The following is a 57252-nucleotide window of genomic DNA, read 5'->3' on the forward strand; positions in this document are numbered from 1 at the left end:
GTCACCTCGGTGGCCTCGCCAATTTCATCGCTCAGCACGGTGTACACCGTCTCGCCCACCTGCCGCTCGATGAACTTCACCAGAGCGCGCACATGGCGGCGCAGGTGCTCGATGATCGGCGGGGTGATGCCCACCCAATAGCCCTCGGTCTGCACCTCCTGCAGCAAGGCCATTTCGGCTTGCACGGCGGGCACGTTGGCGAGTAGCTCCAACTGGCCCGCAATTGCTATCACCCGCTCGCGCAGCTTGGCAAAACTTGCCTCCTTGCGCAGCAGCGCCAGTTGCAGGTTCACACACAGCAGGTCGAACAGGCGTGCGGTGATGTGATCGCTTTCCAACTGGCTGGGCAGGCCCGCCACATGGTTGCGCAACTGGCCCACGGCGGTGTCATCCAGCTTGTCCCAGGCGCTGCGTTCGGCAAAGCGCCGCACATGGCCCAGCTCGGTGCGGACAATGAAGTTGTTCTGGTTCATGGCCGCGACTTCGCCATGCAACTGCTCGGCCAAGGTGGTTTGCAAGTCGCCCGTGTGATGGTAGGCCGGCAGGTCTTCTTGTGCCACCGGTGTGGCGCCGGGCTGGGGCGTGCGCAGCAACTGCAGCAGATCCAGCCGGGACTTGAACAAACGCTTGCCCAGCGGCTCGGCCACCACAGATGCGGCACCGACCGGGTTCTCGTTGAAATACTCGAAGTTCTGGCAGAAGTCGAAGATTACGAACTCGCGCTTGTGCTGCCCTGGTCCGAACAGGTTTTCGCACAGCCGCGTGCCACGGCCAATCATCTGCAGGAACTTGACCTTGGATCGAACGGCCTTGAAGAACACCAGGTTCAGCACCTCGGGCACGTCGATACCGGTGTCCAGCATGTCCACCGATATGGCAATGTGCGGTGCGCTGGCGGGTTTGCTGAAGTCGTCGATCAGCGACTGCGCATAGCTGCCGCTTTGGTGCGTGATCACACGGGCAAAGCTGTTCACCAGATGCGGGTAGTGGTGGTTGAAGCGCTTTTCAATGAAATCGGCATGCTTCTGGTTCACGGCAAAGATGATGGTCTTGCCCAGCCGGTCGCCGCCGTCCACCTTCAGGCCGTTCTCCATCAGGTGCTTGAGCATCTTGTCCACAGTGTCTTCGTTGAACAGAAACTTGTTGATTTCGCCGGCGCTGACTTCTTCCGGCGGCCCGTCGTCGCCCCAGTCCAGTGATTCCCAGTGTTCCTTTTCCTCGGGACTCAGCTCGTCGTATCGGATGCCGCTGCGCACAAACTTCAGCGGCACGGACATGGCCTTGTGCGGCACCAAGAAGCCCTGGCTCACGGCCTCGTCCAGGCTGTAGGCATCGGTGGGCACACCGGTTTCCAGCCCAAACAGGTGGTAGGTGTCGCGGTCCACTTCCTCGCGCGGCGTGGCCGTCAGGCCCACCAGCAGGCTGTCAAAGTATTTGAAGATGGCGCCGTATTTTTGATAGACGCTGCGGTGCGCCTCGTCCACGATGATCAGGTCGAAATGGCCCACGCCAAAGCGCCGCTGCCCGCCCTCCATCTCGTCGATCAAGCCCATCATCGTGGGATAGGTGCTCAGGTATACGCGGCCCTGGCCGTTCTTGTCATTCAGCAGGTTGACGACCGACGTGTTGGGCAGCAGCGGCTTGAAGCCCTTGTTCGTGGCCTGGTTCACCAGCGACACGCGGTCGGCCAGAAACAGCACGCGCTTGGCCCAGTTGGCCTGCATCAGCACATCGGCCAGCGCCACGGCCACGCGGGTTTTGCCCGTGCCCGTGGCCATGGTCAGCAAGGCGCGGCGGCGGCCGTGGGTGAAGGCTTCGGTGATGGCGCGGATGGCCCGCGTCTGGTAGACGCGCTCCACGATCTCGGCCTTGATCGGCATGCGCGCCAAGGGTTTGAGCGTTTGGCGGCGCACCAGCGCCAGGGCCAGCTCGTCCTGCGTGTAAAAGCCCTGTACCTCGCGCGGGGCCGGGTAGCGCTGGTCATCCCACAAAAACGTGCGGTGGCCGTTGGTGTAGAAGATCAGCGGGCGCTGGCCGTGTTGCGCCTGCAGCGCATCGGCATACAGCTTGGCCTGCTGGCGGCCCACCTCGGCGTCCTTCAAGGAACGCTTGGCTTCCACCACGGCGGCGGGCTTGCCGTCTGCCGCCCACAGCACATAGTCGGCATAGCCGGTGCCCGATGCCGAAGGCATGCCCTGCACCGGCACTTCCACGCTGGCATTGCCTTTGACGGGCGGGGTTGCGGCTGGGGCGTCCAGCGTCCAGCCGGCTTCGGCCAGCATCAGGTCGATCAGACGCTTGCGGGTTTCGGCCTCGTTGTAGTCGTGCGCGTCCGGCACGGCCAGGGCTGCGGCCTTGGCCTGGGCCAGCTCGGCGCGGCGCTGAGCCAGTTCGGCATCCACATCGGCCAGCGCTGCTTCGCGTTCGGCCAGGGTGGTGGCCTGCGCTGCCATGGCCGCCTCGCGCTTTTCCAGCTCGGCCCGCTGCGCAGCCAACTGCGCTTGGAATTTGGCTTCCTGCTTTTTCAGCTCGTCCTTGGTGAACTGCACGGCCTCGGTCGCGGCCTGCTCGGCATTGACCAGAAACGGGATCTTGCCCGTATCCCAGGTTGCGGCAATGTGCTTGGGGTCGCTGGCGCGGGTGTAGGTGCGGGCCAGCCAGAACAGCACATGAAACAACTCCTGCACCAGCGCCATGGCGTCCACCCGTGGCACGCTACGGTTGCCGTGCACGGCCTGGTTGCCCTGGCGCTTGATCAGGTGCATCTTGTCCAGCACATGGGGCGGCACCAGTTGCGCAAACTCGCGCTGCGTCATCAGCGTATTCAGCCCCTGGTCGTAGGGCATGCGCAGGCTGCTGTCGTTGTCGTAGAGCCAGAGCACCGTCTGCTCCAGCGCATGGCGCGCGCGCATCGCTGAAGCGCGTGGGTCGGATTGCACCAGTTGCTCGGCCCCGGCGGCGGGCTCTTGCAGGGTGCGGAACTCGGGGTGGAGGAACTGGAAGTTGGACATTTTATTAATTAATGGTTAGAGAAAAATCTGAATTGCGTTGATTTTATAAGTAAATCAATTTTTTTTAATCCATTTTCTTCTGATTTTTTCATTTTCTCAATTTCACGAAAAATCGTACAAAATTTATTCTGTAAATCTAAGGGTGGAAGCATGATTTTGAAATCACCCAAAATTCCAACATTTAAATTTTCTTGATTGCCACCTCTGGCTTGATCTCTTAATCTTTGATAGCTCATTTTTAAAAATTGAAATATATATTCGTGTTTTATTTTGTCAGATGGCTTAATTCCAGCGCATGCTTGGTTCATTGTCGCTGCAATATTTAAAATTGCACATTTTCCTCGTGTTACTCCTTGTCCGTACAAGGCTACAACCACTGTATTGATGGGGAAAGTTTTGAGGCGTGCAGATTTAATGCCAGTGTTGCTAACATGTTCGCTGGTTTCATTAATTGAGCACCAGTCAACTTCAGTGGACTTGACCCATGGGATATCTCCTGCGAAATTTTCCATTTCATTTCTTGAAGGTGTTGATCCACTTGAAATTTCGGTCAAGGCGCTGAGTGCTTTTTCAGGCATTTTTTTGGGATTCGCAGCTGGATCCCCAAACATCTCCAAAAACACCGACCGCAAGAGTTGGTCGAGCTTGGCGATGGCTTCGCGGCGCTTGCTGCGCAGGGCGTCGGCCTTGTCCAGAATGGAGGCAATGCGGCGTTGCTCGGAAAGTGAAGGAACCTTTAATTTCTTTTCGTATGCATCATTTCTATTGAGACCAGGAATCGCAGCAGATTTATTCATCTCAGTGAGACGCAAGCTAGACAATGCATGATTTAGCCAGCGTAAATCTGCGGATGTACAAGAGGTATCCACGTAATAAGTGGTATCAATCGGCCAGCATGATTTTTGGGAATAGTTCAGTTCTCCAATTGAACCTTTTCGCCCGATAACAATAGTTGGCCCGGATGTTATTGTCTCTGAATGCGTTCCAACAATTCCGTTTGACCCATATACATCAAATTCACCGCCGTCCCGTGAGGAGGCCGGGAGACTCTTTCCGTATTTAAATTCGCAAATGTCACCCAGGGAACGAAGAACTTCACTCACTTCAACATCCCTTCCAGCTCCACCATCCCCGCCATAATCTCGGCCTCCAGCACTTTTAAATCCGCCAAAATCTTGGAAGGTGATTCATATTCCACGACTTCATGCACCACTTCCTTGTAACGGTTAATGCTGAGGTCATAGCCATTGGCCGCAATCTCGGCCTTGGGCACGCAAAAGCTTTGCTCGTTGCGAAAACGCGTGGTTTCGTTGCCCGTGCGTTGCTGCCAGCGCATCAGCACATCGGGCAGGTTATTGCTGGCGTGCTCATTGGGCAGCGGGTTGCGCTTGTCGTCCAGGCTGAAACCGTCGGCCCGCATGTCGTAAAACCAGACGTTCTCGGTGCCGCCGCTATTGGTTTTCGTGAACAGCAGGATGGCGGTGGACACGCCCGCATAGGGCTTGAACACGCCCGAGGGCATGGAGACAATGCCGTCGAGCTTTTGCTCTTCGAGCAGCATTTGGCGCAGTGTTTTGTGCGCCTTGCTGCTGCCAAACAAGACCCCATCGGGCACGATGACGGCGGCGCGGCCGCCGGTCTTCATCAGGCGCAGGAACAAGGCCAGAAACAGCAGTTCGGTCTTTTTGGTTTTGACCATGGCCTGCAGGTCTTTGGCCGTGGCCTCGTAGTCCAGGCTGCCAGCGAACGGTGGGTTGGCAAGGATGAGGCTGAACTTGTCTTCCACACCGGCGTGGTTTTCGCTCAGTGAGTCGCGGTTTTCAATCTGCGGGTTTTCAATGCCGTGCAGCAGCATGTTCATGGAGCCAATGCGCAGCATGGTGCTGTCAAAGTCAAAGCCGAAAAAGGTGGCTTCGTTGAACTGCTGCGTGCTGGCGGTGTCGGCGTAAATAGCCTGGCCGTGGTGCTGCTGCAAATATTCAGCCGCAGCGACCAGAAAGCCGGCGCTGCCGCAGGCGGGGTCGCAGATGGTGTCGCCGGGCTGGGGGGCCATCATGTCCACCATCAGCTTGATGATGTGGCGCGGCGTGCGGAACTGGCCGTTTTGCCCTGCGGTGGCAATTTTGCCCAGCATGTATTCGTACAGATCGCCCTTGGTGTCGCGGTCGTCCATGGGGATGTCGGCTACCATGTCTACCACCTTGGCCAGCAGCGCGGGCGTGGGGATGGTGAAGCGCGCATCCTTCATGTGCTGGGCGTAGGTGGAGTTTTCACCCGTACCGCCCAGGTTGCGGATGAAGGGAAAGACCTCATCGCCCACGATGCGGTAGATGGCGCTGGCGTCGCCCAGGTCCTTGAACGCCGACCAGCGCAGATGGCGCTGCTCGGGCGTGAAGATGGGCGATTCAATGGGCTGGCCGGTGCGGTTGGCCTTTTTTTCTTTCAGGGTCTGGATGTCATCGAGCCGCTTGATGAACAGCAGGTAGGTGAGTTGCTCGATCACCTCCATGGGGTTGGAGATGCCGCCGCTCCAGAAGGCGTCCCAGATGCGGTCGATTTGCGATTTGATGGTGCCGGTGATCATTGGCCAAAAATCCGTTGTGCAGTAGTGGCGCGCAGTATGCAGCGCAGGCTTTTGATCTTAACCAACGGGCAGGCGGGTTTTGCCGGGTTGATGGGTAGCACCTGTTTTTGGGTTTCCTTTAAAAATTAATAGCTGTTGGCGCTTGATGGATAAGCGCTAGCAGCTTTTTTGATTGAAATTTCAGGAGTGCTTATAGGACTTGCGCAAACGAGGATGTACCAAGGTCTGCAGCCCTGAGTCGAAGCTTCTGCCTGAACCTGGTTTGCGCAGGTCGTGACTTATTGGTATTTCTGCTCCAGCGCGTCCCAGAAGTCCTTGTTCACCAGACGCTGGCGCTCCAGGAACGGGGCGACGATGGCCGGGTCTTCGTCGACCTTGTGTTCGTCGCGCAGCAGGGTCAGGCATTTCTGCATGCCGGCTACCGCGCCCTGCAGGGCGGCATTGGCATAGAGCACAAAGCCGTAGCCCAGCTGGCCCAGTTCATCGGCGTTGAAGATGGGCGTCTTGCCGCCGATGACCATGTTCATGAGCTGGGGCGCCTGCAAGCGCTGGGGCAGGGCGCGCACTTCCTCGGCCTTCGTCACGGCCTCGACAAACAGGATGTCGGCGCCGGCCTCCTGAAAGGCCTGGGCGCGCTCGACGGCGGCTTCGAAGCCATGGACGGCAGCGGCATCGGTGCGCGCCATGATGAGGGTGCCTTCGTTGCGGCGCGCATCGACGGCGGCGCGGATCTTGCCCAGCATCTCGCTGGTTTCGATCACGGCCTTGCCGTTGAAGTGACCGCAGCGCTTGGGGCTGACCTGGTCTTCGAGCTGGATGCAGTCGGCGCCGGCACGCTCCAGCGTGCGTACGGCGTGGTAGGTGTTGACGGCATTGCCGAAGCCCGTGTCGGCATCGACGAGCAGCGGCACTTCCACGGCGTCGCGGATGCGGGCCGTATGGTCGGCGATATCGGTCAGGCCCATAAAGCCCTGGTCGGGCATGCCGAACCACATATTGGTGACGCCGGCACCGGTGACGTAGATGGCTTCAAAGCCCAGGTCGGCGATCAAGCGAGCCGACATGGCGTTGAAGGCACCGGGCACGAGCACGCCGCGGCGCGCTTCGGCCAGGGCTTGGAGTTGTTGTTTGGGATTCATGGTCTGTCTCTTCTCTAGGTTTGCGCAAGCCAGGATGCGCCAAAGACTGCTGCCTTGAGGCGAGGCTCTTGCCTGAGCCTGATTTGCGTAAGTTGTTTCTGTTTTGATAGCTGCTTGCGCTTGTCTATCAAGCGTTTCAGTATGTTTTGATACTATTTGGCCTCAAGCACTTCACCGGGCACGCGAATCCAGCCTTCCATCAGAATGCGGGCGCTGCGGCTCATCAGGGCCTTGGTGACCTTCCATTGGCTGTCGACCAGTTGGGCCTCGGCGCCCACACGCAGCGTGCCGGAGGGGTGGCCAAAGCGCACCGAACTGGGCGCTTTTTCGCGCTCGCCGCCGCCAGCGGCCAGATTGACCAGGGTGCCGGGAATGGCCGCTGCCGTGCCGATGGCCACGGCGGCCGTGCCCATCATGGCGTGGTGCAGCTTGCCCATGGACAGGGCGCGCACGACGAGGTCTATGTCCTTGCCATCAATGGCTTTGCCGCTGGACGATGTGTAGCTTTGGGCCGGGGCCACAAAGGCAATCTTGGGCGTGTGCTGGCGGGTGGAGGCTTCGTTCAGGTCCTTGATCAAGCCCATGCGCAGCGCGCCATGGGCGCGAATGGCTTCAAAGCGGGCCAGTGCTTCGGTGTCGTTATTGATGGTGTCCTGCAACTCACAGCCCGTGTAGCCCAGATCCTTGGCGTTCAGAAAGATGGTGGGAATGCCTGCATTGATCATGGTGGCGGCAAAGCTGCCCACGCCGGGTACATCCAGGCGGTCTACCAAATGACCCGTGGGGAACATGGCTCCGCCATCTTCGCCATCGTCTGCCGGGTCCAAGAACTCCAGTGCTACTTCGGCAGCGGCAAAGGTCACGCCGTCAAGTTCAAAGTCACCGGTTTCCTGCACCTGTCCGTCGGTGATTGGCACATGGGCCACGATGGTCTTGGCGATATTGGTCTGCCAGATACGGATGGTGGCCGTGCCGTTGCGTGGGATTTTGGTTGCGTCGATCAGACCCATATGAATGGCGCAGGGGCCGACGGCGGCGCTGAGGTTGCCGCAGTTGCCGCTCCAGTCCACAAAGGGCTGGTCGATGGCGACCTGACCAAACAGATAGTCCACATCATGACCGGGGCGTGTGCTCTTGCTGAGGATCACGCCCTTGCTGGTGCTGGACGAAGCATTGCCCATGCCGTCGATCTGCTTGCCATAGGGGTCGGGGCTGCCCAGCGCGCGCAGAAAGATGGCATTGCGCACGGCGCCCGGTTGCCGGGCCGCTTCAGGCAGATCCTGCAGCTTGAAGAACACGCCTTTGCTGGTGCCGCCGCGCAGATAGGTGGCGGGAATTTTGATTTGCGGCGCAAACCGTTTTGTCTCGGTCATGGTGTTTTCTTTATCCATTCAAAGCAGCAGCTATCGAAATTGATAGCTGCTTTCCCTGGTCAGTCTTGAGGTTCAAGCACTTTTTGTTCAATGTTTTCAGCCAGAAAGTCCTGGGCAAAGCGCTGTAGTACACCACCGGCCTCATAGATGCTGACCTCTTCCGCAGTATCCAGGCGGCAGGTCACAGGCACTTCAGTGCGTGCGCCCGTGGTGCGGTAGATATGCAAGCTCAGTTGTGCACGCGGCTGGCGTTTGCCAACGACGTCGAAAGTCTCAGTGCCATCCAGACCCAGGGTGTGGCGCGTGGTGCCTGGCAGGAATTCCAGCGGCAGCACGCCCATGCCGATCAGATTGGTGCGGTGGATGCGTTCAAAACCTTCGGCCGCAATCGCTTCCACTCCCGCCAGTCGCACGCCCTTGGCGGCCCAGTCGCGGCTGGAGCCCTGGCCGTAGTCGGCCCCCGCGATGATGATCAGCGGCTGCTTGCGCTGCATATAGGTCTCTATGGCTTCCCACATGCGCATGACCCGGCCTTCGGGCTCGACGCGGGCCAGAGAGCCCTGGCGCACCTTGCCGTTGCCGTCCACCACCATTTCATTGAACAGCTTGGGGTTGGCGAAGGTCGCGCGCTGCGCGGTCAGGTGGTCGCCGCGATGGGTGGCGTAGGAGTTGAAGTCCTCCTCGGGCAGGCCCATCTTGTGCAGATATTCGCCGGCAGCGCTGTCGAGCAGGATGGCATTCGATGGCGAGAGGTGGTCGGTGGTGATGTTGTCGGGCAGTATGGCCAAGGGGCGCATGCCGCGCAGCGTGCGCTTTCCCGCCAGAGCGCCTTCCCCCTCTGTATCCCAGTAGGGAGGGCGGCGGATATAGGTCGATTGAGGGCGCCAGTCGTACAGTGCCTCCACGTTTTCGCCGTTGTCGGCATGGATGGCGAACATGGGCTCGTACACCTTGCGGAACTGCTCGGGCTGCACGGCGGCCTTGGCCACGGCATCGATTTCCTCGTCGCCGGGCCAGATGTCCTTGAGGCGGATCTCGCGGCCCTGGAATATGCCCAGCACATCGTTTTCAATATCAAAGCGGATGGTGCCCGCAATCGCATAGGCCACGACCAGTGGCGGAGAAGCCAGGAAGGCCTGCTTGGCATAGGGGTGGATGCGGCCGTCGAAATTGCGGTTGCCAGAGAGCACGGCCGTGGTGTAGAGGTCGCGGTCAATGATTTCCTGCTGGATGGCAGGGTCCAGCGCACCGCTCATGCCGTTGCAGGTGGTGCAGGCAAAGGCCACCACGCCAAAGCCCAGGGCTTCGAGGTCATGCATGAGCCCGGCTTGTTCCAGATACAGGGGTACGGTCCTGGAACCCGGAGCCAGGGACGATTTGACCCAGGGCTTGCGCGTCAGGCCCAGATTGCGGGCATTGCGCGCCAGCAGGCCGGCCGTGATCACATTGCGCGGGTTGCTGGTGTTGGTGCAACTGGTGATGGCCGCAATGATGACGGCACCATCGGGCATCTGGCCTTCTTGCTCGGTCCATTCACCGGCAATGCCCTTGGCCGTCAGATCGCTGGTGGCCAGACGGGCATGCGGGTTGGACGGACCGGCCATATTGCGTACCACGCTGGACAGATCGAACGTGAGCGTGCGCTCGTATTCGGCGTTTGCCAGCGTATCGGCCCAGAGACCGGCCTGCTTGGCATAGGTTTCGACCAGTTGCACCTGGGCAGGCTCGCGGCCCGTGAGGCGCAGATAGTCAATGGTCTGCTCGTCGATGGCGAACATGGCGGCCGTGGCGCCGTATTCGGGCGCCATATTGGAGATGGTGGCGCGGTCGCCAATCGTCAGGCTGCGCGCGCCTGCGCCATGGAACTCCAGATAGGCGCCGACCACTTTTTGCTGGCGCAGGAACTGGGTCAGGGCCAGCACGATGTCGGTGGCCGTGATGCCGTGCTGGCGCTTGCCGGTCAGTTGCACGCCAATGATTTCGGGCAGGCGCATCCACGAGGCGCGGCCCAGCATCACGTTCTCGGCTTCGAGGCCGCCCACGCCGACAGCGATCACGCCCAGTGCATCGACATGCGGCGTGTGGCTGTCCGTGCCCACCAGGGTGTCCGGATATGCTTCGCCATTGATAGCGTGGATCACAGGGCTCATGCGCTCCAGATTGATCTGATGCATGATGCCGTTGCCCGGCGGAATCACCTCCACGTTCTTGAAGGCGCGCTTGCACCAGTCTATGAAGTGAAAGCGGTCCTCGTTGCGCCGGTCTTCGATGGCGCGGTTCTTCTCGAAGGCCTCGGGGTCATGGCCGCCGCACTCCACGGCCAGCGAATGGTCCACGATCAGCTGCACGGGCACCACGGGGTTCACCGCTGCGGGGTCACCGCCCTGGTCCGCAATCGCGTCGCGCAGCCCTGCCAGGTCGACCAGCGCCGTCTGGCCCAGGATGTCATGGCAGACCACACGGGCCGGGAACCAGGGGAAGTCGCGCTCGCGCTTGCGTAGCGCGATCTGGGTCAGGCATTCGGCGAGCATGGCCGGGTCGCAGCGGCGCACCAGATTCTCGGCATGCACGCGACTGGTATAGGGCAGCGTGGCCCAGGCACCGGGGCAGATGGCATCGACGGCGGCCTGCGCATCAAAGTAATGCAGAGCAGTCCCAGGCAGAGGGCGGCGATAGATGCTGGGAGAAATATGGGGGGGCAGGGGCTTGCTCATTTTGTCTTTGGGGGGATGTTCACAAAGCCAGGGCAGGGTGTGGCTCAGGGCTGAGATCGGAGAAGGCGGAGGGCGGGTTCGAGTGCGCGGCAGGGCGCTTGTTCTGCGCGCCATTGTGTTGCCTGCCCAGTGCCAGCTGCAGCCGGGCCTGGGCCACGGCGTACAACTGCCGGGTCAATGCCGTGCTGACGGTACGGGGCTGGCTCTGCAGCCGGGCCAGATGGTCGGCCAGCAGCTCGCAAAGTTGCCGGGCCTCCTGCACCTGGGCGGGCGTGAGCTGGGTCACGCTCATGCCGCGCCGGGGCTGGGCGGTCAGCAGGCCTTCATGGCACAGCAGCTTCATGGCCTCGCGCACGGGGGTGCGGCTTACGCCAAATTCCTGGGCCAGTGCGCCATCGTTGATATCGCTGCCCGGCGGCATCTGATGACTCAGAATGCGCTCGCGCAGTTTGTCTGCAATGGCAATGCACAGCGAATGGGGTTGCATGGTCTGGGCAGTCATGGCATGTGCCTGGCAGCTCTTACTGTCGCTCGTCAATGGGCACAAACTGCAGATCGTCGGGGCCGGTGTAATTGGCACTGGGGCGGATGATCTTGTTGTCCTGGCGCTGCTCGATGATGTGGGCGGCCCAGCCGCTGGTGCGCGCGAGCACGAACAAGGGCGTGAACATGGCCGTGGGCACGCCCATCATGTGGTAGCTGACGGCGCTGAACCAGTCGAGATTGGGAAACATGTTCTTGACTTCCCACATCACCGATTCCAGGCGCGCAGCGATGTCGTACATCTTGGTGCTGCCGGCCTCGTCGGAGAGCTGCTTGGCCACGCCCTTGATCACCACGTTGCGCGGGTCGCTGACGGTATAGACGGGGTGGCCGAAGCCGATCACGACTTCCTTGGCATCCACGCGGCGGCGGATATCGGCTTCGGCTTCTGCGGGGCTGTCATAGCGCTTCTGGATCTCGAAGGCCACCTCGTTGGCGCCCCCATGCTTGGGGCCGCGCAGCGCGCCGATGGCGCCGGTGATGGCCGAGTACATATCGCTGCCCGTGCCGGCGACCACGCGGGCCGTGAAGGTGGAGGCGTTGAACTCGTGCTCGGCATAGAGATTGAGCGAGGTATGCATGGCGCGCACCCAGCTGTCCGAAGGCTTGGCACCATGCAGCAGGTGCAGAAAGTGGCCGCCTATGGAGTCGTCGTCGGTTTCCACCGCTATGCGGCGGCCCGAGTTGCTGAAGTGGTACCAGTACAGCAGCATGGAGCCCAGCGAGGCCATCAGGCGGTCGGCGATGTCGCGTGCACCGGGCAGGTTGTGGTCGTCCTTCTCGGGCAGGGCGCAGCCCAGGGCCGAGACGCCGGTGCGCATCACATCCATGGGGTGGCTGGCGGCTGGCAGTTGCTCCAGCGCCGCCTTCACGCTGGTGGGCAGGCCGCGCAGGGCCTTGAGCTTGGTCTTGTAGGCCTTGAGTTCGGCACGTGTGGGCAGTTTGCCGTGCACCAGAAGGTGGGCGATTTCCTCGAATTCGCAGACCTCGGCAATGTCCAGAATGTCGTAACCACGGTAGTGCAGATCGTTGCCGGTCTTGCCGACGGTGCATAGCGCGGTATTGCCTGCTGTCACGCCCGACAGCGCCACGGATTTCTTGGGTTTGAAAGCCCCGGCTGCGGGGAGGATGGATTCGATAGTGGGTTGGGCAACGGCGCTCATGCAAGTCTCCTCAGGTAGTGAATAAGCCGATCAAGCTGCTGCTTTTCGTCTGCTGTGATCTGCCATACTTCGCAATCTACGCATTTGTGTTTTATTGAGATAGTCCTGAATTGGCGAAGAATTGCGAAGCAAAAACAAATGTTTTGCGAAGTTTGCAAATTTCGCAGCAAAGCAAGAACAAGGAGCAAGAACCATGGCCAAGACTTTCATGGGGGTGCGCCTGCGCAGCCTGCGCGCCGAGCGCGGCATGACCCAGGCCGCGCTGGCCCAGGCGCTGGAGCTGTCCCCCAGTTATCTGAATCAGATCGAGCAGGATCAGCGCCCGCTCACGGTGGCCGTGCTGCTCAAGATTCACAAGGTGCTGGGGGTCGATATCCAGCAGTTTTCCGAAGACGAAGAGGCGCGCCTGCTGGCCCAATTGCGCGATGCGTTGGCGGCCATGCCTCAGTCCGGGGCTGCCGTGCCTTTGCCCGAGCTGCGCGAGGTGGCGTCCAGGCTGCCGCAGCTGGCGCAGGCGCTGCTGGCCATGCACCAGCGCCATCTGGCAGATGCCGAGCGACTTGAAGCGCTGGCGGCGCGTTTGGGCGATGGTCGTTCAGCGTTGGAAGATCCAGAAGGGAAGAGCGATGCCGGCCAACGGCTGGCCGAGCCTGCGCGCCAGATGCCGTTTGAGGCCGTGCGTGACTTTTTCTTTGCCCACCGCAATCACTTTGACGCGCTGGACCGCGCGGCGGAAACCCTGGCCTTGCAGGCCAGGGAGCAAGTAAGTGCTCAGGGCGGCAGCCTGCAGGAATGGCTGCAGTTTCGGCTGCAGGCCAGACACAAGGTGCTGGTACTGCGCGGCGGCCATGGCGGGCAGGGAGGAGAGCATAGCCATCGCCACTTTGATGCCGCCACGCGCACGCTGTATGTCGCGCCGCAGCTGCGGCCGGCCCAGCAGGCATTCCAGCTGGCCACTCAGCTGGCGCTGCTGGAGTTTGAGGCACTGTTTGAAGAGACACTCCAATCCACCCATTGGCAGGACGAGGCCACGCGGCGCCTGGCACGCATGGGCCTGGCCAACTATGTGGCCGGTGCTTTCGTGCTGCCCTATGGAGAATTTCTGCAGGCGGCAGAGAGCCTGCAGTACGACATCGATTTGCTGGCGCGTCGTTTTGGCGTGGGCTTCGAGACCGTGTGTCACCGCCTGTCGACCCTGCAGCGGGCCGAGGCGCCGGGCGTGCCTTTCTTCTTCATTCGCGTGGACCGGGCAGGCAATATCAGCAAACGCCAATCGGCCACGCATTTTCACTTTTCCAAGACCGGCGGCACCTGCCCGCTATGGGTGGTGTACGAGGCTTTCACCCAGCCGGGCCGCATCGTGCCGCAACTGGCCAGCATGCCCGACGGGCGGGTTTATCTCTGGGTGGCCCGCACCGTCAGCCGCGCTGGCCAGGGGTGGGGCGCGCCGGGCAAGACCTTCTCGATAGGTCTGGGCTGCGATCTGCAGCATGCGGCGCGGCTGGTGTATTCCAAGGGGCTGGACCTGCGCAGCCTGGATGCAGCCACGCCTATCGGCATGGGCTGCAAGGTCTGCGAGCGCAGCGCCTGCCCGCAGCGCGCCTTTCCGTTTGTGGGCAAGCCGCTGCGCGTCAATGAAAACGAGAGCGGCTTTGTGCCTTATGGTTGATGGCGGCCTGGTCGGGGCAGGCCGATGGATGTGGAGGCCTAAAACCTGTTCAATGCGTTTAATTTAATGAAGCTTGGCCGAGCTTTGCGTTTATAGCTCGCTGATCTGTACGGAGGGCGTGATGCTCAGTGCTGCGTCAATCAGCACCCGCATGGCCAGGGCGGCGGTGGAGGCATCGCCCAGGTGGTCGATAAAGTAGAAGCCATCGGCCTCCAGCGCGAAGTCATAGGCCGGCATCCGGCCTGGAGTTGCTTCTGAGGCGGGCAGCCTGCGTTGCAACTGTTCCGTGCCAAAGCCCTGGGGGACGGGAAAGCGGATCTTGTATTCAATGCCCATGCGCAGATTGTCGGAGAGACAGGCTTGCCGATCACGCTTCCCAGCGCCGGTAGGCGGTATGCGCCAGGGCCTGGAGTGGCTGGGGGCTCGGAGCGGCCAGATGCTCTTCGTCCACAGACCATGGGCTAGGCAGGTCGGCCAGCACTTCGGTTGCGGCGATGGAGCATGCCTCGCGGGCATCTTCGCAAGGCAGGCCTTCATATTCAAAGCGCAGGCGCAGCAACTGGCGGGCAGCCTCGGCTTCTATGGAGGCCTGGCGCAGCTGCGGATGCACGGCACCCAGCAGTGCGCGCTGCAGCGACAGCAACAGGAAGCGCTGGTCTACGATCCGGGCGTCTGGCGGCATCAGGCTTTCTTTTCTCGCGGCACGCGACCCATCAGGTAGAACTCGGGATTGGGCGTCATGCCTGCAAAGCTGGCCATGCGGTTGGACAGACCAAAGAAGGCGGTGATGGCGGCAATATCCCAGATGTCCTCGTCGTCAAAGCCATGGGGGTAGAGCGCCTCATAGTCGGCATCGTCGATTTCATGGCTGCGCTGGCAGACCTTCATCGCAAAGTCCAGCATGGCGCGCTCGCGCGGGCTGAGGTCGGCCTTGCGGTAGTTGACCGCCACCTGGTCGGCGATCAGCGGCTTTTTCTCATAGATGCGCAGGATGGCGCCGTGCGCGACCACGCAGTACAGGCACTGGTTGGCTGCGCTGGTGGTGGTGACGATCATCTCGCGCTCGCCCTTGGTCAGCGATCCTTCCTCCTTGCCCATCAGCGCGTCGTGGTAGGCGAAGAAGGCCCGCCATTCGGCCGGGCGGCGCGCAAAGGCCAGAAAGACATTGGGAATGAAGCCCGATTTTTCCTGCACTTCCTGGATGCGCTGCCGGATGTCTTCGGGCAGGCTGTTCAGATCGGGAAAGGGGTAGCGGTTTTTCATGGTGTCTGTCTCCTTGGCGGTCTTTTGGGCTGTGTGACTTTTGGCAGGCCAAGCATGACATGCGGATAGCCTCCAAAGCTGTCGTTTGTGTTGCAGATGCTGCTGTTTTATGTCTTTTTGCTTTGAAACCCTTGTACGTACAGCGCTGACAGCTATTGAATTCAAAGCATCTGTGGCGCGTTGACGCCTATCAGAAGCACGCCCAGGCCCAGCAGCACACAGCCCAGACTGCGATCGACCCAGGGGCGAATCGCCTGTACCTTGGGCTGCACCGAGGGGGCAGAAAAAAAGCAGGCCACCAGTGCAAACCAGGCTACATGGGCTGCGGCGATGAAAAGACCATAGGCCAGCTGTGCAGGCATGGCGACCGTGGGGCCCACGACCTGGGTGAAAAGACTGAGGATGAAGAGGGCCGTCTTGGGGTTGAGCGCATTGGTCAGAAAGCCCAGGCGGAAACAGACGAAGGCCTTGGGGGCACTGCACGCTAGGCGGGCATGGACCTGTTCCGGACATGGCTTGGCCTGCTCTGCTTGTGCGGCGGCAACACCCGCCTCGCGCCATAAGGCAATGCCCAGCCATACCAGATACGCGGCTCCCGTCCATTTGAGCGCCATGAACAGCCAGGGCAGGCGCTGCAGCAGCATGCCCAGACCCAGCAAGGTGTATGTGACATGCACGAGCACGCCGCAGCCTATGCCCAGTGCCACCCAGAGGCCGGCGCGGCGCGACTCCATCAGGCTGGTACGGGTCACCATCGCAAAGTCTGCGCCAGGGCTGATGACGGCGAGGGTGGTGATCAGTATGACGGCAGGCCAGGCATTCATGAGATATTTGATTGAGTTGAGATCACGGTTTGCCAGATGCATCGGTTTGATGGAAATGGCTTGATATCGATAATTCAAGGTGACTTTAAACAAGTGACCATCATTTGACTAACGATGATTTCTCAAGATATTGGTGATTCAGATTCACAGATTGAGGCAACGCCAGCCCAGGTCGGTGCCCAGCGCCTGCCGTCGCTGCTTGCGTTGCGCTGCTTTGAAGCAGCGGCCCGGCTGGAGAGCTTCAGCCGCGCGGCCGATGAGTTGCATCTGACCCATGGCGCCGTCAGCCGTGCGGTGCGCTCGGTGGAGGAAGAGCTGGGCACGCCCTTGTTCGAGCGGCGCAATCGCCGTGTCTTCCTCAACGACCATGGGCGTGTGCTGTTCGAGGGCGTGCATGCGGGGTTGGCGCAGATGGCCCGCGCAGCGGATGCCGTGCGCCAGCGCGTGGCGCGGCGCGCGCTGCTGCTGTCTTGCGAGCCCACGCTGCTGATGCGCTGGCTGATTCCGCGCTGGGGCGAATTTCAGGCGCAGCATCCCGACATCACCGTGCATCTGGTCGCAGGCGGCGGCGCGGTGGACTGGGGTAGCGGCATGGATCTGGCCATACGCCGCAATGACTTTGACTGGGGCCGCTCCACGCATGCCGTGCCATTGTGTGCCGAGCAGATCGGACCGGTCTGTCAGCCGCAAAAGCTGGCGCGGTTTTTTGACCAGGGCCTTGATGGGCGCTACGCGCTGCGCTCCGACGCGCCTTTGCTGCAGAGCAAGACCCGGGCACATGCCTGGGACGATTGGCAGAAAAACACCTCAAATCGCCAGGAACGCCTTGTGTATCAAGCGCAAGCAGCTAGCAATTTGATATTCGAGCATTTCTATCTGAGCCTGCAGGCCGCCGGTGCCGGACTGGGCGTGGCCATGGGGCCGCAACTCCTGGTGCGCGATGAGCTGGAGGCTGGGCGTTTGCTGGCGCCGCTGGGCTTTGTGGCCGATGGGTCGCAGTATTGCCTGCTGGCTTCTGCGGCCTGGGCACCCGGCAGTGCGCAGCAAAAGCTGTGCGACTGGCTGCTGCAACGCATGCGCGAAGCCTGAGGCTAGCTGCCTGGGCGAGTCGAGGCGGCGCGGGGCTTGCGCTGTTTGCTGCTGGATGGTGTCAGGGCCTTGATCTCTCCGGCGCTGGCTGCGCGCATCAGCCGCTGGAACGTGGGGCAGTCCATGTGGCTGGCCTCGGGGCAGACGGCGGCATGGCGCAGACTATCGCGCACGGCTTTGAGGCGGCGAATCCTTTGCTCAAGCTCATCGGCCTTGGCCGTCAGCATCTCGCGCTTGATCTGCGGCTTTTCCTTGGGTGGCAGCATGGTGGCGATCTCCTGAAGGGAAAAGCCCGCGGCGCGGCCCAGGGCTATGACGGCCAGTTGATCAAGGATATGACGGTTGAACACTCGGCGTTGACCCTGGCGGCCTATGGACTGGATCAGCCCTTTCTCTTCATAAAAACGGATGGCGGAGGTGCTGAGTCCGCTGCGCTGCGCGACTTCTGAAATATCCATGGCTTGCCCCTTGCGTTCAAGTTCACTTGAACTTCTACAGTCTGCGTGAACTGTAGTCGGACGCAAGAAAGAGGTGCTGGAATGGGTGAATCGGCTGGGCTGGTGTTGGCCGCGACGGTAGGCCTGGGGGCGACCGTGGTGATGGATTTATGGTGCTGGTGGCTGAGGAGCATGGGCGTTGCCACCTTGGACTACGCCATGCTGGGGCGCTGGTGCGGCCATTGGTTGCATGGGCGCTGGTTCCACGTGCCGATTCAGAAGTCGCATGCGATCGGTGCGGAAAAGCCGCTGGGATGGGTGCTGCATTATCTGACGGGCATGGTGTTTGCCGTGGCTTGGCTGGAGTGGTTCGGGCCTTGGCCCGGCGTCTGGACAGCCTTGCTTTTCGGTGTTCTCACCTTGGTGCTGCCCTGGCTGGTCATGCAGCCTGCTTTGGGGGCGGGGCTGGCAGCATCGAAAACCCCAAGGCCCTGGCTGAGTCGGGGCATGAGTCTGACCACGCATGCCATCTTCGGCCTGGCAATGTGGGCTTGCTGGAGGCTGTTGATGCTTTTTCAGTCCTAGCCGGGTGCGCCTGGCCGTCACCCATCCTGGCCAATTTCTTGGAAGACAATGGCGGCCATGGAAGAAAAAGGATGCGCTATGAGCGAAGAAAAGCAAACGACAGACTGGGCCGCCTGGAGCCGCGAGTCCGTGGAAATGATGGTGGCGAAGAACGCCGAATGGCCACGCCAGTTTGGCCTGCAAGGCACTCCCGCCTATCGCTGGGACCTTGATAGTGCCACTTTGGTGATGAACGGCCCACTGCACGAGGTGGTGGCTACCGTGTGCCTGGTGGGCACGACCAGCGACAGCGAAGGCAGTTTTCTGTGGAGCTGGGCCAATGAGGCCATTCCCAGGCAGCATGGCGAGGCACTGGAAGTGGTGCACGATTTTGGCCGCGAAAACCAGCTGTCCCTGCTGACCACACCCCGTATCCAGGGTGGCCGCCCCGAGGCCACCGAATGCCTGTGCATTGCCGCCCGCCTGCAGCGCGCCATGGGCACTTTCATCGACCAGCAAGGCGATGTGACGCTGTACTTCACCATCCTGCATCTGCAAATAGCGGTGGACAGCGAGCTTCGGCCCAACTGAGCGGCATTACAAGTCGCGACGGACCAGGGAGTCAATGTCATGGGTTTGCTGAACTGGATGAAAACCAAAAGCGGGGGCAGGCAGGGTGGGCCATCGCCCGAGCGTCTGTGCATCGACATTGGTCAGGAGGGCTTGCGCATCAATGGCAGCTTGTTGCCAGAGCTGACGCTGGCGGCGCTGGATGCGTTTCTGGGCTCCCATCGCGAGGCTCAGCAGGTTCGCAGCAGCCCCGACGAGCCCGTGGACCCGCTCAAGCTTGTGGCGATCTGGGATGCCGCGGGGGTGCGCGCTTTCAGCGATGACAGCGTGCATGCCTCCGAGCTGGAGTTGCGGCTGGCCGAGGACCCGGCCTGGGAGAGCAGCGTTCAATACGACTTCTTCGCGCTGAACCCGCGCAATGTGTTTGCCGGCGTCTTTACCGTCGAGGGGCTGCCGCTATTGCAGGCCGTGCCGCAGAAGGTGCTCAGAGAGGTTTACTCTTTTGCGGAATGGAAGACCGGCAACTGGGATGTCATGGTGATGCTGCGCGAGGAACTGGGTGAGGTGATTTCGAGCATGCCGTTTTCCGAGCGGCTGAAGAAGCTGGAAACCGACGACATTGCCGATCTGGTGCGCGCGGCGCCGCAACCGTTTCGCGAGGTATGCATCAGCCGCTCTGCGGCCCCACCGAAGCCGGTCAAGTCCTCCAAAAAATGGAAGCTGCCCAAGCCTCAGGGCGCAGTGCTTCACTTCAGCCATCTGCCCTTCAAACTGGCGGTGGTGCAGGAGCTGATGTACCAGCAAGAACGCCTGAAACCCCGGTTCGATGTCCATGACTTTGCCAGGCACCATGCAAAGCGCGATATAGACCCCAATAGCTACTACTTCGAGATGATTCCCGAAGTCAAAGCCTGGTTTGACGGTTTACCCGTGCCTGCATCATTGGCCGAACATGTGCAGCGGCTGAGCTTTGATGGCGGCAATGACATCTATCTGGAGTTGATTCCCCAATGGGATGGCGAGGACGAGCAGTTCAATGTGACTGCGTTGTCAGCGCAGGAGTTGGCGCAGTTTCCCCAGTTGCGCGAAGTCAGCGGCAGTCACTGGCTGTCGCCCGAGGCCATCGAATTGCTGACCCGCCATGGGGTTGCCGTGCTGGACTGAGCGGGCCGCCTGACCGCCCGGTCTCAGGGCGTCGAAGAAATGGCCCGGTCATGGAATCCGGATCGTCGGGCATCGCAGCAGCGGCTGGATGCCGGTGGCCGTGCCCACGGTCGAGCGCGCGTTGCCACCCGGTTTGAAATAATTGCCCAAAAGAAAACGCCCCGAAGGGCGTTTTCTTGATCGGGCAGCGGCGGTGCCTTACTTCTTCAAGTCAAAGCGGTCGAGCTCCATCACCTTGACCCAGGCGGCCACGAAGTCATTGACGAACTTCTGCTGGTTGCCGTCTTCGGCATAGACCTCGGCCACGGCGCGCAGGATGGCATTGCTGCCGAAGACCAGGTCCACGCGGGTACCGGTCCATTTTTGGGCGCCGGTCTTGCGGTCCACACCTTCATAGCTGCCGTCATCGAGAGCCTTCCACTGCGTGCCCATGTCCAGCAGGTTGACGAAGAAATCATTCGTCAGCTTGCCTGGCTCCTTGGTCAGCACGCCATGCTGGCTGCCTGCGGTATTGATGTTGATGGCGCGCAAGCCGCCGATCAGCACGGTCAGCTCGGGCGCAGTCAGCGTCAGCAACTGGGCCTTGTCGATCAACAGGGCTTCGGCAGGCGCAGGGAAGCTGCCTTGCAGGTGGTTGCGGAAACCGTCAGCCTTGGGCTCCAGGTACTTGAACGATTCCACATCGGTCTGCTCTTGCGTGGCGTCGCCGCGGCCAGGGGTGAACGGCACGGTGATCTGCACGCCTGCATCGGCTGCCGCTTTTTCAACGCCCGCGTTGCCGGCCAGCACGATCAGGTCGGCCAGCGAGATGCGCTTGTCACCATCAGCAGCCTTGTTGAACTCGCGCTGGATGCCTTCCAGCACGCCCAACACCTTGGCCAGCTGTTCGGGCTGGTTGACTTGCCAATCCTTTTGCGGGGCCAGGCGGATGCGGGCGCCGTTGGCACCGCCGCGCATGTCGGAGCCGCGGTAGGTGGCGGCCGAGGCCCAGGCCGTGCCCACGAGTTCGGAGACCGTGAGACCGGAGGCCAGCACCTTGGCCTTGAGCGCAACGACATCGGCCGCGTTCACCAGCGGGTGTTTGACGGCGGGGATCACGTCCTGCCAGAGCAGCTCTTCCTTTGGCACCTCGGGGCCCAGGTAGCGGCTGCGCGGGCCCATGTCGCGGTGGGTCAGCTTGAACCAGGCGCGAGCGAAGGCATCGGCAAAGGCTTGCGGGTTCTCCAGGAAGCGGCGCGAGATCTTCTCGTAGGCGGGATCCTTGATCAGGGAGAGGTCCGTGGTCAGCATGGTGGGCTTTTTGCTGGGGCCGCCATGTGCGTCGGGGATGACATCGCCCGCGTCCTTGGCCACCCACTGGATGGCGCCGGCAGGGCTTTTTTCCTGCACCCATTCATACTTGAACAGGTTTTCGAAGAAGAAGTTGCTCCACTGTGCGGGGGTCTGGGTCCAGGTCACTTCCAGGCCGGAGGTGATGGCGTCGCCGGCCTTGCCGGTGCCGAAGCTGGAGGCCCAGCCCAGGCCCTGGGCCTCCAGACCTGCGGCTTCGGGCTCGGCGCCGACATGGGATGCCGGGCCGGCGCCATGGGTCTTGCCGAAGGTATGGCCGCCGGCGATCAGAGCCACGGTCTCCTCATCGTCCATGGCCATGCGGGCGAAGGTGTCGCGGATGTCGTGAGCGGCAGAGACCGGGTCGCCGTTGCCGTCCGGACCTTCGGGGTTGACGTAGATCAGGCCCATCTGCACGGCAGCCAGCGGGTTTTCGAGGTCGCGCTCACCGCTGTAGCGGCTATTGGGGTTGTCCGTGGGGGCCAGCCATTCCTTTTCGGCGCCCCAGTACACGTCCTGATCGGGCGTCCAGGTATCGACACGGCCGCCGGCAAAGCCGAAGGTGCGAAAACCCATGGTCTCCAGCGCCACGTTGCCGGTCAGGATCATCAGGTCGCCCCAGGACAGCTTGTTGCCGTATTTCTGCTTGACGGGCCACAGCAGGCGGCGCGATTTGTCGATGTTGACGTTGTCGGGCCAGCTGTTGAGCGGCGCAAAGCGTTGCTGCGCGCGACCGGCGCCGCCACGGCCATCCTGCACGCGGTAGGTGCCGGCAGCGTGCCAGGCCATGCGGATGAACTGCGGGCCGTAATGGCCAAAGTCGGCAGGCCACCAGTCCTGCGAGTCGGTCATGACCTTGCGCAGGTCGCGCTTGACGGCTTCGTAGTCCAGCTTCTTGAATTCTTCGGCGTAGTTGAAGTCGGCCCCCAGCGGATTGCTGGTGGCGTTGTGCTGGCTCAGCAGGTCCACGCGCAGCTGATTGGGCCACCAGTCCTTGTTGGTGGTTCCATTGCCTTCGGCAGCAGTTTCGCTGTTCTTGCCTTGGTGGAAGGGGCACTGGGATTCAGTCGTCATGGGTTCTCCGTTTCAACGTTTCCGACAAGTCGGGGGAAAGAGTGTTGATATAAAAAATATCGACAGTTCAAAACCAATAGTTATTGGTAATTGGTTGAAATGAATTATCGGTGCAGCCTTTGCACAGCGGGCGTGTTTTGCTATTGAAATGCTTAAGCAGCGCCATAGCGATAAATATGCACCGCAGTGTTGCCAACACGGAAACCAAGCGTAGGCCAGGCTGGCGACAGGCACAAGACGGCGGGATCAAAAAACGGGTTTGACCTACCGCCTTGCGGTGCATGTAGGGCTCAACCCGCGACCAGTTTGTGCACCAGGTCTGCCGCAGTCGATGCACCGTATTTGCGCATCAGCCGGGCGCGGTAAATCTCCACCGTGCGGTGGCTGATGTCGAGCGCACGGCCGATTTCCTTGGAGGTCAGACCTTCGAGCAGGCGCGCTGCCACCTCGCGTTCGCGTCCTGTGAGTTCAGCCTTGACGGTGCGCTGGGCGCTGAGGTCTTCAAAGCTCCAGATGCCCGAGGCATGCGGATCGTTGCGGTCCAGCGTGCGGCCGCTGACATGGCACCAGAAAGTCTCGCCATTGGCGCGCTTCATGATGCGGTTGTCGCTGTAAAAGCCCTTGGTGTTGAGGATGGGCGCAATGCGCGCGCCCAGACGTTCGTATTCATCGACGCTGGGGTAAAGCACCTGAAACGTCTGACCTATGAGTACTTCGCGCGATGCATGGAACATTTCACACAGTTGGCGATTACAGTCAATCATGATGCGGTTGCGCGAGATGACTAGACCTACAGGGGCTGCGTCGAAGGCCAGCCGGTAATCCACAACCATAGTGAAGCTCTTTACGAAAAACTACTTACTTGAGTACGTAGTATCGTAGCGCATCCAATTTAAAGGAGACATGTGTGAAAAAGCTCTACCCATCCGCAGAAGCGGCGCTCCAAGGCGTTGTGGCTGACGGGCAATTGCTGGCCGTTGGCGGCTTTGGCCTGTGCGGCATTCCCGAAGCCCTGATCGATGCGCTGGTGGCCAGCGGTGTCAAGGGGCTGACCGTGGCCTCGAACAATGCCGGCGTGGACGGTTTCGGCCTGGGCAAGCTGCTGGAGACGCGCCAGATCAAGAAAATGATCTCGTCCTATGTGGGCGAGAACAAGGAGTTCGAGCGCCAGTACCTGGCGGGCGAGCTGGAGCTGGAATTCACGCCCCAGGGCACGCTGGCCGAGAAGCTGCGCGCTGGCGGCGCCGGTATCCCCGCTTTCTTCACCAAGACCGGCGTGGGCACCATCGTGGCCGAAGGCAAGGAGCTGCGTGAATTCGACGGCGAGACCTATGTGATGGAGCGCTCGCTGGTGCCCGACGTGTCTCTGGTCAAGGCACACCGTGCCGACAAGAGCGGCAATCTGCAGTTCCGCCTGACGGCACGCAACTTCAACCCTGCCGCAGCCACTGCCGGCAAGATCTGCATCGTGGAAGTGGAGGAGATTGTCGAGGTCGGCGAGATCGCGCCTGACGACATCCATCTGCCCGGCATCTATGTGCACCGCATCGTGCATAACGCCAACCCCGAAAAGCGCATCGAGAAGCGCACGATCACCGAGAAGAAATAAAGGAGCCCGACATGCCTTGGACCCAAGATCAGATGGCCGCACGCGCGGCTCAAGAACTCGAAGACGGCTTCTATGTCAACCTCGGTATCGGCATCCCCACGCTGGTGGCCAACCACACGGGCGACAAGGAAGTGTGGCTGCAATCCGAGAACGGCATGCTGGGCATCGGCCCGTTCCCGACCGAAGACCAGGTCGACGCTGACCTGATCAACGCGGGCAAGCAGACCGTGACCACCATTGCCGGTTCGGCCATTTTTGGCTCTGACCAGTCTTTCGCCATGATTCGTGGCGGCAAGATCAATCTGTCCATCCTGGGCGCCATGCAAGTGTCCGAAAAGGGCGATCTGGCCAACTGGATGATTCCTGGCAAGATGGTCAAGGGCATGGGCGGCGCCATGGACCTGGTGGCTGGCGTCAAGCGCGTGATCGTGCTGATGGAGCATGTGGCCAGGAAGAAGGACGGCACGACCGATATGAAGATCTTGCCCGACTGCACATTGCCTCTGACGGGCGTGGGCGTGGTCAACCGCATCATCACCGACCTGGGCGTGATGGACGTGACTCCCCAAGGCCTGAAACTGGTGGAGCTGGCCGACGGCGTGAGCTTCGACGAGATTCAGTCCAAGACGGGCGTGACCTTGATCAAGTAAGCGCGTCGATTTTCAAAAGGCCACCGACAGGTGGCCTTTTTCATGGGCGCTGCACGAGTGTGGCGGTCAGCGGACCGCGAAAGAAATCGATAAACACGCGCAGCTTGGGCGGCATCAGCTTGCGGGCCGGGTAATAGATATGAAAGCCTGACCACGGCCGCTCAAACTTTTGCAACGCAGCCACCAGGCGGCCCTCTGCCAGCTCCGGCTGGATGCTGTCCACGAATTTGTGCGCCACGCCATAGCCCTGGCAGGCAGCGTGGGTGACATAGTGGTCGTCCGAGAAGATCAGGCGGCCATGTGTTTCCACCTCCAGTGTCTGGCCGTCCACTTCCAAAATCCAGGGCACAAAGCGCTTGATGCCCGGCAGCCGAAAACGGATGCAGTCATGCCGCGCCAAGTCTGCCGGCGTTTGCGGCATTCCGTGCTGCTGCCAGTACGCAGGACTGGCCACGACCGCCTCCCATTGGCCCTGGTCCAGAGGTAGAGACACCATATCCCGCGCCAGAAAGGCACCGAGGCGAATACCTGCATCAAAGCCGTCGCGCACGATGTCGGCAAAGCTGTCGTCGGTGAACAGCTCCAGCTGAATCTGCGGGTAGAGCGCCAGAAATTCGTCCAGGTGCGGGTTGATCAGCAAACCTGCCGCCAGACGCGAGGTATTGATACGCAGCAGGCCCGCAGGTTCATCGTGCTGCGCTTGCACGCGCTGCAGTGCCGTTTGAAGCTGGTCGAGCAAGGGCGCAGCTTCGGCCAGCAGTTGGGCGCCGGCTTCCGTCAGCGAGACCTGACGGCTATTGCGGTGCAGCAAACGCAGGCCAGCTGTACTTCGAGCTTGCGCATTTGCTGCGACACGGCCGATGCACTGATCCCCAGCTGATTGCCGGCCTGGGTAAAGATGAGTGAGCGGCACGGGATTTGCCGCAGCCTCAGGGTTTTGGCTTGCAATCCTTGAGCAAGGCATTCGCGGGCTGCAATTCTCGGCAGGCTAAGGTGCTGAATGCCCAGGCTTTGATTTCACACTATCTGGATTTCTGTAACACAAGCCGCTTTATGGGCGACACTATGAGGCAGTCAAGATCGTCCCATCAAAAAAAGCAATGAGTGAGAACCAAGAGCTTAGCCCAGGCCAGCAAGAGCTTGGGCGGCACGAAGAGAATGCGCATTTTCTGCGCGCCGTCACGGATATGGCCGGGCATCTGCCGGTGGTGACGGGGGATGCCATCTATACCGACAAAGGCATCAAGCTCGTGGACAAGGGGGCGCGCGTCGACCAGCGCCTGTATGAGCGGCTGGTCAGCCACAAGCTGCGCGATCCGATTGACGAAAGCCTGATGGCCGAGAATCCGGTCGATGCCAATGCCCTGCTGGCGCTGGCGCAGAGTCAGTGCGAAAGCATCGAACTGCTGCGCCGCATGGTCAATGATCTGCAAGGCCCCGAGCGCCTGCTGGCTCCCCTCAAGGGCCTGCTGCTGCCCCGCTCGATTGCCTTCAAGCTGACCGTCATGCGCGAGCAGCGCTGCGAGCTGTTCACACACAGCCTGCAGATGACGCTGGTGTCCATCTTTCTGGCGCTCAAGAATGGCTGGAGCGAGCATGAATGCGTGTCCCTGGCCACAGCAGCGCTGCTGCACGATGTGGGCATGCTCTATATGGACCCGGCCTGGACGGACCCCGAGCACCGCCTGTCCACCTCGCAGCGCAAGCATCTGGTGGCACATTCCGTGACCGCCATGCTGGTGGTACGCGATGCCAAGGCTTATGCGCAGACGGTGGAGCTGGCCGTGCTGGAGCACCATGAGCGCATGGACGGCAGCGGCTATCCGCGCGGTGTGCCCGGGGCTTCCATCTCGCCCATGGGGCAGGTACTGCTGCTGGCCGAAGTCGTGTCTGCCTTCTTCGAGAAATTCAGCGACATGCCGGGTCAGCGTCTGTCGCTGATGCTGCGCATGAATCACAAAAGCTACCCGGCCGATCTGGTGCACCATATTCTGCCGCTGCTGTACGACGAGACCCAGCCCGGTTTGCCGCTGGAGCCCATGCAGGCCGAGGTGGCGCACAGCACGGCAGCGCTGGAAGCCGCGCTGACCATGTGGTCCCAGCTGCGCTCCAATTTCCCCGTAGGCTGGAGCCACCTGCCCGAGGCGCAAAGCGCCAACTTTGTGGAGCAAAGCCTGCAGCTGCTGCAGAAGCAACTGGCCGAGGCAGGCTCTCACCCCAGCCAGCAACTGCATGTGCTCAGCTATCTCAAGGACGATGCGCAAGGCATGGGCGAGCTGGCACTGGTCAACCGCGAAGCGCTGTGGAAGCTGCAGTCCATCATCAACGACTGCCTGCGCCGCTGGCCCGTCACCACGGTGCGCGGCACTGCTTTGGAGGGCGCGGTCATCCAGTGGTGCGATGCCTGCGCGTGCATCGAGCCGCCGGCCAGGCAGGGCGTCTGAGTGCATTGCAGAAGGGGCTGGCATATAGAAGATAGGCCGCCGGACGTTTCCGAGGCAGGGTATTGCTGCCCAGCCAGCCTGGGTTGCGCTTTCCCATTGCCTGCAGCCAGCCTGCCCATTGGCTTGACCAGATTCAGTCGCTTAAAAACTGATAGCTGCTAGCGCTTTCTGCATAAGCGTTAGAGGCATTTTTGTCATTGATTCCTCTGCCGGAGTGGGATTGATGCATTCGTGCATTTTCTTGATTACTGTATATTTATACAGTATTTGAGAAATGCCATGTCCCAGCCGCTCCACGCCTTCACGAACAGGACCGCCCTGCAGGCCTTGCCTTGTGCTGCGCGTCTGCAAGAGGTGCAGCTTGACGGTGTCTGGCGCGGCAGCGACTGGCATGGGGGGCGCATGCAGCAGACCTGGCCCAGCGGCCATGCGGCGCTGGACGCAGAGCTGCCCGGTGGCGGCTGGCCTGGCAACGCGCTGGTGCAGATTCAGCAGGCACCGCACACCCATGCCGAGTGGGCACTGCTGCTGCCCGCACTGGCCGCGCAGGCATGCCAGCACAATGGGCAACTGGTGCTGGTGGCACCGCCCTATCTGCCATTTGCGCCAGCGCTGCAGGCGGCGGGCATTGCGCCGCAGCGGCTGTGCTGTGTGCAGGCGCCGGATCGGCTCGCGCAGGAGCTGGCCTGGGCCTGCGAGCAAGCGCTGCATTGCCGCGATGTGCTGGCCGTGCTGGCCTGGCTGCCGCAGCTGACGCTGCCGGCGCAGCGGCGCCTGCAACTGGCTGCCGCATCGCAGGGACGGCCCATGTGGCTGTGGCAGGACCTGCAAGCCGGGCAGCACAGCTCGCCTGCGGCCTTGCGCCTGCGTCTGGAAAGAGCGCCGCAGGCCGGTGCGGCGAATGGCTTGCAGGTCCAGATCCTCAAGCGCCGCGGCCCTTGCCTGGACCATCCCGTGCAGCTATCGCTTGCGCACTGGGCCTGGATGCCGGTGCTGCAGGCACAGGCCGGTCGGCATGCGCGCCAGAGCGAAGAGGCGGCCTTGCTCATGCAGGGGCGGGCCATGTCACACGCGCTGGGCGCAGCGCCCGTCATGGTGGACTGATCATGCAAGCCCATGAGCACTGGATTGCCTGGCCTCTGGCATTGCTGGCGGCGCCACAAGGAAGGGAGGAGCCTGAGGGGAAGGAGGCTGTGCCTGTCACCGCGGCGGAGAGTGCCTGTTGGTGGGCACTGGAGTTCTCGCCGCGCGTGGCGGTTCTGGAAGAGGCCTTGCTCATGGAAACCAGCATGGTCCAGCGCCTCTGGGGTGGCCTGCAGCCCATGCTGGAGCAGCTGGACCGGGCTTTTGCCCTGGCCTGCCTGGCCTCTCAGGCCGGTATGCCGGATGCAGAGCTGGGAAAAAGCATGGTCCGCGCCGAGGCCGATACGCCCTGGCTGGCGCTGGCCAGACTGAGGCTGATGCAAAGACTCCAAGAGCAGGGCAAGGCCCTGCCTGCCGCCATGCCCGCCGATGCGCTGCCGCTGTGGACCTTGACGGTTTTGCAGCAGCACAGCGCTGTCTTGATGCGTCTGGGCTGCAGGACCTGGGGGCAGGCGCGAGAGCTGCCGCGCGCAGGTCTCTCGCGTCGTCTGGGGGGCCAGCTCTTGCGTGTGCTGGACGAGGCCTATGGTCTGCTGCCACAGCCCATGAACTGGCTTCAGCTGCCCGAGACATTCGTGCTGCGCCATGACCTAGGCTACCCCGCACGCAATGCGGATGCGGTGCTGCAGGTGGCCCAGCCCTTGCTGCGAGCGCTGCAATCATGGTTGCAGGCACGTCACCACGCGGTGCTGTCGCTGCAACTGCGCTGGCACCATGATCTGCGCCGCATTGACGGGCAGGAGTTGCCGGCGTGGGAGAGCTTATGCATACGCACGGCCCAGCCCACGCAGGGCATGGCGCATCTGCAGCGCCTGCTGCGCGAGCACCTGGGCCAGCAGCACTGGCGTGCACCTGTGGACATGCTGGAGCTGCAGGCGCTGAAGACCGTGCCCTGGTCGGCCGCGCCACTCAGTTGCCTGCCCGATCTGGCCGCGCAACAAGGCAGCGCAAACAGTCTGGCCTGGCATGAGTGGGTGGAGCGGGTCGGGGCGCGCTGGGGAGATGAAGCCGTGCGCATGGTCGAACCCCATGCCGACTATCGCCCCGAAGCCATGCAAAGCTGGAAAAGCGCTGCACAGTGCAATACACGGTCCGCCCAACAGTCTACTCAACAGCGCGCTGCTGCCTTGCCCGGCGCTGCTGGAAAAAGTCGTACTCGCCACGATTGCAGCGACCCCTGGCAGGCGCTATGGCCGCCCTGGCTGCTGCCCCGGCCCGAGGCCTTGGCGATCCGGAACAATCGTCCCCACTGGCATGGGCCGCTGCAGCTGCGTGCCGGGCCCTATCGGCTGGAGTCAGGCTGGTGGGAGGGGGCGCAAACACTGGCCGCGCGCGACTATTTTGTGGCGTTCAACGAAGTGGTCGGCCATGTCTGGATTTACCGTGAGAGGGCGCAGACCGGCGCATGGCTGACGGCTGCCAGTCATGCGCCCAGCTGGTTTGTGCAAGGTGTCTATGGCTGAGCTCACCATGCTGGATGGCGCTGTACCGCAGTCCGCGCCGCCGCCCACCGTCACCCCTGCCTCACCCATGGCGCAGGGCGCGGGCAGAGGGCCGCTGGCCTATGCAGAGCTGCACTGCCTGTCCAGCTTCAGCTTTCTGCGTGGCGCCTCGTCGCCGGCCGAGCTGGTGCATCGCGCCAAAAGCCTGGGCTATGCGGCACTGGCCCTGACCGATGAGTGCTCGGTCGCCGGTGCCGTGCGCGCCCATGAGGCGGCCAAAGACTGCGGCCTGCATCTGATCCATGGCAGCGAATTTGTCTGGGGTTCGCTCAAGATCGTGGCGCTGGCGCGCGATCTGCTGGGCTGGGGCAATCTCTGCGAATTCATCACGGCCGCGCGCGGCCGTGCGGCAAAGGGCGCTTATGTGGTGGATGAAGCCAGCCCCTGGCATCTGTTGCAGCAAGGCTGTGAATGCCTTCTGCTGCCCTGCCGTAGCGCGCTTGATGCTTCTGATCCTGTAGCTATTGGCACTTGTCTATCAAGAGTTTCCTCTTGTTTGGATGCCAGGTCCTTATGGCTGGGCGTGGAGCTGCACCTGGAGCCCGACGACAGCCTGTGGCTGCAGACGCTGCAGCAGGTGGGCATGGACCTGGGCCTGCCGCTGCTGGCCTGCGGTGATGTGCATATGCATGCACGCTCGCGCAAGCCGCTGCAGGATGTGGTGACCGCGATTCGCCTGGGCCGTACGGTGGCCGAGTGCGGTTTTGCGCTGCAGCCCAATGGCGAGCGGCATCTGCGCTCGCGCCTGCGGCTGGCTTCGCTCTACCCCCGGGCCATGCTGGATGCCACGCTGCGCCTGGCTCAGCGCTGCCATTTCAGCCTCGACGAAATCCGTTATCACTATCCGCAAGAAAGCGTGCTGCCCGGCATGACGGCCACGCAGACTCTGGCCTGGCTGACCTGGGAAGGGGCGGCGGGGCGTTACCCCGAGGGCATTCCCGAGGAGGTGCGCACACAGCTGCTCAAGGAGCTGCAGCTGATCGCCGATGAACAGTACGAGATGTACTTTCTGACCGTGCATGACATCGTGCGTTATGCGCGCAGCATCGGCATTCTGTGCCAGGGCCGGGGCTCGGCCGCGAATTCGGCCGTCTGCTACTGCCTGGGCATCACGGCGGTGAACCCGCTGGGCAACAACCTGCTGTTCGAGCGTTTCATCAGCAAGGAGCGCAGCGAGCCGCCCGATATCGATGTGGACTTCGAGCATGCGCGGCGCGAAGAGGTCATTCAGTACATCTACGAAAAATACGGGCGCGAGCGGGCAGCGCTCACAGCTGTGGTCAGTTGCTGGCGCAGCCGCAGCGCGTTGCGCGATGTGGGCAAGGCCCTGGGTCTGCCTGCCGACTTGATCGACGCCTTGGCCAAGGGACAGTACTGGTTCAGCGAACATGCCAAGGCCCAGGCTGAAAAAGCAGAGCAGCCTGCGCAGACTGGGCCTGCGGACGCGGCAGAAACAGCGATGGAAGAGCAGGGGCCTGAAGTCCTGCCCGAAGACTGGGTGGAGCGCAAGTTCAAGGAGGCCCAGGTGCTGGCCGAGGAAAAAGCCAGCGCCGTCAGTGCACACCAGCTGCGTTTGTGGATAGAGCTGGCCTGGCAGCTCAAGGACAGTCCGCGTCACCTGAGTCAGCATGTCGGCGGTTTTGTGCTGACCGAGGGCCGGCTCACACGTCTGGTGCCGGTGGAGCCTGCGACCATGGAGAAACGCTCCGTCATTCAATGGGACAAGGATGACCTGGATATCGTCGGCCTGCTCAAGGTCGATGTGCTGGCACTGGGCATGCTGACCATGCTGCGCAACGCGCTTGATGAGCGCGCACGCTGGCGCGGCGAGCGCTGGGAGCTGCACCAGATTCCGCAGGAAGATGCGGCCACCTACACCATGATCTGCAAGGCCGATACCGTGGGCACCTTCCAGATCGAGAGCCGAGCCCAGATGAGCATGCTGCCGCGCCTGCAGCCACGCACTTTCTATGACCTGGTGGTGGAAGTCGCCATCGTGCGGCCCGGGCCGATTCAGGGCGGCATGGTCCATCCCTATCTGCTGGCGCGCGAGCGTCAGCGCAGGGGGATGACCTTGAAGCTGGAGAAGCCTGACCTGGAAAAAGCGCTCAAGCGGACTCTGGGCGTGCCTATTTTCCAGGAGCAGGTCATGCAGATTGCCATTGAGGCCGGTGGCTTTTCAGCGGGCCGTGCCGATGAGTTGCGCCGCTCCATGGCCGCATGGAAGCGCAAAGGCGGCGTGCATCGTTTCAAGGATGAGCTGATCGATGGAATGATCGCCAACAAATACAGCGCCGAGTTTGCCAATGCCATCTTTCAGCAGATGCTGGGCTTTGGCGAATATGGCTTCCCCGAAAGTCATGCCTACAGCTTTGCGCTGCTGGCCTATGCCAGCGCCTGGCTCAAGCGCCATGAGCCGGCGATCTTTCTGCAGGCCTTGCTCAACGCCCAGCCCATGGGCTTTTATGCACCGTCTCAACTGGTGCAGGATGCGCGCCGCCATGGTGTGCGCGTGTTGCCCGTCGATGTCTGCCATAGCCACTGGCATTGCACGCTCGAAGAGCCGCTGGCCCCCGTACGCGGTGTGGCGCAATCCCAGCCTGCGGTGCGCCTGGGCCTGAACCGGGTGGCGCAGCTGGGCAAGGCTGCAGCGCTGCGCATTCAGGAGCAAGCGGCGCAGGCCCCATGGGCGGATGTGGCCGATCTGGCCATCAGGGCGCAGCTCGATCAGTCGCAGATGCAGGCCCTGGCCGCTGCCGATGCGCTGCGCAGCCTGGCAGGTCACCGACGTCAGCAGATGTGGGATGCCGCTGCGCAGGCACGCTTGCCGCCGCTGTTTGCCCAGGCGCCCATTCATGAGCCGCAACTGGAGCTGCCTGCGGCCAAGGAGGGTGAGGAAATCATGTTTGACTACGCGGCCACGGGCCTGAGTCTGCGCCGCCACCCGCTGGCGCTGCTGCGCGAAAAGCTGGTGCGCCATGGCATAGGCACGGCGGCTCAGTTGCGCCAGATGCTGCCCGGCCAGAAAGTGCGCGCCTGCGGTATCGTCACCGTGCGCCAGCGCCCGCCCACGGCTGGGGGCACGCTGTTCATCACGCTGGAGGATGAAACCGGCGTCATCAATCTGGTGGTCTGGAGCAAGACTTTCGAGCGTTACCAACCCGCGCTGCTGCAGTCACGCCTGCTGGCCGTGGAGGGCGTGTGGCAGCGCAGCAGCGCGCCGCAGCTGCAGGAAGATGAATTGGAGCCAAAACAGCTCCAAACCAAGGTGGGAGAAGCGCCAGCTGCTCATCATTTGGTAGTCATGCGGGCCAAGAACATGACGCACTGGCTGGGCCGCTTTGCGCAAGTGGGCCTGAGCAGCCGCGACTTTCATTGAATTGCTGAGGTCATGTGTGAAGTGGCTGCGCCTTGCGTGGGCGGGCTCACTTTGCATGTATCTGCGCCAGCAACTGCTGGCAGTTCACATCGTCGTCGGCCGCAGGCACGGTCAGCGGCACCAGCGCCAGGGCCACGGGGGCCAGTGCGGCTGCGGCCACTGCCGCGCCGGCGCGGGCAAACAGCGGTCCCGGCTCCAACCCCACATCGGGCTTGGCAAAGCTGCCGCGTACATACAGCGGCGTGCGCAGCGAGAAGAATTTCCATTTGAGCGACTCGGGCACGATGCGCAGATCCAGTTGCTCCTGCGTCAGATTGATTTGGCCAGTGGCTTGCACAATGGCCTCGGTCGTGGCCAGCTTGGCCATGCGGGGGCGGGCCAGACCTTTTTCCACATTGAAATCGGCCACGGCGCAGCGCAGCTGCACTTCCTTGTCGATGCCAAACAGCTTGGAGACGATGATGGAGCCGACATTGAGCCCCGCCATGTCCAGCAGCCGTGAGCTGAAAGTGCCGTCGCGCACGAACAGGCGCACCGAACCATTGCCCGTGCCCAGCCATTGCGCCAGCGACTGGCCCTGGCCCTTGAGGGAAACCGCTCCATCCAGACGCCCCAGGCTTTTTTGCATCTGCTCGACCTTGGGGAAGAGGGCCGAGAGCTTGAGCGCCTGCACCTGCCCCTTGATCTGCGCGGCCACGGGTTTGGCATGGCTGTCTATGGCGGCGTCGAAGTTCAGGGCGCCCTGGGCAAAGCCGAACTTGAGGGGCGAGAGTGTGAGCCTGCCGTTGTCCATCAGTGCATGCAGGCTCAGGTTCTGCAGCGGCAAGGCCTGGGGACGGATGATATGGCCGCTGTCATAGCGCAGGTCTAGATCCATCTTGTCCCAGTTGACGGTCTCGAACTGGATTTGTGGCAGCACCTTGCCATTGACGGGCTTGGGTGCGGCTTCGCTGCCTGAAGGTGCAGCGCCTATGACAGGGCCCAGGTCGACCAGGCGCAGCTGTTGGGAACGCATCTGTCCGCTGAGCTTGGGGCGAGGCTGGCCCGAGCTGTAGTGCAGGTCGCCGCTGAGGTCGCTTTCCCCGACCTTGCCTTGGAACTTCTCATAGTCCCAGGTGGCCTTGCCCGGCTGCAGGCTGCCGATCAGATGGCCGCTGGTCTCGAACGGCGGTGTGGCGGGCAGCAGCAGGCCTGTCAGACCGAACAGATCGGCCATGCTTTTGCCACGCAGGTGCACCTGAAAATCCAGCCCGTCCAGCGTCTTAGGATTGTCCAGAAAGCCCTCGGCAAATGCTTGCAGCTGGCCTGCCTTGGCACTGATGCGCAGCGGAAAATGCAGCTTGTCCTGGCGCAGATCCAGTGCAGGGCCTGCCAGACCCTGGGCCTGAATCTGTGCCTGGGTCTTGCCCTGGTGGATATAGCCGCTGAGACCGAAGCGGATGCCATAGCGGGAGCCATGGGGCTGATCCTTGCTTACCGGCCTGCGCAGGCTGTCCACACGGGCGCGTACCGCCATGTTCCTGATGCCGTCGGACCAGCCCAGCACGCCATCGCTGATGCGCAACTGGCCGATGTCGAAGCTCCAGCGCGGGCCGGCATTGTTTGGGGTCTTGAAGCTCCAGTTGTTGTCGCCGCTCTGGCTGCGGGCCAGCACGATGTCCGGGCCTTGCAACTGCAGGCTGTCCAGCTGCACATGCCGGGCCAGCAGCGGCCACAGGCGCAGGCTGGCGGTTGCACGCGCCGCCGTGACCATGGTGCCGGCGGTGCGCGGTGGCGGCTGACTGGGTGCATCGGCAATCGCGTCGTCGCTGTCCTCTGCCTCTTTTTCCTGATTACCGCTCCCGGCGGCTGCGGCTTTGGACTTGCCGGCAGCATGCCGGGGCAGGCGGCCTGTATTGAGTTCCTTGGGGACGGCAGGCAAGGCAGGGTGTTCGGCGCTGCCTTTGCCGGGTGCTTCTTCTATGCTCCAGCCAGAGGGCTGGCTCAGCGACAGATCGTTGGCCTCGATCACCACGCCTGGAATCCAGTGTTGCCAGCCCGTGTCCAGCGGCTGCGGCCAGGTCCAGCTCACCTGCAGATCGCCATTGATCGCGAAATCGCGCCCCGTGGCGTTGCTGACGGTTTCGTTGATCCAGGGCTTGAGCCGATTCCAGTCCATGAAGGCAATGAGGGCGACGACGACCAGCAGCATGGCCAGCCAGGCGCCGATCGCAATCAGCAGCCAGCGCAACCAGCGCTGGCGCGGGGTAGAGAAGGCAGGGGGCGGGTTTGGGGCACGAACAGGTGCAGCAGTGTCAACCATGGGCATCAGTCCTTGTTCATGCATGCTAGCGCGGGCCGGGCGGCAGGCTGCGTCATCCAAGGCCGACGATGTACTATCGCCAATCTGCTATTAACTCAATAGCTGCATGCGCTTTATACACAGGCGCTTGAGGCAGAAAATACTCGAATTCTCAGATAGCGTAGGGATAGCGCTGGCTCAGCCCCGGGCTGATCTGCTCCATCAAGGCATTGAGTGGTGCGGCAAGTGCCTCTTCGTCAAGTTCGTCGGCAAGCGTTTCCCACTGGCGCATCAGATCGGCCAATTGCAGCCATTGGCCAAAGTCCAGCGCCATGGGCTGAACGACCGCATCCGGGCCTGCGGCGTGATCGAGAAAGCCTATGCCTTGCTGCCCATCCAGCGACATCAGCCAGGCATCGCCCGTGCCGGATGCTGCGAATATCCACCAGTTCTGCCCCAGTTGCGCCAGCGGTACGTCGCGGCCCCGAAGTTCGCTCAGTGCTTGCCGGGCATCGAGAAACACGCAGTCGCCAGAGATTTCCCGGGCCGGCCAGCGGTGTCCTGGTTGCAGCTGTGCAATATCGGTGGCTCCGAACAGTTCCTGGGCAATGGTGTGAGGGCTTCGCAGTGAGAGCATGAACAGTCCATGGAAAAAACATCAGGCCGTGACGGCCTGGACATGATGGTGCCTCAATCTGCATGGCCTGCGGTCATGTTTGCCCGTGAGTTTGCAGAGCGAGCAGAAAAAAACGCAAGCCATGCTCTCCGCCCTGGGGCGGTGCTGATGAGGGGCGTCGTCAGACACTAGAATTTCGCGCCATGCACAACTCCCACGATCCCAAGGTCCTGCCCGTACGCGATGGCGTCAGCCCCAGTTGCGTGGTGCTGCCCAGTCAGGGCCAGGGTTTGCTGATCGACTTTCTCTGCGAGCGCCTGCCAGCCGTTGGCCGTGATGACTGGATGCGGCGCATGGTCGCAGGAGAGGTGGTCAGCGAGCAGGGGCACAAGGCAGGGCCGCATGCGCTGTTCACGCCGGGGCTGCGCTATTACTACTACCGCGAACTGGCAGCGGAGCCGGCCATCCCTTTCGAGGCCGAAGTCATCTACCGCGACGAGCATCTGCTGGTGGCCGACAAGCCGCATTTTCTGCCCGTGGTGCCTGCGGGCCAGTACTTGCAGAACACGCTGCTGGTGCGGCTCAAGCGTGAGTTCGATCTGCCCGAGCTCTCGCCCATTCATCGCATAGACCGCGATACGGCGGGGCTGGTGGTGTTTTCGGTGCAGCGTGCCACGCGGGGCATTTACCAGGGGCTGTTTCGGGACAGGGCGATTCACAAGGTCTACGAAGCCGTGGCGCCGTATCGCGCCGATCTGGCGTTTCCGCGCGAGCACGCCAGCCGCATGGAGGAAAGCGGGCATTTCTTTCGCATGCACGAAGTGGCGGGAGTGCCCAACAGCCGCACGGCCATGGAGATCATCGAGCACAACCGGCAGTGGGCGCGCTACCGGCTGCTGCCGGTGTCGGGCAAGCGCCATCAACTGAGGGTGCATATGGCGGCTCTGGGCCTGCCGCTCAAGGGCGATGCCTTTTACCCCGTGGTCAACGATCCGGAGCCTGGCGACTATTCCAATCCGCTGCAGCTGCTGGCGCGCAGCCTGGCTTTTGACGATCCGCTGACCGGCCTGCCGCGCGAGTTCATCAGCCGACGCAGCCTGCAAGCACTGCCAGTCAGCGCATAGCTGTTTTTGACGACCCTGTCTGACAAAGGGGGAAGGCATGCAGCGATGTTTATCGGACAAATTTGTCCGATAATTGCGCCATGTCCACCCCACGCCCCTCATCCGTTGAACGCCGCGCCCAGTTGCTGGATGCGGCCGATGCCGTTTTTGCCGAACATGGGGTAACGGCGCCGCTGGACCTGATCGTCGAGCGGGCCCAGGTCGGTCGCGCCACGCTGTATCGGCAGTTCCCCGACCGCAGGGCCATCATGCTGGCCCTGCTGGAGCGTTCGGTGGAAAAAACCCGTGCAGCGGCCGCTGCCTGGCATGACGACGACGAGGCCTTCTTCAAGCTGCTGACCATGGTGGCGGAACGCATTGCCTTCTCAGCCACGCTGGTGGATTACTGGCGCACGGTGGATAGGGGCGATGAAGAAATCCGCCATGCGCGCCAGCAGATGTGGCAGGTCTTCGAAGAGCCCATGAAACGTGCCATGGCCAAGGGCCTGTGCAAGGAGGTGCTCAATGCCAAGGACCTGTCCCTGGTCTTTGGCATGCTGGGCGGTGCGCTGCGCGGTGAAACGCCCGCACAGCGCAAGCAACTGGCACGTCGCGCCCTGCAAATCATTCTGGATGGAATCAAGGCCTGAGGATCTATGAGCCAAGCTGCAGCACAGGCCCCGGGGGGCAATGTTCCAAACCCAGGCGCAGCTTCCAGCCCACCCGGCAGTCCAGCCGCAGCAGCGCCGGCTTCTGCCTCCACCCCCGCCATCCCTCAGGGGCCGGTCATCTTGCTGCGCCGCCCGCCCGACTGGGCCGAGCACGAGAAACCCGCCTTGCCTGGCTCGCCGGCCATGTTGCAGCACGAGTCCTGGGTGCGGGTCTGCTATGGCTTGATTGCCGTGCTGATCGGCTTGACCGGCGGTCTGGGCAATGCCCTGTTCACCGCCAACCTGCCCACGATTCAGGGGCAGATGGGCCTGACATCGGTAGAGTCTGCCTGGCTGACAGGTGCCTATGTCATGTTCAATATGACGGCCAATCTGCTGGTCTACAAATTCCGCCAGCAGTTCGGCATGCGGCTGTTTGCCGAGATTGGCCTCGGTGCCTATGCGGCGCTCAGCGTGCTGCATCTGGTGCTGGGCAGCTACCAGAGTCTGATTGGGTTGCGTGCAGCCAGCGGGCTGGTGGCGGCGACCTGCTCCTCTTTGGGCACCCTGTACATGCTGCAGGCTGCGCCGCGCACCTATGTGCTCAAGATGCTGGTGATAGGTGTGGGCGTGGGCCAGTTGGCCACGTCGCTGGCCTGGGTGCTGTCGCCCAGCCTGCTCTACAACAGCGAGTGGCACAACCTCTATCTGTTTGAAGCCGGGCTGGCGCTGCTGTCGTTTGCCGCCGTGGTGCTGCTCAAGCTGCCGCCCGGCCTCTATATCAAGACCTTCGAGAAGCTGGACTTCGTCACCTTCAGCCTCATGGTGCCGGGCCTGGGTCTGCTGATTGCCGTGCTGGTGCAAGGCTACTCGCGCTGGTGGCTGGATTCGCCCAGCCTGGCCTGGATGCTGGTGGGAGCCATAGCGCTGCTCAGCATCGCGCTCTATATCGAGCACCACCGTGCCAACCCCATGTTCCACACGCGCTGGTTTGCGCAGATGCCGACCATACGCTTTGTGATCGGGGCCATCCTGCTGCGCTTTTTGACGGCCGAGCAAAGCTACGGCGTGGTGGGGCTGATGCGCACCCTGGGCATGACCTCCGATCAGATGCAGCCGCTGTTCATGGTGATTCTGCTTGGAACCCTGATTGGTGTTGCGTTGTCTGCCATCACCTTTGGTGTGCCGCATATGGGCAAACAGATCGTGGCAGCGATTGCGCTGTTTGCGGTGGCGGCATTTCTCGACCATCACCGCACCAGTGTGGACAGGCCGTCGGACTTTTTCTTCAGCCAGTTTCTGCTGGCCGTGGGGGCCGGCATTTTCATGGGTCCCTTGATGTTGACAGGCGTGATTCAGGGCTTGAAGTACGGCGCCAACCACATGCTCACGGCCGTGGTCACCATCTCCATGACGCAGGCCATGGGCGGCTTGCTGGGCTCGGCCTTGCTCAGCACCTATCAGACGCACCGCCAGCAGGTGTACTCGGTGGCGCTGGTTGCGCAGCTGGACCCGACCGACCCCGTGGTGGCGGAGCGGCTCAAGATACAGAACCAGATCTACGGCAGGGTGACGCCCGACCCTGTCATGCGTGCCAACCAGGGCACGCTGCAGCTGCAGCAGATCGTGCGGCGCGAAGCCAATGTGCGCGCCTACAACGATGTATTCATGCTGACGGCCGCCATTGCGCTGCTCTACCTGCTGTGGAGTCTGGGCGCATCGGCGCGCGTGCGCCAGGCTGCAGCCCTGGTGCGGGCGATGACGCGGCAAAGCGGCAATCAGGTGGCAGCGGCTGCCGCGACTGACGGCACGCCCCAGCGTGCGCCAACGGTGGCGGCCGAGCCCTCGGCGAGCGGTCAGCCTGAGCAGGAGCATGAGAAAGAGCGTGTAACCGTGGTGGTGCAGTCCGGCCAAACCGATGCCTATGGCGATGTGGAAGAGGGCAGCCAGTCCGACGCTGCCGGGGCACGCCGCACCGTGGTGATCGAAGGCGCGAAGGCGCGCGATCTTTCGGCGGCTGCCAAGGCTGCCGAAGCGCAGGAGCAGTCCGTGCTGGCCAGCCGCGACCCGCTGCAGGACAACCCACAGGCTTTGGAGCTTGAGGCGGAGCTGGAGCAGGAACTGGAAAAGAAAGCCCAGCAGGCCGAGTCGGATGCGGAACCAGAGACGCAGACCCGCTCCCGGACACCCAGGCAATGAACTCAAAACAGATAACAGCAAGAGATTGAGCATGAGCGACAGTCAAAAAACATCCTCCGCCGCAGCACCGGCTCCAGCGCCCGCATCCACATCGGCAGCGGCTTTGCCGCCTACACCCAAGAAAATCAAGCCCTCGCTGCGCAGCGTGCTCATCATGATGGTAGTGGCGCTGGCCGGCATCTTGCTGGTGCTGCGTGCCTGGAACCTCTGGCCCTTCAGCAACTCCGTCGTGACCACCGACAACGCCTATGTGCGCGGTGCCGTCACCGTGCTGGCGCCCCAGGTCAACGGCTATGTGACCGAGGTGCTGGTCAAGGACTATGAACAGGTCAAGGCCGGCCAGCCCCTGGTGCGCATCGATAGCCGCACTTATGAAGCTGCCGTGGCCCAGGCCCAGGCCCAGCTGGCCAATGCCCAGGCGCAACTGGCCAATTCCGACCAGACCCAGGCCCAGAACCGCGCCACGCTGGGCGCCAGCCGAGCGGGTCTGGCGGCAGTGCAGGCCGAGGCCGAGCGCTCCCAGGCCGAGCTCAAGCGCGTGCAGGAACTGGCCGAGCGTGGCTCCGTGTCTCTGAACGAGCGCGACAAGGTGCGCGCCACCGCGCGCCTGGCCGCCACCAATGTGGCCAAGGCTCAGGCCGATATCGACATCAACCAGGAAAAGATCAAGGCCACGACCGTGGGCCGCGATTCGCTGAAGGCCCAGGTACAGATGGCCGAGGCCCAGCTGCGCCAGGCCCAGATCAATCTGGACAACACCGTGGTCCATGCGCCCAGCGACGGCCAGGTCAGCGAGGTTTCGGTGCGCAAGGGGCAGTATGTGGCGGCAGGCACCCAGCTCATGTATGTGGTGCCGCCCACTTTCTGGGTGGTGGCCAATTACAAGGAAACCCAGACCGCCCATGTGCAGATCGGCCAGGCCGTGAGCTTCAGCGTGGATGCGCTGGGCGGTACCCATCTCAAGGGTCATGTGCTGGAGATTGCACCGGCCACGGGTTCGGAGTTCAGCGTGCTCAAGGCCGATAACGCCACCGGCAATTTCACCAAGGTGGTGCAGCGCCTGCCCATCAAGATTGCCATTGACGAAGGCCAGCCCGAGGCTGCGCGCCTGCGCCCCGGCATGTCGGTTATCGTGCGCCTCGATACGGCGCAAAAAATAGAGCAGCCTGCGCAGTCACGCAAAGGGACAGAGGCCAATCTGGCTGAGGAACCAGCGGCTGCCATGGCACCGGCTGCCGCAGTATCGACTGCCGCAGTATCGACTGCCGCAGTATCGACCGCCGCAGAACAGGCCAAACCATGAAGCCGCGTATGAATGCCTGGATGCTGCGCATCGTGCCCCTGGCCGCAGCAATGCTGTTGACCGGCTGCAGCGTGCCCAGCCTGAGCCATGCACCAGATACTGCCCAGGCGGCAGTGCCAGAGCGCTGGAGCCAGCTCGTCGATAGCGGTGATGACGATGTGAAAGCCCCCGCCGTGCAGGCGCAATGGTGGCAAGCCTTTGGCGATGTACAGCTGAGCCGCTGGGTGGAGCTGGCACTGCAACGCAACAACGATGTGCTCACGGCCATGGCGCGTGTCGATGAAGCCAGAGCCAATCTGGACATGGCTGGCTCGGGCGCCATGCCCCAGGTATCGCTGAGCGCACCGGGTTCGGCCAACCGCAGCCTGAGCGCAAGAACCGGGCAGATGGTGCATGTGCGTTCGGCCCAGCCGGTGCTGCAGGCCAGCTGGGAGCTGGATCTGTGGAATAGATTGGGCTCGTTGAGCCAGGCTGCACAGCAGCGCCTGCAGGCCAGCCAGGCCGATAACGACGCCGTGCGCTTGACGGTGGCTGCCACCACGGCTCAGGCTTATATCGGCCTGCGTTCCTTGCAGGCACAGCTGGCCGTGGCTCAGTTCACCGTCAAGTCGCGCGAAGATGCCGTGCGCCTGCTCGGTGATCAGGTACGCGTGGGCTATATCTCGCAGCTGCAGCTGAGTCAGGCACTGGCCGAGCTGGAAAGTGTCAGGCAATCGGTGCAGCAGCTGTCATTGGCGCAGGAGCGCCAGCGCATTGCACTTATGCAACTGGTGGGCGGTGTGGGCGACGAGCAGGCCCAGGCACTGATGCAGCGCACGCTGGACGGAGCCTCTTCGGTCATGCCCCGGCAACTGGGGACGCAGGTGCTCGATCGCATTGAACTGCCCCGCATGCCTGCAGCCGGCCTGCCTTCTGCCTTGCTGGAGCGCCGCCCCGATATTGCCCGTGCTCGTTTGCAACTGGCCGCCAGCGACAGCAATCTTGCGGCCCAGAGAGCGGCCTTCTTGCCCCAGGTCAGCCTCAGTGCCAATTTCGGCAGTCTGCTCATCAATGCGCTGGACTACAACCCCGCGCGGGTCTGGTCGCTGGGCGGCAGCATTCTGGCGCCGCTGTTCACCGGCGGGCGCCTGCAGGGGCAGTTCGATGCCGCGAGCGCCCAGCGCGATCAGGCGGCCTATGCCTATCGCGGCGTGGTCATCAAGGCCTTTGGCGATGTGGAAACCGCACTGGTCAGCACCCAGCAGCTGCAATCCCAATGGCAGCATGCCAGGCAGCGTGAAACAGTGCTGACGAGCACCCTGGGCTTTGCCAAGGACCGCTACGAAGCCGGTTACGCCAGCTATCTGGAGGAACTCGATGCGCAGCGCAATCTGTTTGCCGCCCAGCAGGACGTGCTGCGCCTGCGCCAGAGCCAGCTGGAAAATGCCGTGGCGCTGTACCAGGCGCTGGGCGGGGGCTGGCAGCCGGGCGGGGAAGTCAATCCGGATTCCAAACCCTGAAGCCTTGCGTAAAGCTCCTGAAAAATGAGCTGCCGGCGCATATTGGCAATGGATTTCAAGGCATCTTGAAGTAATACCAGAGGCCGATGGTCCCGAGTACCAGTACCAGCAGCCACAGAAACCAGCCTTGACCTCTGGGCACTTCGCCCGGCGATGGTGTTCCAGGTTGGAAGCTGCTGGGTGCGCTGGCCCGCACCGATTGCCGCTGCAGGTTCTGCCAGTCCAGCGCAATGCCGTCCATCGCTGCGTCGATATGGTCCTTGGCCTGAGCCAGCCCCAGGCCCGTGGCCTCGCGCAGCAGCTTGATGGCCTCGACCTTGCTGCCGCGCGCCATGGCATCTTCCACCTTGGCTCTGACCTCCGCGGGTACCGCGGCGGCGCCGGACATCAGCATCTCTATCGCTTCGGCATGGTCGCCACTCACGGTGACGGAGCTGGTGGTCTTGCCATTGATGGTGGTGCTGCGGGTCTTGATGGAGGTGAAGGAGCTACCTCCCGAGGCATTGGCCTGGTTCAGCTGATCCAGCAGCTGTGTGGCGTCCTTCATGCCCAGCTTTTCCAATTGTTCGCGCAGCTGCTGCATGGCTTCGGTCTGGGCGTGATCCGATGCTTCGGACTGGATAAAGCCCGGCTCATCGCTGGCCTCCAGCAGGTCCTTGGCTTCTTTCAGGCCCAGCCCGCATTGCTCGCGCAGCTGTTTGATGGCTTCGATCTTGTGGCCGCTTTGCCAGTGTTTGAGTATCTCTGGCGGAATCTGTGTGGGCATGGGCTGCACTTTCTCTGTGTGACGCATGAACTCCGGCTTCAGCCGCAGTCCACCTGCAGGCGGCTGAAGTCATTGGCGCGCAGCTTGTCATCCTCGATAAAGGCCATGAGCCGCGCACCGTCCTGCCAGCACCAGTTGAACTCTTGGTGCGATTGCAGCGTCAGCAGCGAGCGCCAGTGCGAGCTGCTCGGATATTCCTCCAGATCAGGCGTGGGGTCGTAGCCCAGGCTGTCCCAGGAGGGGCGCCCCAGCAGATAGTCGCGCGGCAGATCGCCGTTTTCTTCGAGTGCGCCAAACCAGTCATGGAGTTCGTCGAAATCCACGGGCCAGTCCTGGCGCAATTCTTCATGGCGAGGAAGGTCGATGCAGTTCTCGAATTGCAACGCAAGGCTGTCCGTGACCCAGCGGTGGGGGGCCTGGATTTCATGCATATCGCCAATGTCCGGCCAGTAGAAAGCCTTGAGGTAGTCCTCGTCGCGCCAGAATATGGCGTCGTCCTCGTCAAAGCCGTAGAACAGCGACAGCAGGCCGCTGCCGGGCAGCCCTGCCGGCCGATCCGGGCCCTCGGGCAGGTCGGCAAAGTTGATCTGCCCAACAAACAGATAGTGGCCGTCCGGGTGCTCGGGCCAGGCAAAGCCTGCAGGCACCATGGGCTGACCACCGAAGCGGCTTTGCAAGGCCTCGCCCCCGGCCTTGCCCAGCCGAATGGCAACGGTTGGCTGGGCCAGATTCAGGAAATACGGTTTGTGGGCCTGCAGCAGGGGGGAGGCATCCAGGTGCTTTTCCAGTGTTTTGAGGTCCATGAAGCTTTGGGCAGTGGAATTGCAGGCCATTCTGGCCCAGACGGCAGCTAGGCCTTGGCGGATGCCGTCTGCCAGATGCAACAAATCGTCTGCCTATGGCTGTCCCCTTATTGCTCTGTCTATAGAAAATTCATAGCTGCATGCGCAGATAGTCAGTGGATTTGAGACGGAATCGGCTCAAAATTTCCGAGGGCTGGCCAAGCGACACCGACATCTGGTGATCAAGCTGATCGGTCCAGGCCCGATAGGTACGCAAAGCCATGGCATGCAGCTGGGCGACGCGCGGCTGCAACTGGGCCAGAATCTGCGTCTCGCTTTGCACCGCGGGGCCGCTGGCCCGCTGAAGTTCGCTTCGGCCTTCGCTACACCACTGGCGCACGCTGGCTTCGGTGACTTCCAGGTGGCCCTGAAACGCCCAGTGGCGGCCACGGACAAAGCCCTTGTTCAGGCAGTGCTGAGCGTACATGGTGCGGCTGGCGCCTTGCGGGATTTCAAAGGTGTCGTAGTGCCAGTTGAAAAGAGTGGCTTGTGCGGGCAAATCCATCAGTTGCTGGGCGCGGGAGGTGATCCGGACCTCACTCCAGCCGATATTGGGGCAGGGGTTGCGCCAGACGCGCGCACCCATGGCGCGGGCCAGCATTTGTGCGCCAAAGCAGTGGCCGAGCACGGGCACATCGTGCTGCAGCGCGCTTTGCAGCAGGCAGCGTTCGTTCTCGATCCAGCGCAGCTGTTCATTGGCGCAGTGATTGCTGCCCAACACGATGATGCCGCGGTAGTCGCGGGCATTGGCCGGGGCCGAGCCTTGGGCACAAGGGTCCAGCAGCACATGAGGGATGTCTTGCTGGCGCAGGTGATCGAGCAGAATGCCCGGGCCTTGCGCGGCTTCATGCTGGAGGATGGCGACTGGTTTCATAGAGCAGGCCTGTGCGGGCAGGCCGTTGGTTCAGAGGCCTTCACTCTAGGTTGGCGCTGCTCAAGCCCGTGTATGGAACGCGGTGATCGCCATCAAGTCGGTATCAAGCTGAAATTCAGCCTGGGGCTTCATGCTTTTGCCAATGCGCCCGGCCCTCATGCCAGAATGGGCTGGCATTACAGATCAAATACCAACTCATGCACCAGATCCATGAAGAAAAGTCCGGCCACGGCAGTACCCAGTCCGCGTTGACATTGGCGGCCCTGGGCGTGGTGTTCGGGGATATAGGCACCAGTCCGCTCTATGCCTTCAAGGAGGCTTTCACCGGCGGCCACGGGCTGTCAGTATCGCCAGAGAACGTGCTGGCGGCGCTGTCCGCCTTGCTCTGGGCGGTGATCGTGATCGTGGCCATCAAATATGTCTGGGTGGTGCTCAGCCATGACAACGACGGCGAAGGCGGCGTGCTGGCGCTGACGGCACTGGCCCACCGCGTGATGGGTGATAGTTCACGCCGTTCGCGCTTTGTGGTGGGGGCGGGCGTGTTTGCCGCCGCGCTGTTCTATGGCGACGCCATCATCACGCCGGCGATTTCCGTGCTCTCGGCCGTCGAGGGCATGAGCATCGCCACGCCGCAGTTCGAGCATTTCATCGTACCCATCACCATAGGTATTCTGATCGGGCTTTTCTCCATCCAGATGAAAGGCACGAGTGTGGTCGGCAAGCTGTTCGGCCCGGTCACCATCGTCTGGTTTGTAGCCATTGCCTGGGTGGGGGTGAGCAGTATTGCGCAGACTCCCATGGTGTTGCAGGCCGTGAACCCGCTGCATGCGCTGCGTTTCGCCGTGGAGCATACGGACAAGGCCTTCTTCCTGTTGTCTGCCGTGTTTCTGGCCATGACCGGAGCCGAGGCCCTGTATGCCGACATGGGCCACTTTGGCAGCCGCGCCGTGCGCATTGGCTGGTACGGGTTGGTGTTTCCGGCGCTGATGCTCAATTACTTCGGTCAGGGTGCGCTGCTGCTGCGCAATGCCGAGGCAGCCAGCAATCCCTTTTTCTTGCTGGCCTCGCCGTCCTGGCTGCTGATCTTTGTGGTGCTGGCCACGGCGGCAACAGTGATTGCCTCGCAAGCCACCATCTCGGGCGCGTATTCCATGACGCTGCAGGCCAGCCGCCTTGGCTATCTGCCCCGCGTGCGCGTGCTGCACACCTCGGACAAGGAGCAAGGCCAGATCTATATTCCCAGCGTGAACTGGTTGATGCTGCTGGCCGTGATTGCGCTGGTGCTGGCCTTCAAATCCTCGGGGGCTCTGGCGGCGGCCTACGGCATCGCGGTCTCGGGCACCATGCTGATTACCACCATGCTGGTGGCTTTTGTGGTCTATCTGGGGCGCAGGCCCTTCAGGCGGGTGACCCTGGGGGCGCTGGCCTGTTTTGCGCTGCTGGAGATCGGCTTTTTCGTCTCCAACCTGACCAAGCTGGAGCAGGGCGGCTGGTTCCCGCTGACCATGGGCGGCCTGATCTTCACGGCTTTGGTGACCTGGCGCGATGGCACGCAACTGGTGGCGGAACACCGCCGGAGGCTGGACATTCCCATGGAGGACTTCATGAGTTCGCCCATGAAGGGCGTGCCCGTGGTCTCAGGCACGGCCGTCTATCTGACGTCCGATCTCAAGCTGGTGCCCAATGCGCTGTTCCACAATCTCAAGCATTTCAAGGTCATGCACGAGCAGACCGTGTTTTTGCATGTGGTCAACGAGAACACACCCTATGTGCAAGAGGCCCGGCGCCTGCAGCTGCAGCGCCTGTGCAGCGGGGTCTGGACGCTGGCCATGCACTTCGGCTTTCGCGAGCAACCCAACATCCCGGAAGCTCTGAAGTTCATCCAGCCTGACGAAGAGGGCGAAACACCGGATCTGGACCCCATGAAGACCAGCTTCTTTGTGGCCCGCGTGCAGGTGGTGGATGGCCCCGGTGGCCTGTCGGCCTGGCGCTGCGCGCTGTTTGGCTGGATGACCCGCCAGTCGGCCAGCGCAGCCACCTATTACAAGCTGCCCGCCAACCAGGTGGTCGAACTGGGCACGCAAGTCGTGCTTTGATAGAAAACAGCCTGTAGCCCTTTCAGGGAGTGCGCAGGCTGCTATCTTTTGATGATTTTTGTGGTGCGTGGCTTATTCGCCCAGCGCATCCAGTGCACGGGCCGAATACACCATGGCCGCACCGGCGTTGAGAGCCACGGCCACGCCCAGGGCTTCGGCAATTTCTTCCCTGGTCGCGCCCGCTGCCTTGGCCGCCTTGGTATGCACGGCAATACAGCCGTCGCAACGCGTGGTCACGCCCACGGCAATGGCAATCAGCTCGCGTGTCTTGGCGTCCAGGTGGCCCGTCTTGCTGCCCGCGGAGGACAGGGCCTTGTAGCCTTCCATGGTGCCGGGCGAGAGCTTTGAGAATTCGCCCAGACGGCCAGCCAGTTCCTTGCGGTATTCGTTCCAGTCCAGCATGCGATGCTCCTTGTGTTGAAGAGCCTCATTGTGTTGCGTGGCTCTGAATCATTCAATGCGAGATTTGCTCGAATTTTTTAGAATTCGTCTCATGGATGCTTTGAGTCGCCTTCTTCAGCTGGCCCAGGTGCAGGTGCTGATCGATGTGCGCTGCCTGCTGGGCGGAGGCTTTGTGCTACCGCATGCGCAACTGCGGCAGGAAGCGGTTTTTCACCATGTGCTGGCGGGGCAGTGCCGCCTTCAATTGCCGGGGCGGGAGCTGCAGCTTCAGACCGGCGACTTCGTGCTGCTGCCTCTGGGTGGCGAGCATGCGCTGCGCTCTGCCTTGCCCATTCGCTCGGCAACTCTGCGGATGCAGGAGCCTGTCATGCAGACAGAGCTTGCGCTGCCGTTGAAGACCAATGTGCAGGTGCAAAGCGATGCCTCGGTCGAGCTGCTATGCGGGCGCTTTCGCTACGCTCAAGGGGCAGGGCAGTTGCTGACCGGCTGGCTGCCCGAAGTGCTGCATGTCAACCTCGGGGCGGTGGCGCCAGACTCCGGTTTGCCGGTGCTGCTGCAATGGCTGCGCGCGGAGGCGCAGGGCGCTTCCAGACCCGGCGCTCATGCGGTGATCGACGGTCTGGGCCAGGCTTTGCTGGCGCTGGCCTTGAGGGCGGCGCCGCAGTCGCCGTTGCCTGCTGGTCTGCTGCCGCTGCTGGCCGATGCGCGGCTGGCTGCATCGATGCGCGCCGTTCTCGATGCGCCTGGCCGGAGCTGGACCATAGAGAAACTGGCCAGCATGGCTGCCATGTCGCGCGCCACCTATGCGCGCCGCTTTCAGGCCTTGGCGGGTTGTGGCGTGGCCGAGTTCGTGCTGCGCCTGCGCATCATGCAGGCCTGTGCCTGGCTTGCCGAGGGGCAGAGCATTGCGGGTGTGGCCGAGGCCGTGGGCTATGGCTCGGAAGCGGCGTTTGTCACGGCCTTCAAGCGCGTGACGGGGCAGACCCCGGCGCGCTGGCGCAGAGCTGACAGCCAGGCCCCGTTTGTACAGCAACAAGTCTGACGGGTATTACGATGCAAGGCTTCTTTGGGGAACAGGCACCGTGCATATCGCTATTTTGACCTTCGAGGGCTATAACGAGCTGGACTCGTTTGTGGCTCTGGGCATTCTCAACCGCATCAAAAAGCCTGGCTGGCGCGTATCGATTGCCAGCCCTACGCCTACCGTGCGCTCCATGAACGGACTGGTGGTGGAGTCGCAGGCCAGTCTGCAAGAGGCCGCCGAAGCCGATGCCGTGATTGTGGGCAGCGGCATGCAGACCCGTGAGGTCGTGGCCGATGCGGCGCTGATGGCGCAGCTCAAGCTCGATCCCGCGCGGCAGTTGCTGGCCGCGCAATGTTCGGGCACCTTGGTGCTGGCCAAGCTGGGGTTGCTGGCAGGCATCAGTGCCTGCACAGATCTGACCACCAAGCCCTGGGTGCAGGAGGCCGGTGTCGAGGTGCTCAACCAGCCGTTCTTTGCACGCGGCAATATTGCGACGGCCGGTGGCTGCCTGGCTTCCCCCTATCTGGCCGCCTGGATCATTGCGCGACTGGAGGGGCTTGAAGCGGCGCAAAGCGCGCTGCACTACGTCGCGCCAGTAGGTGAAAAGCAGCAGTTTGTACAACAGGCCATGGGCAATATCCTGCCTTTCATGACCGAGCTGCAGCAAACAGCATGAGCGCGCTGGCATTGGCAGGTTCATGGCCGGCACTGAAATCTGCCCGCGCTGCAGCTTTGCCGATGTCGTTGAAAGGCCTTGCAGTCAGCCTATGAAAAATAGCTTGACCTTCTGCGCTGCAGTCTTCATGAGTGCCAGCATCCTGGCGGCCCAGCCCCGGGCGGTGGACGTCAACGGCTTCGATCTTGGCAATGTGAAGCTGGGCATGGACCTTGAGCAAGCCAGAGCGGCCATGGCCGCCCATTTTGGCGTGCTGCCGTCAGCGATTGCGTTGGACTACAAAGCCGAGCCCAGCCCGCTGACCGGCACCAAGCTGCCCATGCGTTTGCGCTACGAAAGCGGGGGCGAAGAGCTGAGCGTGAACCTGGAGCCCAGGCTGCCGATCACGGCATCGACCCGCAGATTCGCGGTCGCTCAAATCGTGCGCCGCTGGCCCGAGGGGGTACGTAGCCAGGCACAGATTTTCGAGGCAGCGCAGGCGCAGTATGGCCCACCCTCTGGCATCGTGGATCAGCGCATGCTGTGGTGTGCCAGGCCTTTGGCCAACCCCGCCGTGGTCTGCCTGCAAGACAATCCGGCGGTGTTCGCGGTGTCCGCCAAGGGGATGGCGCTGTTCGACGTGAGCTGGGTCGATGCCCGTGTGGAGGCAGAGATGGCGGCAAAGGCCAGAAAGGCTCAAGAGTCTCAAAAGACCCTGAAACCCCAAAAGCCCCACTAGCATGCACTGCTTGAAAACTGTATAAAAATACAGTTTCATGTCTGGCGCCAGCATCGCTCCCCACCGCTTTTACTATCTGCACAACTTCCAGCAGGCGCTGGACTGGTTGGGCCAGCGCTATGGCGATCTGCTGGACGCCGAGGAGTCGCGCTTTCTGCAGCTGTTTCCCCAGCTGCCGCAGAGTGCACAGGCCCTGCTGGTGCGCATGGTGATGCGCAAAGGGCCATGGTTTCGCGCCAGCAAACTGGTCTATGAGGAAATTCCACGCACGACAGAGGCTGCAGCGCCGCTGCTGGAAATGGGCTGGATCAGCGCCGATGCGCCCATGGAACTGGCCGAGCTGTTTGGCCTGCACACCAAGCCCGAGTTGCTGCAGATCCTGAAAGGCGCAGGGCTCGGCACCGCGCTGCGCAAGCCCGAGATGCTGGCCCGGATGAAAGCGGCTTTGGGCGAGCGGGCCGGGCAGGGCCAGCCCTATGCCTGCTGGAACGAGCAAGCCGATGAGCCCGTCTGGCGCGTGTTGGTGGGCGAGCTTTGCGAGCGCCTGCGCCTGATGTTCTTTGGCAATCTCCACCAGGGTTGGTCGGAGTTTGTACTGACCGACCTGGGCATTTTTCGCTATGAGGCCGTGGCACTCGATGTCGCTTCGCGTGCGTTTCAAAACCGTGCCGATGTGGACTTTTATCTGAGCATCTCGGCCAGTCGCCAGGCGCTGGATGAGGGCGCAGATGCTGAGCAACTGCTGCAGTCACTGCTCAAGCAGCAAAATGCCCACCCCTGGCTGGATCAGCGCCGGGCCAAGGTGTTGCTGCGCATAGGCCAGGCCTGCGAGCGCGCGCAGGACTGGCCGCTGGCCGCCCAGGCTTATACCGCCAGCCACTACCCCGGTGCACGCCACAGGCATATCCGTGTGCTGGAGCGCATGCAGTGCTTCGATCAGGCGCTGGCGCTTGCCAGCCAAGCGCAGGCCGCTCCTGAAAGTGAAGAAGAACGCCAGCGCGTGGCCCGCATGTTGCCGCGCCTGCGCCGCAGCCTGGGTCTGGGTGGCAATGCACGCCAGGCCGCACTGGCTCCAGCCGTGGCGGCCTTGCGCAGCGATGTGCTGCTGGATCTGCCCGACCCGCCCGGCGCGGTGGAATATGTGCTGCGCGACCATTGGCATAGCGCTGCAGCGCCCGTGTTCTATGTGGAAAATGCGCTCATCAATTCGCTGTTCGGACTGCTGTGCTGGCCGGCGATTTTCGCGCCATTGCCCGGTGCATTTTTTCACCCGTTTCAAGGCGGCCCGGCCGACCTCGGCGCACCTGACTTTGTTGTGCGCCGGCAGCCACTGTTCGATGCCTGCATGGCCGAGCTGAAGGACGGTCGTTACCGGGCCAGCATTCGTGCGCGCTTTACCGACAAGGCCGGCATTCAGTCGCCTTTTGTCTTCTGGGGCACGCTGACCGAAGAGCTGCTGGAGCTGGCCCTGGACTGCATTCCCGCAGAACATTTGCAGACGTTGTTTGCGCGTTTGCTGCTGGATGTGAAAGCCAACCGCACGGGCTTTCCCGATCTGGTGCGCTTCTGGCCTGCCAACAGCGACAGCGAGGGGCGCTACGAGCTGGTGGAGGTCAAAGCCCCGGGTGACAAGCTGCAGGACAACCAGATTCGCTGGCTGGACTATTGCGCCGGGCAGGGCATTCCCGTGCGCGTCTGCCATGTGCAGTGGGCCGCGGCCGAAGCAGGGCTTGAATGAGTGCGCTGCTTTCCGTGGCCGTACGCGCCTTGTGCGAGTTCACGGCGCGCGCCGGCGATCTGGATCTGCGCTTTACGCCTGCCCCCAGCGCGCTGGAAGGGGTGGAGGGCCATGCGGTCGTGCAGAAACGCCGGGAAAAACGGCTGGGTGCAGGCTATGAGGCCGAACTGGCATTGAGCGGCACTTTTGAAGGTCTGCAGGTGCGCGGCCGTGCCGATGGTTTCGATGCGGTGCAGCAGCAACTTGAAGAAATCAAGACTTTCCGAGGTCCGCTAGAAGGCGTGCGCCCTCACCACCGCGCCTTGCATTGGGCGCAGGCCAAGGTCTACGGCCATCTGCTGTGCCAGGCGCGAGGGCTGGAGCGCGTCAAGGTGGCGCTGGTTTATTTTCAGATCGGCAGCCAGCAGGAGACGGTGCTGGTCGAAGACTGCAGCGCAGCCGAGCTGCAGCAGTTTTTTGAGGCCCAATGTCGGCGTTATCTGGACTGGGCACGCAGCGAGGCTGTGCATCGCCAGCAGCGCAACAATGCGCTGGCAGCCTTGCAGTTCCCCATGCCGGTGTTTCGCACGGGGCAGCGCCAGTTGGCGGTGGCCGTGTATCGCACGGCGGTCAGTCCCGCTTCGGGTTCCTGCCTGATGGCCGAGGCGCCTACCGGCATTGGCAAAACGCTGGGAACGCTGTTCCCCATGCTCAAGGCCATGGCTGCCGAGGTTCAGGCAGGAACTGCGCAAGATCATGAAAAAGTGAGCGGCTTGCGCATGGCGGATAAGGCTTGCAGCCCGGAAAAGCTGTTTTTCCTGACTGCCAAAGGCACAGGCCATGGGCTGGCACTGCATGCCTTGGGCCAGATCCGGACCGCGCTGGAGCAGCAGCTTGCCGCAGACCTGCGTGTGCTGGATATGCAGTCGCGTGACAAGACCTGTGAGCATCCGGACAAGGCCTGTCATGGAGAGTCCTGCCCGCTGGCTCGTGGTTTCTTCGACCGCCTGCCGGCAGCGCGTCGGGAGGCAGTTGAGAGTGCTCAAGTCTGGGATGCGTCCCGCGTGCGAGCCATAGCGCTGCAATATGACATCTGCCCCTATTACCTGTCGCAGGAGCTGGCGCGCTGGGCAGATGTGGTCGTGGCTGACTATCACTATTACTACGATGGCGCCGCCATGCTGTATGCGCTGACGCAGCAGCAGGGCTGGCGTGTGGGAGTGCTGGTGGACGAGGCCCATAACCTGCTGGAGCGCGCCCGCAGCATGTATACGGCGCCGCTGTCGCAATGGGATTTGATGGCAGCCCGTCAGTCGGCGACCGGGGCGGTCAGGAAGGCGCTGGACGCCCTGCAGCGCCAATGGAGTGTGCTGAACAAGGCCTTGACCGGAATGCGGGGCGAGCCGCAAGACAGTGACGACATCGAGGTGCTGGACGATGGCAATTTGCCGTTGTTTGCCGAGCCGGCCAAGGAGTCCAGATCCGCATCCGCCACACCTCGCACCACACCTAGTACACCTCGCACTCCTGCCCAGTCTTATCAAAGTCATGTCGCCATTCCTGCCGCGTTGCTGGCCGCCGTGCAGCGCGCCGTGGGCGCGATTGCCGATGTGCAGGCCGATCAGCCGCTGCCGCCCGGGGATGCGGTGCTGACGTTTTACTGGGAGCTCTTGCACTTTCAGGCTCTGGCCGAGCAGTTCGGTCCACATGCCTTGTTCGATATCGAACTGGCTGCGCCCTCAAGAGCCAACCGGGGGCGCATGCCGGTTTCCACGCTGTGCATACGCAATGTCATACCCGCCCCCCATCTGCAGGCCCGCCATGCCGCGGCCCGGGCCACGGTGCTGTTTTCGGGCACGCTCAGCCCGCCGGCTTTCTACCGCGATCTGCTGGGCCTGCCACAGGACACGGCCTGGCTGGAAGTGGATGCGCCCTTTGCCGCCCGGCAACTGCAGGTGCGTATTGCCCGGAATATCTCCACCCGGCGGCGCGATAGGGAAGCCTCCCTGGCGCCCATAGCCGATCTGGTGGCTGCGCAGTTCGCACGCCAGCCCGGCAACTATCTGTGCTTTGTCAGCAGTTTTGACTATCTGCAGCGCGTGGCGGCTGCCATGCAGCGCCTGCACCCCCAACTGCCGCTTTGGCAGCAGGAGCGCGGCATGGACGAGGCCGGACGTGCCGAATTTCTGCAGCGCTTTGCCGAAGGTGGGCAGGGCGTGGGACTGGCGGTGCTGGGCGGCGCATTTTCCGAAGGCGTGGACCTGCCCGGAACGCGGCTGATCGGTGCCTTCATCGCCACGCTGGGCCTGCCTCAGGTCAACCCCGTCAACGAGGCCATGCAAGAGGCCATGAATGTGGCGATGGGCGCCGGCCTGGGCCACGACTACACCTATCTCTACCCCGGTCTGCGCAAGGTGGTGCAGGCCGCTGGCCGCGTGATTCGCACCGAAGACGACCAGGGCGTGGTGGTGCTGATGGACGACCGCTTTCAAAGGCCGGATGTGCAAGCCCTGCTGCCGCGCTGGTGGCAGATCGAGCAGCGCTGATGCCGTGGAAATAGGCTGTAAACGCGGGCTGGCCTGGAAACGCTCTCTCACATTTCGTTGGTGAATCTGACCGAATTCATCGGGATCCGCCTTGATACTTGAGGCAAAGGAGAAAAAGCCATGAGTTCCAACGATTTTCACGACACCGCAGCACAGGATCTGGCCATTGCAGAACACGGCACTCTGGGTTGGGATGCGATGGATCAGGCGCTGGAAAAAGTCTATGGCAAGCAGCAGCCCGCGCACTTCGGCACGCTGATCAAATTCCGCATGGGGGGCGATGATCCGCTGGACGGCATCAGCGTCTATCGCAGCGATCAAGGCCAGCCGCACTGGCACTATGTCACCTATGGCTTCAGCGATCTCTATGGCGATCTGGATGACAGCCATGATGTGGCGCCCGACAAGCCCAGTGGCTATGGTTTCGAGCTGACCTTCAGGCTGGCCTGTGCGGGCGACGAACAGCAGCCACCCAACTGGCCGCTGCACTTTTTGCAGAACATTGCGCGCTATGTCTTTCGCACGGGCAATGTGTTCGCGCCCGGCCACTGGATGACGGCCAACGGCCCGATTGCTGCCGATACCGACACCTTGCTGACCGAGATGGGCTTTGTGCAGGACCCCGAACTGCCGCCCATTCACACACCATTTGGTGACCTGATGTTTCTGCAACTGGTGGGCCTGACGGCCGACGAGCTACGCGAAGTGCGGCGCTGGAATGTGCAAGGCGCATTGCAGGCCATGGAGGCCCATATGCCGCTGTGGGTGGCCGATCTGGCGCGCCCCAGCCTCCATGATCTGCCCGATGTGCAGGCCGCCATCAATGCAGGGGCCGCCCGCGATGGCTCCAAGACCGGCGTGCTCTACAGCGATGTGCTGGGCTTTGAGTCGCGCAAGCGTCTGCTGCGCAGTCCGCAGAGTGTGGTGCGGCTGGGTTCTCTGGCGGTGCGTGACCTCAAGGCCATGCTGCCCGCACGTCTGCCCCATGGGCGCAGCCTGATCCTGGCGGGCGATGGTGCCACACTGGAGTTTGTGAGTTCCCGTGATGAACGGTCGGGGCAGCTGCAAACATTGGGTGCGTATGAATTCAAGCTGGGCCTGAGCGACGCGCAGCTGCAGTCCTGGCTGCAGACCCTCAAGGCCCGTGAGGGCGAGTACACCGTGCCAGGGCTGGACGGCCTGGTATGGCAGGTCAAGGCCAGCGTGATCACCGACAGCGAGGGCCGCGTTACGGGCAAATACGAAGAGTAATGGGTTGAAGCACTATGCTTTCAATAGCTGCTGACGCTTGATCTTATTGCGTCAGCAGCAATTTTCCCTGAAATCCCGTCCTGGCCGCAGAAGCTTATCGCATGCGGTCATCCGACAGCTTGTCCGGCAGCTGCATCAAGCCCTTGGCAAACCAGCCTATGCGCTCCGTCTCGCGTACATCCAGTCGGGGCACATAGGGCTTGATATCAAGCACGGGCGTGCCGTCCAGCATATCGTTGCCGCGAAACTCCAGCCGGCAGCCGTCCAGGTGCAGCAGCTCGATGATGGACAGGCCGATGCGGTTGGGCCGCGCCGGTGCGCGCGTGGCAAACACGCCATGGCTGCTGTTGTCCATGAAGGGCGTGACTTCCAGCTTCTCCACGGCCTCATGCAGATGGGTGAGCACGATCAGGTATTGAAAGTCCTGCACATCGCGCAGTCCGGTGGCAAAGGGTGCAAAGACCTCGATATGTCCGGTGTGCCCGATGGCCGCCACGGTCTGTATGGGCATGCCCACCGTGCTTTTGAACGGACTGTGCACCAGGCCTATGGGGCGCATGGCGATGCTTGCACCCATGCCTTGAAGGTCGTGGCTGGAATCGCCCATCACCGATTACTTCGCCAGCACGGCCAGCACCACCTGCGAGGCCTTGAACAGGGCAGTAGCCGTCCTGCCTGTTGCCAGGTCCAGATGGGTGGCGCTGTCATTGGTGACCTGGGCCACGATCTGCATGCCTTGCGAATCAATGCACACCTCGGTATTGACGCTGCCCTTTTTGACCTTGCTGATCTGGCCCGTGATCTGGTTGCGTGCCGAAAAGCGTACGCCTTCGGCATCGGTCACCACGATGACCGAGGGCGCCTTGATCATGGCAATCACGCGGCTGTCGGGCTTGAGGCCCAGGTTGACGGCGCTGCCGTGAGTGATGGTGGCCACCAGTTCAGCACCCTGCTCGGTGCGGATCTGAACCTCGTCGGTGACGACGCCGTGGCTGATATGGGAGACGGTGCCTGAAAACTGATTACGTGCGCTGCTTTGCATGATGACCCTGAGTAAAACAAACTTATAGCATCCCGCGCAGTGCAGGTAATCGTCACAACGGATATGGAAGCTATAAGCCGGCGCTGATAATCGCGGCAGGCCATATTGGCAGCACATTGGGAAGCACAGGCAGGAACCACAGGAATGAGTGATTTGAAGATTGTGCAGTGCACGCATGAGCGCCATGCTGCCGCGATTCTGGAGATATTCAACGACGCCATCGTCAACTCCACCGCGCTTTACGACTATCAGCCGCGTACGGCGCAGAATATGGTGAGCTGGTTCGAGGCCAAGCGCGCGGGCAACTGGCCGGTGATAGGTATCGAAGATGCGCAGGGTCAGTTGCTGGGCTTTTGCAGCTGGGGCAGCTTTCGCGCCTATCCGGCCTACAAGTACACGGTCGAGCATTC

At 62.2% G+C, this 57252-nt stretch carries 49 protein-coding genes (2 of these 49 only partly in view); 24 read left to right on the forward strand and 25 right to left on the reverse strand.

Annotated elements, in window-relative coordinates:
* From QMY55_RS11150 to prpC, 8 genes are all read right to left on the reverse strand, one after another.
* Positions 1 to 3011, reverse strand: partial view of a DEAD/DEAH box helicase family protein gene (locus QMY55_RS11150; protein WP_283488652.1) — the 5' portion only. Its footprint begins 493 nt before the window's first position; 3011 of the gene's 3504 nt are visible here — the first part of the coding sequence; its start codon is at positions 3009 to 3011; its stop codon lies beyond the left edge, outside the window.
* An 8-nt stretch (positions 3012 to 3019) separates the two neighbouring features.
* Positions 3020 to 4114, reverse strand: coding sequence for a restriction endonuclease subunit S (locus QMY55_RS11155; protein ID WP_283488653.1), 1095 nt, complete (start codon positions 4112 to 4114; stop codon positions 3020 to 3022).
* Positions 4111 to 5595, reverse strand: coding sequence for a type I restriction-modification system subunit M (locus QMY55_RS11160; protein ID WP_283488654.1), 1485 nt, complete (start codon positions 5593 to 5595; stop codon positions 4111 to 4113). The genes QMY55_RS11155 and QMY55_RS11160 overlap by 4 nt, the downstream gene beginning before the upstream one ends.
* Positions 5596 to 5873: 278 nt before the next feature.
* Positions 5874 to 6734: an isocitrate lyase/PEP mutase family protein gene (locus tag QMY55_RS11165; protein WP_283488655.1), complete on the reverse strand. Its 861-nt coding sequence runs from the start codon at positions 6732 to 6734 to the stop codon at positions 5874 to 5876.
* A gap of 152 nt (positions 6735 to 6886) precedes the next feature.
* Positions 6887 to 8107, reverse strand: coding sequence for a 2-methylaconitate cis-trans isomerase PrpF (gene prpF, locus QMY55_RS11170; protein ID WP_283488656.1), 1221 nt, complete (start codon positions 8105 to 8107; stop codon positions 6887 to 6889).
* Positions 8108 to 8166: 59 nt separating this feature from the next.
* Entirely contained in the window at positions 8167 to 10821 is a 2655-nt protein-coding gene (acnD, locus tag QMY55_RS11175) for a Fe/S-dependent 2-methylisocitrate dehydratase AcnD (protein WP_283488657.1), read from the reverse strand.
* Positions 10822 to 10840: 19 nt separating this feature from the next.
* On the reverse strand, positions 10841 to 11323 hold the full coding sequence (locus tag QMY55_RS11180; protein ID WP_283488658.1) for a GntR family transcriptional regulator: 483 nt from the start codon (positions 11321 to 11323) through the stop codon (positions 10841 to 10843).
* A 19-nt stretch (positions 11324 to 11342) separates the two neighbouring features.
* Positions 11343 to 12527 (reverse strand): bifunctional 2-methylcitrate synthase/citrate synthase, encoded by a 1185-nt coding sequence (prpC, locus tag QMY55_RS11185; RefSeq protein ID WP_283488659.1) that lies wholly within the window; start codon positions 12525 to 12527, stop codon positions 11343 to 11345.
* A 193-nt stretch (positions 12528 to 12720) separates the two neighbouring features.
* Between prpC and QMY55_RS11190 the strand changes: the two genes are divergently transcribed.
* Positions 12721 to 14196: a short-chain fatty acyl-CoA regulator family protein gene (locus tag QMY55_RS11190; protein ID WP_283488660.1), complete on the forward strand. Its 1476-nt coding sequence runs from the start codon at positions 12721 to 12723 to the stop codon at positions 14194 to 14196.
* A gap of 90 nt (positions 14197 to 14286) precedes the next feature.
* Here QMY55_RS11190 and QMY55_RS11195 read toward each other — a convergent pair whose 3' ends face one another.
* The 4 genes from QMY55_RS11195 to QMY55_RS11210 all read right to left on the reverse strand — a co-directional run bounded on the left by QMY55_RS11195 (position 14287) and on the right by QMY55_RS11210 (position 16283).
* Positions 14287 to 14532: a hypothetical protein gene (locus tag QMY55_RS11195; RefSeq protein WP_283488661.1), complete on the reverse strand. Its 246-nt coding sequence runs from the start codon at positions 14530 to 14532 to the stop codon at positions 14287 to 14289.
* Between the two features lie 31 nt (positions 14533 to 14563).
* Positions 14564 to 14878 carry a hypothetical protein gene (locus QMY55_RS11200; RefSeq protein ID WP_283488662.1) on the reverse strand — a complete coding sequence of 105 codons (315 nt, stop codon included), beginning with the start codon at positions 14876 to 14878 and terminating at the stop codon, positions 14564 to 14566.
* Entirely contained in the window at positions 14878 to 15459 is a 582-nt protein-coding gene (locus QMY55_RS11205; protein ID WP_283488663.1) for a peroxidase-related enzyme, read from the reverse strand. Before QMY55_RS11205 ends, QMY55_RS11200 begins: the two co-directional genes overlap by 1 nt.
* A gap of 161 nt (positions 15460 to 15620) precedes the next feature.
* Positions 15621 to 16283 (reverse strand): LysE family transporter, encoded by a 663-nt coding sequence (locus tag QMY55_RS11210; RefSeq protein WP_283488664.1) that lies wholly within the window; start codon positions 16281 to 16283, stop codon positions 15621 to 15623.
* Positions 16284 to 16397: 114 nt separating this feature from the next.
* Here QMY55_RS11210 and QMY55_RS11215 point away from each other — a divergent pair, with 114 nt between their 5' ends.
* Positions 16398 to 17372, forward strand: coding sequence for a LysR substrate-binding domain-containing protein (locus QMY55_RS11215; RefSeq protein WP_283488665.1), 975 nt, complete (start codon positions 16398 to 16400; stop codon positions 17370 to 17372).
* 2 nt (positions 17373 to 17374) lie between these two features.
* Here QMY55_RS11215 and QMY55_RS11220 read toward each other — a convergent pair whose 3' ends face one another.
* Entirely contained in the window at positions 17375 to 17830 is a 456-nt protein-coding gene (locus QMY55_RS11220; protein WP_283488666.1) for a helix-turn-helix domain-containing protein, read from the reverse strand.
* Positions 17831 to 17911: 81 nt separating this feature from the next.
* Here QMY55_RS11220 and QMY55_RS11225 point away from each other — a divergent pair, with 81 nt between their 5' ends.
* From QMY55_RS11225 to QMY55_RS11235, 3 genes are all read left to right on the forward strand, one after another.
* Positions 17912 to 18394: a DUF2938 family protein gene (locus tag QMY55_RS11225; RefSeq protein ID WP_283488667.1), complete on the forward strand. Its 483-nt coding sequence runs from the start codon at positions 17912 to 17914 to the stop codon at positions 18392 to 18394.
* Positions 18395 to 18472: 78 nt separating this feature from the next.
* Positions 18473 to 18964 (forward strand): DUF6882 domain-containing protein, encoded by a 492-nt coding sequence (locus QMY55_RS11230; RefSeq protein WP_283488668.1) that lies wholly within the window; start codon positions 18473 to 18475, stop codon positions 18962 to 18964.
* A gap of 39 nt (positions 18965 to 19003) precedes the next feature.
* Positions 19004 to 20107: a DUF6892 domain-containing protein gene (locus QMY55_RS11235; RefSeq protein ID WP_283488669.1), complete on the forward strand. Its 1104-nt coding sequence runs from the start codon at positions 19004 to 19006 to the stop codon at positions 20105 to 20107.
* A 198-nt stretch (positions 20108 to 20305) separates the two neighbouring features.
* Here the strand turns inward: QMY55_RS11235 and katG are convergent, their stop codons facing one another.
* Positions 20306 to 22510 carry a catalase/peroxidase HPI gene (katG, locus tag QMY55_RS11240; RefSeq protein WP_283488670.1) on the reverse strand — a complete coding sequence of 735 codons (2205 nt, stop codon included), beginning with the start codon at positions 22508 to 22510 and terminating at the stop codon, positions 20306 to 20308.
* Positions 22511 to 22800: 290 nt separating this feature from the next.
* Positions 22801 to 23343 (reverse strand): PAS and helix-turn-helix domain-containing protein, encoded by a 543-nt coding sequence (locus tag QMY55_RS11245; RefSeq protein WP_283488671.1) that lies wholly within the window; start codon positions 23341 to 23343, stop codon positions 22801 to 22803.
* A 74-nt stretch (positions 23344 to 23417) separates the two neighbouring features.
* On the opposite strand from QMY55_RS11245, the gene QMY55_RS11250 reads away from it, so the two are divergent.
* A complete protein-coding gene (locus QMY55_RS11250; protein ID WP_283488672.1) occupies positions 23418 to 24119 on the forward strand; it encodes a CoA transferase subunit A in 702 nt (233 codons plus the stop codon).
* A gap of 11 nt (positions 24120 to 24130) precedes the next feature.
* The gene (locus QMY55_RS11255) at positions 24131 to 24769 is read left to right on the forward strand and encodes a 3-oxoacid CoA-transferase subunit B (RefSeq protein ID WP_283488673.1); all 639 of its coding nucleotides are present in this window, start codon (positions 24131 to 24133) and stop codon (positions 24767 to 24769) included.
* 40 nt (positions 24770 to 24809) lie between these two features.
* Here the strand turns inward: QMY55_RS11255 and QMY55_RS11260 are convergent, their stop codons facing one another.
* Complete coding sequence (locus tag QMY55_RS11260) at positions 24810 to 25580, reverse strand: LysR substrate-binding domain-containing protein (RefSeq protein ID WP_283488674.1); 771 nt, start codon at positions 25578 to 25580, stop codon at positions 24810 to 24812.
* The gene (locus QMY55_RS24845; protein WP_407650673.1) at positions 25547 to 25717 is read right to left on the reverse strand and encodes a helix-turn-helix domain-containing protein; all 171 of its coding nucleotides are present in this window, start codon (positions 25715 to 25717) and stop codon (positions 25547 to 25549) included. Before QMY55_RS24845 ends, QMY55_RS11260 begins: the two co-directional genes overlap by 34 nt.
* 152 nt (positions 25718 to 25869) lie before the next feature.
* Between QMY55_RS24845 and QMY55_RS11265 the strand changes: the two genes are divergently transcribed.
* The 4 genes from QMY55_RS11265 to dnaE all read left to right on the forward strand — a co-directional run bounded on the left by QMY55_RS11265 (position 25870) and on the right by dnaE (position 33237).
* Complete coding sequence (locus tag QMY55_RS11265; protein WP_283488675.1) at positions 25870 to 27213, forward strand: HD-GYP domain-containing protein; 1344 nt, start codon at positions 25870 to 25872, stop codon at positions 27211 to 27213.
* Positions 27214 to 27492: 279 nt separating this feature from the next.
* Complete coding sequence (gene imuA / locus QMY55_RS11270; protein ID WP_283488676.1) at positions 27493 to 28317, forward strand: translesion DNA synthesis-associated protein ImuA; 825 nt, start codon at positions 27493 to 27495, stop codon at positions 28315 to 28317.
* Between the two features lie 2 nt (positions 28318 to 28319).
* Entirely contained in the window at positions 28320 to 29819 is a 1500-nt protein-coding gene (locus QMY55_RS11275; RefSeq protein ID WP_283488677.1) for a DNA polymerase Y subunit UmuC family protein, read from the forward strand.
* Positions 29812 to 33237, forward strand: a complete 3426-nt coding sequence (gene dnaE, locus QMY55_RS11280) for a DNA polymerase III subunit alpha (protein ID WP_407650674.1) — start codon at positions 29812 to 29814, stop codon at positions 33235 to 33237. Before QMY55_RS11275 ends, dnaE begins: the two co-directional genes overlap by 8 nt.
* A 46-nt stretch (positions 33238 to 33283) precedes the next feature.
* Here the strand turns inward: dnaE and QMY55_RS11285 are convergent, their stop codons facing one another.
* Both QMY55_RS11285 and QMY55_RS11290 read right to left on the reverse strand, forming a co-directional pair.
* Entirely contained in the window at positions 33284 to 35539 is a 2256-nt protein-coding gene (locus QMY55_RS11285; protein ID WP_283488678.1) for an AsmA family protein, read from the reverse strand.
* Between the two features lie 151 nt (positions 35540 to 35690).
* On the reverse strand, positions 35691 to 36155 hold the full coding sequence (locus tag QMY55_RS11290; protein ID WP_283488679.1) for a hypothetical protein: 465 nt from the start codon (positions 36153 to 36155) through the stop codon (positions 35691 to 35693).
* A gap of 182 nt (positions 36156 to 36337) precedes the next feature.
* Between QMY55_RS11290 and QMY55_RS11295 the strand changes: the two genes are divergently transcribed.
* The 5 genes from QMY55_RS11295 to QMY55_RS11315 all read left to right on the forward strand — a co-directional run bounded on the left by QMY55_RS11295 (position 36338) and on the right by QMY55_RS11315 (position 42888).
* On the forward strand, positions 36338 to 37258 hold the full coding sequence (locus QMY55_RS11295; RefSeq protein ID WP_283488680.1) for an RluA family pseudouridine synthase: 921 nt from the start codon (positions 36338 to 36340) through the stop codon (positions 37256 to 37258).
* Positions 37259 to 37338: 80 nt separating this feature from the next.
* The gene (locus QMY55_RS11300) at positions 37339 to 37887 is read left to right on the forward strand and encodes a TetR/AcrR family transcriptional regulator (protein WP_283488681.1); all 549 of its coding nucleotides are present in this window, start codon (positions 37339 to 37341) and stop codon (positions 37885 to 37887) included.
* Positions 37888 to 37893: 6 nt separating this feature from the next.
* A complete protein-coding gene (locus QMY55_RS11305) occupies positions 37894 to 40086 on the forward strand; it encodes an efflux MFS transporter permease (RefSeq protein WP_283488682.1) in 2193 nt (730 codons plus the stop codon).
* A gap of 31 nt (positions 40087 to 40117) precedes the next feature.
* Complete coding sequence (locus QMY55_RS11310; RefSeq protein ID WP_283488683.1) at positions 40118 to 41389, forward strand: HlyD family secretion protein; 1272 nt, start codon at positions 40118 to 40120, stop codon at positions 41387 to 41389.
* Positions 41386 to 42888 (forward strand): efflux transporter outer membrane subunit, encoded by a 1503-nt coding sequence (locus QMY55_RS11315; RefSeq protein ID WP_283488684.1) that lies wholly within the window; start codon positions 41386 to 41388, stop codon positions 42886 to 42888. The genes QMY55_RS11310 and QMY55_RS11315 overlap by 4 nt, the downstream gene beginning before the upstream one ends.
* A gap of 55 nt (positions 42889 to 42943) precedes the next feature.
* On the opposite strand, the gene QMY55_RS11320 is transcribed toward QMY55_RS11315, so the two are convergent.
* The 3 genes from QMY55_RS11320 to QMY55_RS11330 form a co-directional block, all read right to left on the reverse strand.
* On the reverse strand, positions 42944 to 43681 hold the full coding sequence (locus QMY55_RS11320) for a ribosomal protein L7/L12 (protein WP_283488685.1): 738 nt from the start codon (positions 43679 to 43681) through the stop codon (positions 42944 to 42946).
* An 11-nt stretch (positions 43682 to 43692) separates the two neighbouring features.
* A complete protein-coding gene (locus QMY55_RS11325; protein WP_283488686.1) occupies positions 43693 to 44457 on the reverse strand; it encodes a YwqG family protein in 765 nt (254 codons plus the stop codon).
* 130 nt (positions 44458 to 44587) lie between these two features.
* Entirely contained in the window at positions 44588 to 45370 is a 783-nt protein-coding gene (locus tag QMY55_RS11330; protein WP_283488687.1) for a type 1 glutamine amidotransferase, read from the reverse strand.
* Between the two features lie 197 nt (positions 45371 to 45567).
* Here QMY55_RS11330 and QMY55_RS11335 point away from each other — a divergent pair, with 197 nt between their 5' ends.
* Positions 45568 to 47466, forward strand: a complete 1899-nt coding sequence (locus tag QMY55_RS11335) for a potassium transporter Kup (RefSeq protein ID WP_283488688.1) — start codon at positions 45568 to 45570, stop codon at positions 47464 to 47466.
* 72 nt (positions 47467 to 47538) lie between these two features.
* On the opposite strand, the gene QMY55_RS11340 is transcribed toward QMY55_RS11335, so the two are convergent.
* The gene (locus tag QMY55_RS11340) at positions 47539 to 47868 is read right to left on the reverse strand and encodes a carboxymuconolactone decarboxylase family protein (RefSeq protein WP_283488689.1); all 330 of its coding nucleotides are present in this window, start codon (positions 47866 to 47868) and stop codon (positions 47539 to 47541) included.
* Positions 47869 to 47959: 91 nt separating this feature from the next.
* Between QMY55_RS11340 and QMY55_RS11345 the strand changes: the two genes are divergently transcribed.
* The 6 genes from QMY55_RS11345 (at position 47960) to QMY55_RS11370 (ending at position 55800) form a co-directional block, all read left to right on the forward strand.
* Entirely contained in the window at positions 47960 to 48910 is a 951-nt protein-coding gene (locus tag QMY55_RS11345) for an AraC family transcriptional regulator (RefSeq protein WP_283488690.1), read from the forward strand.
* A gap of 40 nt (positions 48911 to 48950) precedes the next feature.
* Complete coding sequence (locus QMY55_RS11350) at positions 48951 to 49568, forward strand: DJ-1/PfpI family protein (RefSeq protein WP_283488691.1); 618 nt, start codon at positions 48951 to 48953, stop codon at positions 49566 to 49568.
* A gap of 127 nt (positions 49569 to 49695) precedes the next feature.
* A complete protein-coding gene (locus QMY55_RS11355) occupies positions 49696 to 50286 on the forward strand; it encodes a hypothetical protein (protein ID WP_283488692.1) in 591 nt (196 codons plus the stop codon).
* A gap of 37 nt (positions 50287 to 50323) precedes the next feature.
* Positions 50324 to 52024: a VRR-NUC domain-containing protein gene (locus tag QMY55_RS11360; protein WP_283488693.1), complete on the forward strand. Its 1701-nt coding sequence runs from the start codon at positions 50324 to 50326 to the stop codon at positions 52022 to 52024.
* Complete coding sequence (locus QMY55_RS11365; RefSeq protein WP_283488694.1) at positions 52021 to 54549, forward strand: ATP-dependent DNA helicase; 2529 nt, start codon at positions 52021 to 52023, stop codon at positions 54547 to 54549. The genes QMY55_RS11360 and QMY55_RS11365 overlap by 4 nt, the downstream gene beginning before the upstream one ends.
* Positions 54550 to 54669: 120 nt before the next feature.
* Positions 54670 to 55800, forward strand: coding sequence for a suppressor of fused domain protein (locus QMY55_RS11370; RefSeq protein WP_283488695.1), 1131 nt, complete (start codon positions 54670 to 54672; stop codon positions 55798 to 55800).
* Between the two features lie 94 nt (positions 55801 to 55894).
* Here QMY55_RS11370 and tsaA read toward each other — a convergent pair whose 3' ends face one another.
* Complete coding sequence (gene tsaA, locus QMY55_RS11375; protein ID WP_407650675.1) at positions 55895 to 56407, reverse strand: tRNA (N6-threonylcarbamoyladenosine(37)-N6)-methyltransferase TrmO; 513 nt, start codon at positions 56405 to 56407, stop codon at positions 55895 to 55897.
* A 6-nt stretch (positions 56408 to 56413) separates the two neighbouring features.
* Positions 56414 to 56842, reverse strand: coding sequence for a TOBE domain-containing protein (locus QMY55_RS11380; protein ID WP_283488696.1), 429 nt, complete (start codon positions 56840 to 56842; stop codon positions 56414 to 56416).
* Positions 56843 to 56986: 144 nt separating this feature from the next.
* On the opposite strand from QMY55_RS11380, the gene QMY55_RS11385 reads away from it, so the two are divergent.
* Positions 56987 to 57252, forward strand: partial view of a GNAT family N-acetyltransferase gene (locus QMY55_RS11385; protein WP_283488697.1) — the 5' end (the start) only. Its footprint extends 268 nt past the window's final position; 266 of the gene's 534 nt are visible here — the first part of the coding sequence; the start codon lies at positions 56987 to 56989; its stop codon lies beyond the right edge, outside the window.

The sequence above is a fragment of the Comamonas resistens genome, assembly GCF_030064165.1.
Taxonomy (GTDB): domain Bacteria; phylum Pseudomonadota; class Gammaproteobacteria; order Burkholderiales; family Burkholderiaceae_C; genus Comamonas; species Comamonas resistens.

Bases quoted from the DNA above. Each gene is read 5' to 3' on its own strand.
- acnD (WP_283488657.1), bottom strand. From the start codon at position 10,821: ATGAGCAAGCCCCTGCCCCCCCATATTTCTCCCAGCATCTATCGCCGC.
- QMY55_RS11180 (WP_283488658.1), bottom strand. From the start codon at position 11,323: ATGACTGCCCAGACCATGCAACCCCATTCGCTGTGCATTGCCATTGCA.
- tsaA (WP_407650675.1), bottom strand. From the start codon at position 56,407: ATGGGCGATTCCAGCCACGACCTTCAAGGCATGGGTGCAAGCATCGCC.
- QMY55_RS11200 (WP_283488662.1), bottom strand. From the start codon at position 14,878: ATGCCGCCAGACGCCCGGATCGTAGACCAGCGCTTCCTGTTGCTGTCG.
- QMY55_RS11220 (WP_283488666.1), bottom strand. From the start codon at position 17,830: ATGGATATTTCAGAAGTCGCGCAGCGCAGCGGACTCAGCACCTCCGCC.
- QMY55_RS11195 (WP_283488661.1), bottom strand. From the start codon at position 14,532: ATGGGCATTGAATACAAGATCCGCTTTCCCGTCCCCCAGGGCTTTGGC.
- QMY55_RS11255 (WP_283488673.1), top strand. From the start codon at position 24,131: ATGCCTTGGACCCAAGATCAGATGGCCGCACGCGCGGCTCAAGAACTC.
- QMY55_RS11210 (WP_283488664.1), bottom strand. From the start codon at position 16,283: ATGAATGCCTGGCCTGCCGTCATACTGATCACCACCCTCGCCGTCATC.
- QMY55_RS11275 (WP_283488677.1), top strand. From the start codon at position 28,320: ATGCAAGCCCATGAGCACTGGATTGCCTGGCCTCTGGCATTGCTGGCG.
- QMY55_RS11265 (WP_283488675.1), top strand. From the start codon at position 25,870: ATGAGTGAGAACCAAGAGCTTAGCCCAGGCCAGCAAGAGCTTGGGCGG.
- QMY55_RS11300 (WP_283488681.1), top strand. From the start codon at position 37,339: ATGTCCACCCCACGCCCCTCATCCGTTGAACGCCGCGCCCAGTTGCTG.
- QMY55_RS11305 (WP_283488682.1), top strand. From the start codon at position 37,894: ATGAGCCAAGCTGCAGCACAGGCCCCGGGGGGCAATGTTCCAAACCCA.
- QMY55_RS11345 (WP_283488690.1), top strand. From the start codon at position 47,960: ATGGATGCTTTGAGTCGCCTTCTTCAGCTGGCCCAGGTGCAGGTGCTG.
- QMY55_RS11190 (WP_283488660.1), top strand. From the start codon at position 12,721: ATGGCCAAGACTTTCATGGGGGTGCGCCTGCGCAGCCTGCGCGCCGAG.
- prpF (WP_283488656.1), bottom strand. From the start codon at position 8,107: ATGACCGAGACAAAACGGTTTGCGCCGCAAATCAAAATTCCCGCCACC.
- QMY55_RS11370 (WP_283488695.1), top strand. From the start codon at position 54,670: ATGAGTTCCAACGATTTTCACGACACCGCAGCACAGGATCTGGCCATT.
- QMY55_RS11360 (WP_283488693.1), top strand. From the start codon at position 50,324: ATGTCTGGCGCCAGCATCGCTCCCCACCGCTTTTACTATCTGCACAAC.
- QMY55_RS11355 (WP_283488692.1), top strand. From the start codon at position 49,696: ATGAGTGCCAGCATCCTGGCGGCCCAGCCCCGGGCGGTGGACGTCAAC.
- QMY55_RS11215 (WP_283488665.1), top strand. From the start codon at position 16,398: ATGATTTCTCAAGATATTGGTGATTCAGATTCACAGATTGAGGCAACG.
- QMY55_RS11335 (WP_283488688.1), top strand. From the start codon at position 45,568: ATGCACCAGATCCATGAAGAAAAGTCCGGCCACGGCAGTACCCAGTCC.
- QMY55_RS11160 (WP_283488654.1), bottom strand. From the start codon at position 5,595: ATGATCACCGGCACCATCAAATCGCAAATCGACCGCATCTGGGACGCC.
- QMY55_RS11245 (WP_283488671.1), bottom strand. From the start codon at position 23,343: ATGGTTGTGGATTACCGGCTGGCCTTCGACGCAGCCCCTGTAGGTCTA.
- dnaE (WP_407650674.1), top strand. From the start codon at position 29,812: ATGGCTGAGCTCACCATGCTGGATGGCGCTGTACCGCAGTCCGCGCCG.
- QMY55_RS11205 (WP_283488663.1), bottom strand. From the start codon at position 15,459: ATGAAAAACCGCTACCCCTTTCCCGATCTGAACAGCCTGCCCGAAGAC.
- QMY55_RS11340 (WP_283488689.1), bottom strand. From the start codon at position 47,868: ATGCTGGACTGGAACGAATACCGCAAGGAACTGGCTGGCCGTCTGGGC.
- QMY55_RS11165 (WP_283488655.1), bottom strand. From the start codon at position 6,734: ATGAATCCCAAACAACAACTCCAAGCCCTGGCCGAAGCGCGCCGCGGC.
- QMY55_RS11310 (WP_283488683.1), top strand. From the start codon at position 40,118: ATGAGCGACAGTCAAAAAACATCCTCCGCCGCAGCACCGGCTCCAGCG.
- QMY55_RS11380 (WP_283488696.1), bottom strand. From the start codon at position 56,842: ATGCAAAGCAGCGCACGTAATCAGTTTTCAGGCACCGTCTCCCATATC.
- QMY55_RS11225 (WP_283488667.1), top strand. From the start codon at position 17,912: ATGGGTGAATCGGCTGGGCTGGTGTTGGCCGCGACGGTAGGCCTGGGG.
- QMY55_RS11320 (WP_283488685.1), bottom strand. From the start codon at position 43,681: ATGCGTCACACAGAGAAAGTGCAGCCCATGCCCACACAGATTCCGCCA.
- QMY55_RS11290 (WP_283488679.1), bottom strand. From the start codon at position 36,155: ATGCTCTCACTGCGAAGCCCTCACACCATTGCCCAGGAACTGTTCGGA.
- QMY55_RS11230 (WP_283488668.1), top strand. From the start codon at position 18,473: ATGAGCGAAGAAAAGCAAACGACAGACTGGGCCGCCTGGAGCCGCGAG.
- QMY55_RS11325 (WP_283488686.1), bottom strand. From the start codon at position 44,457: ATGGACCTCAAAACACTGGAAAAGCACCTGGATGCCTCCCCCCTGCTG.
- QMY55_RS11295 (WP_283488680.1), top strand. From the start codon at position 36,338: ATGCACAACTCCCACGATCCCAAGGTCCTGCCCGTACGCGATGGCGTC.
- prpC (WP_283488659.1), bottom strand. From the start codon at position 12,527: ATGAGCGCCGTTGCCCAACCCACTATCGAATCCATCCTCCCCGCAGCC.
- QMY55_RS11315 (WP_283488684.1), top strand. From the start codon at position 41,386: ATGAAGCCGCGTATGAATGCCTGGATGCTGCGCATCGTGCCCCTGGCC.
- imuA (WP_283488676.1), top strand. From the start codon at position 27,493: ATGTCCCAGCCGCTCCACGCCTTCACGAACAGGACCGCCCTGCAGGCC.
- QMY55_RS11235 (WP_283488669.1), top strand. From the start codon at position 19,004: ATGGGTTTGCTGAACTGGATGAAAACCAAAAGCGGGGGCAGGCAGGGT.
- QMY55_RS11285 (WP_283488678.1), bottom strand. From the start codon at position 35,539: ATGGTTGACACTGCTGCACCTGTTCGTGCCCCAAACCCGCCCCCTGCC.
- QMY55_RS11365 (WP_283488694.1), top strand. From the start codon at position 52,021: ATGAGTGCGCTGCTTTCCGTGGCCGTACGCGCCTTGTGCGAGTTCACG.
- QMY55_RS11330 (WP_283488687.1), bottom strand. From the start codon at position 45,370: ATGAAACCAGTCGCCATCCTCCAGCATGAAGCCGCGCAAGGCCCGGGC.
- katG (WP_283488670.1), bottom strand. From the start codon at position 22,510: ATGACGACTGAATCCCAGTGCCCCTTCCACCAAGGCAAGAACAGCGAA.